The sequence below is a fragment of the Lysinibacillus sp. NPDC093216 genome (assembly GCF_050280325.1).
Classification (GTDB): domain Bacteria; phylum Bacillota; class Bacilli; order Bacillales_A; family Planococcaceae; genus Lysinibacillus.
In genome coordinates, this window is the sequence record NZ_JBNNVB010000002.1 from 18,229 (window position 1) to 75,899 (window position 57,671).

The 57,671-nt window shown below is 36.9% G+C and carries 52 protein-coding genes (1 of these 52 running past the window's edge); 42 read left to right on the top strand and 10 right to left on the bottom strand.

Features of this window, described 5'->3' with window-relative positions:
* The first annotated feature begins 840 nt into the window (after window positions 1-840).
* The 19 genes from ACQKOG_RS02510 (at window position 841) to ACQKOG_RS02600 (ending at window position 18,108) form a co-directional block, all read left to right on the top strand.
* Window positions 841-1,581 (top strand): tetratricopeptide repeat protein, encoded by a 741-nt coding sequence (locus tag ACQKOG_RS02510; RefSeq protein WP_427444854.1) that lies wholly within the window; start codon window positions 841-843, stop codon window positions 1,579-1,581.
* A 485-nt stretch (window positions 1,582-2,066) separates the two neighbouring features.
* On the top strand, window positions 2,067-2,537 hold the full coding sequence (locus ACQKOG_RS02515; RefSeq protein WP_415731481.1) for a flavin reductase family protein: 471 nt from the start codon (window positions 2,067-2,069) through the stop codon (window positions 2,535-2,537).
* A gap of 27 nt (window positions 2,538-2,564) precedes the next feature.
* Window positions 2,565-4,043 (top strand): 4-hydroxyphenylacetate 3-hydroxylase family protein, encoded by a 1,479-nt coding sequence (locus ACQKOG_RS02520; protein WP_370081680.1) that lies wholly within the window; start codon window positions 2,565-2,567, stop codon window positions 4,041-4,043.
* Between the two features lie 22 nt (window positions 4,044-4,065).
* Complete coding sequence (locus ACQKOG_RS02525; RefSeq protein WP_370081682.1) at window positions 4,066-4,821, top strand: IclR family transcriptional regulator; 756 nt, start codon at window positions 4,066-4,068, stop codon at window positions 4,819-4,821.
* A gap of 26 nt (window positions 4,822-4,847) precedes the next feature.
* The gene (locus tag ACQKOG_RS02530; protein WP_370081684.1) at window positions 4,848-5,408 is read left to right on the top strand and encodes a 3-hydroxyanthranilate 3,4-dioxygenase; all 561 of its coding nucleotides are present in this window, start codon (window positions 4,848-4,850) and stop codon (window positions 5,406-5,408) included.
* Entirely contained in the window at window positions 5,393-6,424 is a 1,032-nt protein-coding gene (locus tag ACQKOG_RS02535) for an amidohydrolase family protein (protein ID WP_370081686.1), read from the top strand. The genes ACQKOG_RS02530 and ACQKOG_RS02535 overlap by 16 nt, the downstream gene beginning before the upstream one ends.
* Complete coding sequence (locus ACQKOG_RS02540) at window positions 6,399-6,860, top strand: RidA family protein (RefSeq protein ID WP_370081688.1); 462 nt, start codon at window positions 6,399-6,401, stop codon at window positions 6,858-6,860. Before ACQKOG_RS02535 ends, ACQKOG_RS02540 begins: the two co-directional genes overlap by 26 nt.
* An 80-nt stretch (window positions 6,861-6,940) precedes the next feature.
* Window positions 6,941-8,407, top strand: a complete 1,467-nt coding sequence (locus tag ACQKOG_RS02545; protein ID WP_370081750.1) for an aldehyde dehydrogenase — start codon at window positions 6,941-6,943, stop codon at window positions 8,405-8,407.
* Between the two features lie 14 nt (window positions 8,408-8,421).
* Window positions 8,422-9,201, top strand: a complete 780-nt coding sequence (locus tag ACQKOG_RS02550; protein ID WP_370081690.1) for a 2-keto-4-pentenoate hydratase — start codon at window positions 8,422-8,424, stop codon at window positions 9,199-9,201.
* Window positions 9,202-9,218: 17 nt separating this feature from the next.
* Entirely contained in the window at window positions 9,219-10,109 is an 891-nt protein-coding gene (locus ACQKOG_RS02555; RefSeq protein WP_370081692.1) for an acetaldehyde dehydrogenase (acetylating), read from the top strand.
* Window positions 10,102-11,115, top strand: coding sequence for a 4-hydroxy-2-oxovalerate aldolase (dmpG, locus tag ACQKOG_RS02560; RefSeq protein WP_370081694.1), 1,014 nt, complete (start codon window positions 10,102-10,104; stop codon window positions 11,113-11,115). The genes ACQKOG_RS02555 and dmpG overlap by 8 nt, the downstream gene beginning before the upstream one ends.
* Complete coding sequence (locus tag ACQKOG_RS02565; protein ID WP_370081696.1) at window positions 11,115-11,885, top strand: 2-keto-4-pentenoate hydratase; 771 nt, start codon at window positions 11,115-11,117, stop codon at window positions 11,883-11,885. Before dmpG ends, ACQKOG_RS02565 begins: the two co-directional genes overlap by 1 nt.
* A 12-nt stretch (window positions 11,886-11,897) precedes the next feature.
* Window positions 11,898-12,083 carry a 2-hydroxymuconate tautomerase gene (locus ACQKOG_RS02570; RefSeq protein WP_370081698.1) on the top strand — a complete coding sequence of 62 codons (186 nt, stop codon included), beginning with the start codon at window positions 11,898-11,900 and terminating at the stop codon, window positions 12,081-12,083.
* Window positions 12,084-12,126: 43 nt separating this feature from the next.
* Window positions 12,127-13,173 carry a TRAP transporter substrate-binding protein gene (locus ACQKOG_RS02575; protein WP_427444860.1) on the top strand — a complete coding sequence of 349 codons (1,047 nt, stop codon included), beginning with the start codon at window positions 12,127-12,129 and terminating at the stop codon, window positions 13,171-13,173.
* Window positions 13,174-13,191: 18 nt separating this feature from the next.
* The gene (locus ACQKOG_RS02580; protein WP_427444862.1) at window positions 13,192-13,677 is read left to right on the top strand and encodes a TRAP transporter small permease; all 486 of its coding nucleotides are present in this window, start codon (window positions 13,192-13,194) and stop codon (window positions 13,675-13,677) included.
* Window positions 13,674-14,954, top strand: coding sequence for a TRAP transporter large permease (locus tag ACQKOG_RS02585; RefSeq protein ID WP_370081704.1), 1,281 nt, complete (start codon window positions 13,674-13,676; stop codon window positions 14,952-14,954). The genes ACQKOG_RS02580 and ACQKOG_RS02585 overlap by 4 nt, the downstream gene beginning before the upstream one ends.
* 169 nt (window positions 14,955-15,123) lie before the next feature.
* The gene (locus ACQKOG_RS02590; RefSeq protein ID WP_427444864.1) at window positions 15,124-16,320 is read left to right on the top strand and encodes an MFS transporter; all 1,197 of its coding nucleotides are present in this window, start codon (window positions 15,124-15,126) and stop codon (window positions 16,318-16,320) included.
* Between the two features lie 265 nt (window positions 16,321-16,585).
* Window positions 16,586-17,218, top strand: coding sequence for a LysE family transporter (locus tag ACQKOG_RS02595; RefSeq protein WP_370081708.1), 633 nt, complete (start codon window positions 16,586-16,588; stop codon window positions 17,216-17,218).
* 467 nt (window positions 17,219-17,685) lie between these two features.
* On the top strand, window positions 17,686-18,108 hold the full coding sequence (locus ACQKOG_RS02600; protein WP_427444867.1) for a hypothetical protein: 423 nt from the start codon (window positions 17,686-17,688) through the stop codon (window positions 18,106-18,108).
* A gap of 160 nt (window positions 18,109-18,268) precedes the next feature.
* Here ACQKOG_RS02600 and ACQKOG_RS02605 read toward each other — a convergent pair whose 3' ends face one another.
* The gene (locus ACQKOG_RS02605; RefSeq protein ID WP_402874639.1) at window positions 18,269-19,315 is read right to left on the bottom strand and encodes a Cj0069 family protein; all 1,047 of its coding nucleotides are present in this window, start codon (window positions 19,313-19,315) and stop codon (window positions 18,269-18,271) included.
* 138 nt (window positions 19,316-19,453) lie between these two features.
* Window positions 19,454-20,395 (bottom strand): EamA family transporter, encoded by a 942-nt coding sequence (locus ACQKOG_RS02610; protein ID WP_427444870.1) that lies wholly within the window; start codon window positions 20,393-20,395, stop codon window positions 19,454-19,456.
* Window positions 20,396-20,505: 110 nt separating this feature from the next.
* On the opposite strand from ACQKOG_RS02610, the gene ACQKOG_RS02615 reads away from it, so the two are divergent.
* The 3 genes from ACQKOG_RS02615 to ACQKOG_RS02625 all read left to right on the top strand — a co-directional run bounded on the left by ACQKOG_RS02615 (window position 20,506) and on the right by ACQKOG_RS02625 (window position 23,188).
* Window positions 20,506-21,393 carry an AraC family transcriptional regulator gene (locus ACQKOG_RS02615; RefSeq protein WP_427444873.1) on the top strand — a complete coding sequence of 296 codons (888 nt, stop codon included), beginning with the start codon at window positions 20,506-20,508 and terminating at the stop codon, window positions 21,391-21,393.
* 336 nt (window positions 21,394-21,729) lie between these two features.
* Window positions 21,730-22,149 (top strand): MarR family winged helix-turn-helix transcriptional regulator, encoded by a 420-nt coding sequence (locus ACQKOG_RS02620; protein ID WP_427444875.1) that lies wholly within the window; start codon window positions 21,730-21,732, stop codon window positions 22,147-22,149.
* A 1-nt stretch (window position 22,150) separates the two neighbouring features.
* Window positions 22,151-23,188, top strand: a complete 1,038-nt coding sequence (locus ACQKOG_RS02625) for a beta-carotene 15,15'-monooxygenase (RefSeq protein ID WP_427444877.1) — start codon at window positions 22,151-22,153, stop codon at window positions 23,186-23,188.
* 120 nt (window positions 23,189-23,308) lie between these two features.
* Here the strand turns inward: ACQKOG_RS02625 and ACQKOG_RS02630 are convergent, their stop codons facing one another.
* The 4 genes from ACQKOG_RS02630 to ACQKOG_RS02645 all read right to left on the bottom strand — a co-directional run bounded on the left by ACQKOG_RS02630 (window position 23,309) and on the right by ACQKOG_RS02645 (window position 26,564).
* Entirely contained in the window at window positions 23,309-24,421 is a 1,113-nt protein-coding gene (locus ACQKOG_RS02630) for an ABC transporter permease (protein WP_427444880.1), read from the bottom strand.
* Complete coding sequence (locus ACQKOG_RS02635) at window positions 24,414-25,112, bottom strand: ABC transporter ATP-binding protein (protein ID WP_370081724.1); 699 nt, start codon at window positions 25,110-25,112, stop codon at window positions 24,414-24,416. Before ACQKOG_RS02635 ends, ACQKOG_RS02630 begins: the two co-directional genes overlap by 8 nt.
* Before the next feature lie 147 nt (window positions 25,113-25,259).
* Entirely contained in the window at window positions 25,260-25,724 is a 465-nt protein-coding gene (locus ACQKOG_RS02640) for a hypothetical protein (RefSeq protein ID WP_427444883.1), read from the bottom strand.
* 219 nt (window positions 25,725-25,943) lie between these two features.
* Complete coding sequence (locus ACQKOG_RS02645; protein ID WP_427444886.1) at window positions 25,944-26,564, bottom strand: CPBP family glutamic-type intramembrane protease; 621 nt, start codon at window positions 26,562-26,564, stop codon at window positions 25,944-25,946.
* Window positions 26,565-27,102: 538 nt separating this feature from the next.
* On the opposite strand from ACQKOG_RS02645, the gene bioD reads away from it, so the two are divergent.
* From bioD to ACQKOG_RS02670, 5 genes are all read left to right on the top strand, one after another.
* A complete protein-coding gene (gene bioD / locus ACQKOG_RS02650) occupies window positions 27,103-27,807 on the top strand; it encodes a dethiobiotin synthase (protein WP_402874650.1) in 705 nt (234 codons plus the stop codon).
* Window positions 27,788-29,191 (top strand): adenosylmethionine--8-amino-7-oxononanoate transaminase, encoded by a 1,404-nt coding sequence (gene bioA, locus ACQKOG_RS02655; protein WP_402874652.1) that lies wholly within the window; start codon window positions 27,788-27,790, stop codon window positions 29,189-29,191. The genes bioD and bioA overlap by 20 nt, the downstream gene beginning before the upstream one ends.
* Window positions 29,158-29,748, top strand: a complete 591-nt coding sequence (locus ACQKOG_RS02660) for a biotin transporter BioY (RefSeq protein WP_402874655.1) — start codon at window positions 29,158-29,160, stop codon at window positions 29,746-29,748. Before bioA ends, ACQKOG_RS02660 begins: the two co-directional genes overlap by 34 nt.
* Window positions 29,749-29,882: 134 nt before the next feature.
* On the top strand, window positions 29,883-30,878 hold the full coding sequence (bioB, locus tag ACQKOG_RS02665; RefSeq protein WP_402874658.1) for a biotin synthase BioB: 996 nt from the start codon (window positions 29,883-29,885) through the stop codon (window positions 30,876-30,878).
* A gap of 701 nt (window positions 30,879-31,579) precedes the next feature.
* A complete protein-coding gene (locus tag ACQKOG_RS02670; RefSeq protein ID WP_255350007.1) occupies window positions 31,580-31,702 on the top strand; it encodes a hypothetical protein in 123 nt (40 codons plus the stop codon).
* Between the two features lie 319 nt (window positions 31,703-32,021).
* Here the strand turns inward: ACQKOG_RS02670 and ACQKOG_RS02675 are convergent, their stop codons facing one another.
* Window positions 32,022-33,185, bottom strand: coding sequence for a PLP-dependent aminotransferase family protein (locus ACQKOG_RS02675; RefSeq protein WP_370081738.1), 1,164 nt, complete (start codon window positions 33,183-33,185; stop codon window positions 32,022-32,024).
* Between the two features lie 133 nt (window positions 33,186-33,318).
* Between ACQKOG_RS02675 and ACQKOG_RS02680 the strand changes: the two genes are divergently transcribed.
* The 3 genes from ACQKOG_RS02680 (at window position 33,319) to ACQKOG_RS02690 (ending at window position 37,432) form a co-directional block, all read left to right on the top strand.
* Complete coding sequence (locus ACQKOG_RS02680) at window positions 33,319-34,716, top strand: PLP-dependent aminotransferase family protein (protein ID WP_427444891.1); 1,398 nt, start codon at window positions 33,319-33,321, stop codon at window positions 34,714-34,716.
* Window positions 34,717-35,039: 323 nt separating this feature from the next.
* On the top strand, window positions 35,040-35,852 hold the full coding sequence (locus tag ACQKOG_RS02685) for a hypothetical protein (protein ID WP_427444894.1): 813 nt from the start codon (window positions 35,040-35,042) through the stop codon (window positions 35,850-35,852).
* 344 nt (window positions 35,853-36,196) lie between these two features.
* Window positions 36,197-37,432, top strand: coding sequence for a DNA polymerase IV (locus ACQKOG_RS02690; protein WP_370081744.1), 1,236 nt, complete (start codon window positions 36,197-36,199; stop codon window positions 37,430-37,432).
* A 158-nt stretch (window positions 37,433-37,590) separates the two neighbouring features.
* Here the strand turns inward: ACQKOG_RS02690 and ACQKOG_RS02695 are convergent, their stop codons facing one another.
* Window positions 37,591-38,328: a hypothetical protein gene (locus tag ACQKOG_RS02695; RefSeq protein ID WP_370081746.1), complete on the bottom strand. Its 738-nt coding sequence runs from the start codon at window positions 38,326-38,328 to the stop codon at window positions 37,591-37,593.
* Window positions 38,329-38,672: 344 nt separating this feature from the next.
* Complete coding sequence (locus ACQKOG_RS02700) at window positions 38,673-40,772, bottom strand: hypothetical protein (RefSeq protein ID WP_427444897.1); 2,100 nt, start codon at window positions 40,770-40,772, stop codon at window positions 38,673-38,675.
* A 203-nt stretch (window positions 40,773-40,975) separates the two neighbouring features.
* On the opposite strand from ACQKOG_RS02700, the gene ACQKOG_RS02705 reads away from it, so the two are divergent.
* Complete coding sequence (locus ACQKOG_RS02705) at window positions 40,976-41,749, top strand: alpha/beta fold hydrolase (RefSeq protein ID WP_427444900.1); 774 nt, start codon at window positions 40,976-40,978, stop codon at window positions 41,747-41,749.
* Window positions 41,750-42,090: 341 nt separating this feature from the next.
* Window positions 42,091-42,243 carry a hypothetical protein gene (locus tag ACQKOG_RS02710; RefSeq protein ID WP_415731509.1) on the top strand — a complete coding sequence of 51 codons (153 nt, stop codon included), beginning with the start codon at window positions 42,091-42,093 and terminating at the stop codon, window positions 42,241-42,243.
* A gap of 288 nt (window positions 42,244-42,531) precedes the next feature.
* On the opposite strand, the gene ACQKOG_RS02715 is transcribed toward ACQKOG_RS02710, so the two are convergent.
* Window positions 42,532-43,443 (bottom strand): LysR family transcriptional regulator, encoded by a 912-nt coding sequence (locus ACQKOG_RS02715; protein ID WP_370081339.1) that lies wholly within the window; start codon window positions 43,441-43,443, stop codon window positions 42,532-42,534.
* Between the two features lie 204 nt (window positions 43,444-43,647).
* Here ACQKOG_RS02715 and ACQKOG_RS02720 point away from each other — a divergent pair, with 204 nt between their 5' ends.
* The 10 genes from ACQKOG_RS02720 to ald all read left to right on the top strand — a co-directional run.
* Entirely contained in the window at window positions 43,648-45,024 is a 1,377-nt protein-coding gene (locus ACQKOG_RS02720; protein WP_427444905.1) for an aspartate aminotransferase family protein, read from the top strand.
* A 62-nt stretch (window positions 45,025-45,086) separates the two neighbouring features.
* Window positions 45,087-46,508, top strand: a complete 1,422-nt coding sequence (locus tag ACQKOG_RS02725) for an NAD-dependent succinate-semialdehyde dehydrogenase (RefSeq protein ID WP_402873485.1) — start codon at window positions 45,087-45,089, stop codon at window positions 46,506-46,508.
* Between the two features lie 167 nt (window positions 46,509-46,675).
* Window positions 46,676-47,332 (top strand): GNAT family N-acetyltransferase, encoded by a 657-nt coding sequence (locus ACQKOG_RS02730; RefSeq protein ID WP_285395967.1) that lies wholly within the window; start codon window positions 46,676-46,678, stop codon window positions 47,330-47,332.
* Window positions 47,333-47,487: 155 nt separating this feature from the next.
* The gene (locus ACQKOG_RS02735) at window positions 47,488-49,122 is read left to right on the top strand and encodes an amidohydrolase (protein ID WP_370081335.1); all 1,635 of its coding nucleotides are present in this window, start codon (window positions 47,488-47,490) and stop codon (window positions 49,120-49,122) included.
* A 308-nt stretch (window positions 49,123-49,430) separates the two neighbouring features.
* Window positions 49,431-50,702 (top strand): APC family permease, encoded by a 1,272-nt coding sequence (locus tag ACQKOG_RS02740; protein ID WP_370081333.1) that lies wholly within the window; start codon window positions 49,431-49,433, stop codon window positions 50,700-50,702.
* 54 nt (window positions 50,703-50,756) lie between these two features.
* A complete protein-coding gene (locus ACQKOG_RS02745) occupies window positions 50,757-52,145 on the top strand; it encodes an APC family permease (RefSeq protein WP_402873494.1) in 1,389 nt (462 codons plus the stop codon).
* A 77-nt stretch (window positions 52,146-52,222) separates the two neighbouring features.
* Window positions 52,223-53,476 carry an ArgE/DapE family deacylase gene (locus ACQKOG_RS02750; RefSeq protein WP_370081329.1) on the top strand — a complete coding sequence of 418 codons (1,254 nt, stop codon included), beginning with the start codon at window positions 52,223-52,225 and terminating at the stop codon, window positions 53,474-53,476.
* A 527-nt stretch (window positions 53,477-54,003) separates the two neighbouring features.
* Entirely contained in the window at window positions 54,004-55,314 is a 1,311-nt protein-coding gene (locus tag ACQKOG_RS02755; protein WP_370081327.1) for an aspartate aminotransferase family protein, read from the top strand.
* A gap of 22 nt (window positions 55,315-55,336) precedes the next feature.
* On the top strand, window positions 55,337-56,758 hold the full coding sequence (locus ACQKOG_RS02760) for an aldehyde dehydrogenase family protein (protein ID WP_370081325.1): 1,422 nt from the start codon (window positions 55,337-55,339) through the stop codon (window positions 56,756-56,758).
* A gap of 25 nt (window positions 56,759-56,783) precedes the next feature.
* A protein-coding gene (gene ald / locus ACQKOG_RS02765) for an alanine dehydrogenase (protein ID WP_370081323.1) crosses the window boundary here: on the top strand, window positions 56,784-57,671 show its 5' portion. Its footprint extends 258 nt past the window's final position; 888 of the gene's 1,146 nt are visible here — the first part of the coding sequence; its start codon is at window positions 56,784-56,786; its stop codon lies off the right edge, out of view.

Sequence of the window (57,671 nt, forward strand, 5' to 3'; positions counted from 1 at the left end):
ACGGAGTTAGCGGCGAAAAGCCACGAGTTAGCGGCGGAAAGGCATGAGTTAGCGGCGAAAAGCCACGAGTTAGCGGCGGAAAGGCATGAGTTAGCGGCGAAAAGCCACGAGTTAGCGGCGGAAAGGCATGAGTTAGCGGCGGAAGGCACGAGTTAGCGGCGGAAAGACACGAGTTAGCGGCGGAAGGGCACATGTTAGCGGCGGAAAGGCACGAGTTAGCGGCGGAAAGACACGAGTTAGCGGCGGAAGGGCACATGTTAGCGGCGGAAAGGCATGAGTTAGCGGCGGAAGGGCACGAGTTAGCGGCGGAAAGGCACGAGTTAGCGGAGGAAGGCACGAGTTAGCGGCGGAAAGACACGAGTTAGCGGCGGAAGGGCACATGTTAGCGGCGGAAAGGCATGAGTTAGCGGCGGAAAAGCCTGAGTTAGCGGAGGAAGGCACATGTTAGCGGAGGAAAGCCATGAGTTAGCGGCGGAAAGCCCAGTTAGCTTCGAAAAGCCATGAGTTAGCGGCGGAAAAGCACGACCAAGCGGCAGAAACCTATGACCAAGCGGCGAAAAGTCTCCATCAAGCGGCAAAATGCACGATTAAGCGGCGAAACCCCGTGCCGAGCAACGCGAGTGAAGCGGCTCATCGGACGCCCTCGAGAAAACGCCCAATCGAAACGGAAATCAACACTCGCTATGTGATGAACCATATTGTTATCAGATTTTTAATGTGGTCATTCAGCTCTGAATTAAAAGAATTGTAGAAAAATTATTTCTATTTAGTTTGTTTTAGATTTAAAGATGGTAAAATACCTATAATACTTTTCTTTTGGTGAAGGTGAGGATTTTAATAGTGATTAAACAGTTTGATGAGCAAGTACAACAGATAAATGAATTATTTTTAAATGGTCATGTGAAAGAAAGCTATCAATTAGCCAAAGCACTGTTAGCTAATAGTGCGTTTACAGAACATGAATCTTTTCCAACAATTCAACAACACGTCGCATTGTTGGAAGCGAACGGTTATGCAAATATGCCTATTCCTTCTGCTGAAAAAGGGAAGCAAAGTGTTGAACGAACAGATGGCTCCTATCCAGAGCGTGATGTACTCGCTGCATATCTAGGAAGTGAGGATGATCAGCAATTCGGTAAAGTAGTAGATGAATTATTAGCTGGATCGGTCGAGGCGCAAGCGAATGCTTACTATACTATGGCTGAATATTTTGCTCTTGCTAAGGAGCATGACAAAGCACTTGTGCAATATGCGGAAGCGATAAAACTACAGCCAAATAAAGCTCTTTACTGGGGAGCATTCGCACAGTTTTTGAGTCGAAATGAAGGCAGTCCGTATTTGGCATTACGTCTTATTGAAGAGGCTATTCAGTTAGATGGCATGAACCCTCGTTGGTATTACATTCAAGGAAATATTTTTTTACAACTTGTCGCAGCTACAAAAAATTTAAGCTATTTACCTGCTCTAGAAGAAGCGTGGGAGAAGGCTAAAAAGCGTTGCTCTGCCAAGCAAGTAGCATTAAAAGTGGACATTGCGAAATCCAATGACGTGCTAGCGCAATGGAAAAAGCAAATGCTCTAAAAGAAAACATACTAACATTAGTAGTACAAACTAAGACAATGGTTTGTGCTACTTTTTTTATTGTAGAAAGTGAAGAAAGGTCGATCAGTTTTTGGGGACAAGTATGAGTCCATATTAAAAACCGACCAACTTCGCACCCTTATTTTAAATAATAAAAACTAAATGGATGAAGCCATCTCTATAGGAGTTCTTCCCTTTTTGCTCATAAACGCAGAAATAAATAGACTGAATTTTCGTGAAAATAAAAATGATAATAAAGTTTCAGATAAATAGATTTAAAGCAGAAAAATATCATATAAATCAGCGGGTTATCAAATCGTAGATGGTCATTACTTTATCTGAATAGAAAAATACTGATTTTTGCAGAAAAAATAAGTTTAAAGCAGAAGATAATTTTGTTCGATTTCACTATTTGAAATATAATGCATTTCAAAGAGAAGAGAAGTTGTTATGATTCTAATAATAAATAAAAAGAGGTGCTGTAAATGGAAACAAAATTACTTAGACAAACATTTGGGAAATTTCCTACAGGTGTGACGGTGGTTACTTGGTTTGATGGCGCGGGTATTAATGGAATCACAGTGAACTCATTTACTTCCGTTTCGTTAGAGCCAGCTCTAGCACTAGTATCTATCGATAAAAAAGCAAATTCTTTATCTCAAATGAAAAACAAAGCTTTTACAATTAATATTTTAGCAGATCAACAGGAGTCCATTGCATGGCAATTTGCAGGACGGAAGCAAGAAGGACTTGAAATTACATGGATTAAAGACGGTATAGCTCCTAAAATTGAAGGTGTGTCTGCTTTTATCGAATGTAAACCATGGAAAGAAGTAGATGCAGGAGATCATGTGTTATTTATCGGAGAAATAATAAATTTTGGACGCACCGAAAGGGAAGCGCTTACATTCTTTGAAGGCAAGATGGGCTCGACAAAACAGCTAATACAACAATAAATATTTCGGAGAGGGGGATTTTCAGTTATGGGAATCAGAACAGGACAACAATATATAGATGCATTAAAGTCAAGAAAACCGGAAGTATGGCTAAATGGCAGTTTAATAGAGAGTGTTTACGATGAACCCTATTTTCATCAACCAATCCAAGAAATTGCAAAGTTATTTGATTTACAACATGATCCAAAATACCAAGAAGATTTAACGCATGTTTGTGAAGAAACAGGTGAACGTGTAGCAACTTCATTCCTATTTGCTAAATCTTATGAAGACATCATGAAACGTAGTAAAGCTTTTGAAGTTGTAGCTCGACAAACATATGGCTTGATGGGCAGAACACCAGATTTTTTAAATACAGTGGTGACTTCATTAGCACAAAATTCTTGGTTCTTAGCGAAATACAACCAAGATTGGGCTAAAAATATTGAAGCTTATTATCGCCATTTACGTGATAATGATGTGTTCTTAACTCATGCAATTGTGAACCCGCAAAATGATCGAAGTAAATCATCGCATCAGCAGTCAGATATGTTTACACATTTAGGTGCAGTAGAAGAACGTCCTGAGGGATTAGTCGTCCGCGGAGCAAAAATGCTAGCAACATTAGCAGCACTTACGGATGAAGTGATTGTCTATTCATTCCCTGGATTTGCACAAGGAGATGAGCGATATGCATTGGCTTTTGCCGTACCAATTGATGTGAAAGGATTAAAAATTATTTGTCGTGAACCAGTTCAAGATGGTACACGTTCAACATTCGATCATCCGCTGGCTTCTCGCTATGAGGAAATGGATGCTCTACTCATTTTTGAAGATGTATTAGTACCATGGGATCGTGTATTTTTATACAACAACGTTGAAGCTGCGAACTTGCTGTATCCAATGACAGGTATTGCAGAACAGCCAGCACATCAGTCAGGTGTTAGAGGATACATCAAACTTGCATTTGCTGTAGAGGTGGCTTGCAAGGTTGCTGATTCGATTGGTGTAGATCAATTTTTAAATGTGCAACGTGACCTCGGTGAATTAGTGCAATCTGTAGAAGTCATCCGTGCATTGCTTCGAACAGCAGAGCATGAATTTACAATTACAGAGCACGGTGAAGCTCGATTAAATCCAGATGCCTTAGAAACAATTCGCGGCATGATGCCTGAAATGTATCCGAGAGCAATTGAAGTAATGCAAACAATTGGTGCAGGCGGTTTACTTATGATGCCAACTGAAGCAGATTTCCTAAATCCAGAACTCCGTCCAAGCATCGATCGCCATTATGGTGGACGAGAAGGTGTAGATGCAGAACTAAGAATGAAAATCTTTAAGCTAGCTTGGGATCTATGTGGTGAAGGGTTTGGTATGAGAGCACTTCAATATGAACGCTATTATACAGGGGATCCTGTTAGGAAACGTGCTATTTACTACAATAAATTTAAGAAACAGTATTCTTTTGATTTAGTTGATTCAATTCTTGCTAAGAAAGAAGAAGTAAGAGAGAAACAAATAATTTAAATTGAACTTGGAGGTGAAGGATTTGATTTCATCAGTAAAAAAAATCACACGCATTATCGATTTATTTTCGGATGGCGAACCATCTTTGAGTAATAAAGAAATTGCAGATAAGTTAAATTTACCTCCGAGTTCAGTCCATCATTTCTTAAAAACAATGTGTAAAGAAAGTATCCTCTTGCAAGGCAGTGATAAGCGTTACCGATTGGGCTGGAAAATTCTTGAGTGGAGTAACAAAGTTATGTATTCCCAAGATATTAATTTTGAAGCAGGACCCATTATAAGTAATTTGATTGCGCGTTTTAAAGGTACTTCTCATATTGGGATGTTTGATAATGGGGAAGTTCGATTTGTCTACAAGGCCATGTCTCCACATGTGGATGTAGTACCAACGTTTGTCGGGATGACTCGTTATCCTGCTTATTCAACAAGCATCGGAAAAGTATTGTTAACGTATAATCCGGCATTTATGATACCGATGATGGAAAAAGGAATGTTTAAACAAACGACCAATACCATTACTTCTGTGGATGACTTGAAAAAGGAGCTTGAAGTGGTATATAAAAACGGCTATGCCATTAGCGATTTAGAAAATGAATCGAATACTTATGGAATTGCAGCACCTATTAAAACCTATAATGGACAGGTTGTGGCGGCTCTTAACTTAGTAGGTGAAAAAAGTTATATGAACGGTAAGGAGAAACATGCGATTGTTCGTGAAGTAATTCGTTCAGCAGAAATGATTTCGAGACAAATAGGCTATATGACAATTAATTATTAAATCTAAAAAACAGGAGGAATTCAAATATGTCAAATTCAACGCAAGTAAGCAAATTACAAGCTCGTTCTCAAAACCTTTTAAAAATCATTGAGGAGAACAAGAATTTACTAAAACCGCCAGTGAATAATAAAGTACTATGGGAAGACTCTGAGTTTTTAATTATGTTAATTGGTGGTCCAAATGCTCGTCGTGAATTCCATGTTGACCCATCAGATGAACTATTCTATCAAATTAAGGGTTCTTGTTTTGTAGAGGTTATTAATGATGAAGGTAAACGTGAAGTAATTGAAGTGAAGGAAGGCGAAATGTTCATGCTACCGGCAAACGTTCCTCATTCACCGCACCGTATAGCAGACACATATGGAATTGTCGTGGAGAGAAAGCGCAAAGAGGGCGAGTTAGAAGATTTAGTATGGCTATGCAGTGAATGTGACCATGAATTGCATCGTGTACGCATTCAAGTAACAAACATTGGTAAACAAATTGCAGAAGGTATTGATCACTTCAACTCTTCTAAAGAATTACGCCAATGTGATAATTGTGGACATGTAATGCCTGAGACGGTGAGTGAATGGCAATGCGAATAGATTTCCATACACATATTTATCCAAAAGATTTACCGAATTTTGCTATTAAGTATGAAAATGAAAAGTGGCCTGTCCTAGAGCAAAAATGTTCTTGTGGAGCGGATATTATGGTAAGTGGTAAAGTGTTTAGGGAAGTGACCGATCAAGTCTGGGATGCGAAAAAACGCATTGAGGATATGGATAATGAGGGTGTGGATATGCAGGTTATTTCACCTGTACCTGTAACATTTTCTTATTGGGCTCCTATTGAACAAGCAGTAGAGCTTGCACAATTCCAAAATGATTTTATTGCAGAGGTTGTTAAAGAACATCCAGATCGATTCATCGGCCTAGGAACTGTACCGTTGCAAGATGCAAAAGCGGCAATTGTTGAGTTAATACGGTGCAAGGAAATGGGGCTAGCTGGAATTGAGATCGGTACCAATATAAATAGAGAAAATTTAGACAGCGAGTATTTACTTCCATTTTTTGAAGCGGCAGAACAATATGAAATGCCACTATTTATTCACCCTTGGGAAACCTTAGCTCAAGATAGAACACCAAGACATAATTTTTTATATACAATCGGCATGCCAAGTGAGACAGCTTTAGCAGCAGCAAGCTTAGTGTGGAGTGGCGTAATGGAAAAGTGTCCGAATTTAAAGGTTTGTTTTGCACATGGTGGCGGATCATTCCCTTACATTCTTCCACGTCTAGATCAAGGTTGGGATGTTTGGCCAAATCTTAGACGTACAAAGTATCCTCCAAGCCACTATACGAAAAACTTTTACTTTGATTCATTAGTATATGAATCACAAAATCTACATTATTTAATTGAACGTTTTGGCCATGAGAAAATTATTATGGGATCAGACTATCCATTTTTACTGAGAGAAATTAACCCTGGGAAAATTATAGATGAGACCTTGGACTTGTCAGAAGAAGTACGTAAAGCAATTTTAGGCGAAAATGCTATGACATTTTTAAATGTAGAAAGGAGCAAGGTTTTAAATGGTAAATCAAGTGAAAACACCTGAAGAACGATTACAAGAACTTGGAATAGAGCTTGCTGAGCCTAGGGAAGCAGTTGGAAATTATGTTAGTTGCGTACGAACAGGTAATTTAATTTTTACATCGGGGCAAGGTGTCGATCAGTATCATGGCAAATTAGGTGAAGATTTAACAGTAGAGGATGGCTATGCAGCTTGTCGCCAATCAATGATTAACCTTTTATCTGTATTGAAATATGAATTAGGTGATTTATCGAAAGTGAAGCGTATTGTAAAAATTTTAGGGATGGTCAATTCTACACCTGATTTTATACAACAACCAAAAGTTATGAATGGTGCATCAGATTTACTAGTGGATGTTTTTGGAGAGCGAGGTAAGCATGCTCGTTCGGCAGTTGGAATGGCCCAACTCCCTAATAATACAGCAATTGAAATAGAAATGGTTGTTGAATTTTCAGAATAATCAAAAAAGTGACTTCAGGAAATAAGGTAAGAGACTCTTTTCCTTAAAGTCGCTTCATAATTGAGGGAGTGAGAAAAGTGATGCAACATGCAACGATTAAAACGAAAAGTATCAATTGCCGTAATTTCATAAACGGCGAATTCATTGAGACTACAGATGGGAAAGTATTTGAAAATATAAATCCTGCGACAGAAGAAGTCATTGGATGGGTAGCAGAAGCGACTAGAGAAGAGGTTGACGTAGCGGTACAGTCTGCAAAAGCTGCTTTGAAAGGAACATGGGGAAGATTCACTGTCAAAGAGCGTTCTCAACTTTTACGACGTATTGGCGACCTCATATTAGAAAATGTTGAAGAACTCGCTGCTTTAGAGGCAACCGATACAGGCAAGCCGTATCATTTAGCTTTAGAAATGGATATTAAACGTGCGGCACATAATTTCCACTTCTTTGCGGATTATGTTACTTCACTTGGGAATGAATCTTACAACCAAGACAATATGGCACTACATTATTCAGTGACACGACCAGTAGGTGTTGTGGCCATGATTAATCCTTGGAATCTACCATTACTACTTTTAACTTGGAAATTAGCCCCTTGTCTAGCGGCAGGTAGTACTGCTGTCATGAAACCGGCGGAGCTTACACCAATGACAGCTACTCGCTTGGTTGAATTGTGTCAAGAAGCGGGGGTACCAGACGGTGTTGTAAATTTAGTTCACGGTTTTGGTGGAAATTCAGCAGGTGCATTTCTATCGGAACACCCTGATGTAGATGCTATTACATTTACGGGGGAAACCAAAACAGGTACCACTATTATGAAGGCTGCCGCTCCTACATTGAAAAAAGTCTCATTTGAATTAGGCGGCAAAAATCCTAATATTATTTTTAAAGATTCGGACCTAGATGAAGTTCTTACGACAACGCTAAAATCGAGCTTTATGAACCAAGGGCAAGTGTGTCTCTGTGGTTCTCGTATATATGTAGAACGTGATATTTATGAAGAATTTGTTGAGAAATTTGTAGCGCGCACAAAAGAATTAAAGATAGGGGATCCATTTGATGCAACGACAGATATCGGCTCTGTTGTTGGGAAAGACCATTACGAAAAAGTAATGGGTTACATTCAAACTGCGAGAGAAGAAGGTGGCAATATTCTTACAGGCGGTGGTCGCCCAGCTAATATAGATAAAGGCTATTATATTGAGCCGACAATTATTACAGGATTAACGGATCAAGATCGTTGTGTACGCGAAGAAATTTTTGGCCCGGTTGTTACAGTATTGCCTTTTGATACAGAAGACGAAGTGATTGCACGTGCAAATGATACAAATTACGGCTTAGGCGCAACTATTTGGACAAATGATTTAAGACGTGCACATCGTGTTGCAGGTCAAATTGAGTCAGGAATCGTTTGGGTAAATACATGGTATTTAAGAGATCTTCGGACACCATTTGGTGGTATGAAGCACAGCGGAATCGGGCGTGAAGGTGGCGCACATAGCTTTGAATTCTACTGCGAGGTCTCAAACGTAACAATTAAATTATAACATGGGGTGATAGCATGGTAGTGAATCTAATTGAATGGTCTAACAAATTACTAGAAGCGGAAAGAACACGCATTGGAATTGCGCCAATTACTCAATCAATTAAAGATATTTCATTGAAAGATGCTTACTCCATTCAACTTGAAATCATTAATGAGAAGTTACTGAACGGCCATAAAATTACAGGTAAAAAAATTGGTTTGACATCATTAGCAATGCAACATCTATTAAACGTAGATGAACCGGATTATGGGCATCTTTTATCGAATATGGAAATTACAGAAGGAAAAACCGAACGAACTGGTTATTTAAAGCCAAAAGTGGAAGGTGAAATTGCGTTTGTATTCAAGTCTCCATTAAAAGGACCTAATGTGACTGTTGAGGAGGTACTAGAAGCAACAGATTATATTGTAGCTAGTCTTGAAATCGTGGATAGTCGCATTGCCAATTGGCAAATAAAATTGCTAGATACAATCGCAGATAATGCTTCCTCTGCAAAATATGTACTAGGTCAAGTGAAACGCGAGGTCTTCAATGTTGACTTACCAGCAATCGAAATGCAGCTTTATAAAAATGGAGAGTTTATGAATGAAGGTAAGGGAGAAGATGTTTTAGGTAATCCGGCAAGCTGTGTTGCATGGCTTGTGAACCGTCTAGCAGATTTCAACATTGGTATTGAAGCAGGAGAAGTTATATTATCCGGCGCTTTATCGGCAGCATTGGATGCTGAACAGGGTGATAAGTTTACAGCAGACTTTGGTGAACTATTAGGTACAGTCGAGCTAGAGTTTGTGTAAAGGGAGGCAAAGCTACCATGACAAAAATTAAAGTGGGCATTATTGGATCAGGAAATATTGGTACGGATTTAATGGTGAAAATTCAACGATCTCCGTACATAGAAATGTCAGTACTTATTGGTATTGATCCTGAATCAGATGGTTTAAGACTTGCACAAGAGGCGGGTTTTCAGACGATTTCCAATGGTATTGAAGGATTTCTAGAACAACCACATTTGGCTGATATTTTATTTGATGCAACATCAGCAAAAGCACATATTGCACATGTGGAAGCTTTACAAGGTTTAAACAAAAGATTAATAGATTTAACCCCAGCGGCTGTAGGTCCATTTGTTGTACCGACAGTGAATTTGACAGAGCATATTGAAAAGCCTGTTGTAAACATGATTACGTGTGGGGGTCAGGCGACGATACCAATCGTCAATGCTATTAGCCGTGTACAAAGCGTTGCTTACGCTGAAATCGTTGCAACGATTGCTTCAAAAAGTGCAGGTCCAGGAACACGAGCTAATATCGATGAATTTACAGAAACAACATCAAATGCAATCGAGCTGATTGGCGGAGCAAAAAAAGGTAAGGCAATTATTATTTTAAACCCAGCAGAGCCACCTTTACTCATGCGTGATACGGTATTATGTCTACTTGAAGATGAAGCTAATGCTGAAGAAATTATAGAATCCGTAAAAAATATGGTCGCAAATGTAAATGAATATGTACCAGGCTATCGTTTGAAGCTAGATCCAATTGTAGATGGAAAGAAAGTTACGGTATTTATTGAAGTAGAAGGATTGGGAGATTATTTACCGATCTACGCTGGAAATTTAGATATTATGACGGCTGCTGGGTTGAAAGTGGCTGAAGAAATTGCAAAAACAATGCACTTAAGGGAGGTGGAAGTGTATGAGTAAGATCTATTTAACAGAAGTTGCACTTCGTGATGGTAGTCATGTAGTTGCCCATCAATTTTCTTCTGAGCAAGTTCGTTATGTAACGAAGCAATTAAGTGATGCAGGTGTACCGTATATCGAAGTCACGCATGGAGATGGTTTAGGAGGCTCGTCACTTCAATATGGGTTTTCTAAAGAGCACGATATTCAGTTAATAAGAGCGGCAGTAGAAGTTGCTGGAGATTCTAAAATAACAGTTTTACTTATCCCTGGAATTGGCACGATACATCAATTGAAAGAGGCTTATGAAGCTGGTGCTCGAGTTGTTCGTGTCGCAACACATGTAACTGAGGCGGATGTATCAAAGCAACATATTGAAACAGCGAAAGCACTAGGTATGGAGGCATTTGGTTTTTTAATGATGTCACATTCTGCATCACCTGAAAAAGTATTAGAGCAGGCATTGTTAATGGAATCATATGGAGCTGATGCTGTGTATGTCACGGACTCAGCGGGAGCTATGCTACCTTCAGATGTACAGGATCGTATTCGTCTATTGCGTACTAATTTAAACATTGAGATTGGTTTTCATGCGCATAATAATTTGTCTCTAGCTGTTGCCAATACACTTGTAGCGATTCAAGAAGGTGCTACGCGTATCGATGGTAGTATCTGTTGTTTAGGTGCAGGTGCAGGCAATACACAAACCGAGGTATTGGTCGCTGTATTAAATCGCATGGGTATTGAAATAGGCATAGATTTATACAAAATGCTCGATTTGGCTGAATATGTTCGTGCCAATATTTTGCCACATCCTCAAGATATTACGACAGGTAGTTTAGTAATGGGCTATGCTGGCGTATATTCGAGCTTTTTACTTCACGCAAATATAGCCGCTGAAAAAGTGGGCGTCGATGCTAGAGATATTTTAGTAGAGTTAGGCAAATTAAATGTTGTAGGTGGACAAGAAGATACAATCATTGAAGTAGCACAGAAAATCGCACAACAGAAAGTGGGGAGCGTATAGTGTCTTTATTTGAATATGCAGAGCGAGTAGCGGAAGCACAAGCAACAACAGAGGCAATTGAAAAGATTACCGAATCAAAACCAAATCTTACAGTAGAAGAAGCATATGAAATTCAGAAAATTAGTATGGAAAAAACGATGACAGCTGACAATCGGTTTATCGGTTGGAAAATGGGCCTAACGAGCATTGCTAAACAGCAACAAGTGGAGGTGAATTCTCCAATTTATGGGCGTTTAACTTCAAAAATGAATCTTAGGGCAAATGAGATTACAGCTTCTGAATATATCCATCCACGTGTTGAAGCAGAGGTGGCCTTTGTTTTTAAAAAAGAGCTACAAGGTGCGGATTTAACACCTTTAGAGGTTTGGGATGCGATTGAAAATGTATTTCTAGCACTTGAAGTAATTGATAGCCGCTATAAGAACTTTTCATTTACATTACCTGATGTAATAGCTGATAATGCTTCTTCATCAAAAATATGGTTGAGTGCGCAAGCGTTTTCACCATATGCATGTGATTGGGCTTCTACAGAAGTTATTTTGAAACAAAATGGAGAAGAAAAATTACATGGTACAGGAGCAGCGGTGCTAGGTCATCCAATTTATTCAGTCATCGAATTATTAACGATGTTAGCAAAAGAAGGTAGGGGGATTTTACCTGGTCAACTAGTTTTAACAGGTGGCATAACTGATGCAATTCCAGTAAAAGCCGGTGATGAAGTAGAAGCAGACTATGGGACACTCGGCAAACTAACATTAGTTGTGAAGTAGCGAGGACTAAGTATGCCAATTGTTCAAATTCAGTTGTTAGAAGGACGGTCTGTGGAGCAAAAGAAAGAAATTATTCAGGGAGTAACAGCTGCCATTGTTCAAACGGCACAAGTTCCAAAGGATAGTGTACGCGTTATTTTAATAGAAGTATCACCCATTCATTGGGGAACAGGTGGAAAGACGAAGGCGGAGCAATAACAAATGCAACATAATAAATCAAAAATAGAGGGGATATTTTATTATGAAAAAACCGCTAAAGTTTACGCTAGTTAGTTGTTTACTAGCACTTTTATTTGTATTGGCAGCTTGTAGTAACTCGAACGCAACAAAGGAAACAGACAACAAATCAGCTGAATCAACAAATAGTTCGGGTAGAGATATTCCGGAGATGAAATTTAAGCTTGCACATATTACATCAACAGATCATATGTGGCATAAAGCAGCTGAAAAATTTAATGAAGAATTAAAGGCACGTTCAGATGGCAAGATGGAACTTGAAATTTACCCTGCGAGTCAATTAGGTACTGAAGCAGATATGGTACAACAAGTAGAAGCAGGCTCAATAGACTTTGCTTTTATTACAGCCGCGTATTTAAGTGCACGTACACCTGAGATGTCCGCGTGGTTCGCACCGTACACTTTTAAAAATTTACAAGAAGCATCTGATGCAAGTCATACGGATATTGCACGTGAAATTTTAGGGAAAATAGAAGGAACGGGCTTAAAAGGGTTAGATTACTTATTCGCTGGTCAACGTACGATGGTATTCAAATCAAAAGAAGTTAAAAAAGCTTCTGATTTAGAAGGTTTAAAAATGCGTGTAACACCAAGTCCGCCGCTTCAAATGTTCTATAAAGAAGCGGGAGCTGCGCCAGAAGGTTTACCATTACCAGAAGTATATTCAGCTTTACAAACAGGCGTTATTGACGGAATGGATATAGACTTAGATGCGACAATCACAAATAAATACTCTGAAGTAGCCAAGTATGTAGCTGTTACAAACCACATGGTATGGCCATCAATTGTCGTCACAAATGAGAGGATGCTTGATGGATTATCTGAAGAGGCTCAAAAAATTATTAACGATTCCTTACAAGCAGCAATAGCTTATGCAGTAGAAACTCGCTCTGGACAAGAAGAAGAATTCAAAAAGGAACTTGCCAGTCAAGGAATGACTGTTTATGAGTTAGGTGCAGATGTATTTAAAGAGCAAATCGAAGCTTTCGATGCCGAGTACAGTGCGAAATCAGATTTGATTAAACAGTTTATCAAAGAATTCCGTAAGTAAATTAGGGGGAATGGCTAAATGGCGAAAATTAGTCAAGGCATTACTAAAATCGAAGAATTTCTGATGACCATTTTAATGGCTGCTCTAGCTGTCTTAATGATATTTGCTGTTATTTTTCGTTATTTTTTAAAAGATCCCATCCCTTGGGCTGGTGAAGTTTCGATTTTCTTATTAATATGGACTTCGTTTATCGGAGGAAGCTGGGGCCTGAAATATGGCACCCAGGCTTCTGTTACATTTTTATACGATGCTGTATCCGAGCGTAATAAGAGAATATTGAGGATTATTCAGGGTTGCATCATGATTGCATTCTTATTTATATTAATCTATTACTCTTATAAATGGATGATGCACCCATCTATGTTGCTACAAAAATCTAGCTCATTGCAATTGCCAATGTGGATTCCATATAGTGCAGTATCTGTTGGATTAATTTTTGCAGCAATTCATCTTATTTCACATTTGATTGACACAATTATGAATAGAGAGGGAGAAAATACATGACATATATTGTACTCGTAATTTTCTTTCTATTACTTATAATTGGTATTCCAATCTCGATGGTGCTTGGTATTACGACAGTTATTTATTTCATATTAAATGGTCAGATGACATTATTAAATTCTACACCATTACGTATGTATTCAGGTCTTGAAAATTTTGGACTATTAGCGATTCCGTTATTCATGTTAATGGGGGAAATTATGAATGAGGGAGGAATTACAACGAGGCTTGTTCAATTTGCTCGTGTACTTATCGGGCATTTTAGAGGAGGATTGGCCTATGTTACAGTTGTTGCTAATATGTTCTTAGCATCGATTTTAGGATCAGCTAATGCCCAAGCTGCGATGATGAGTAAAGTAATGGTACCGCAAATGGAAAAGGAGGGTTATAAACGTGAATTCGCAGCGTCTATAACGCTAGCATCTTCTATTATCGCACCTATTATTCCACCAAGTATGATTTTCATTATTTATGGTACGTTATCAAGTACATCGGTTGGTGCTTTATTTATGGCTGGAATTGTCCCAGGGATTATTTATGGACTTGTTTTTATTTTAGTTATTTCTTATATGGGCTATAAACAAAATTTCCCGAAAAGTGAACGTGCTTCGTGGACAGTTATTAGAAGCAATACATTACAAGTAGTTCCAGCACTATTAATACCAATTACAATTGTTGTAGGTATTTTAACGGGTGTATTTACAGCAACAGAATCTGCTGCTATTGCTTGTTTACTAGCAGTAATTGTAGGTTTATTTTTCTATAGAGAGTTAGATATTAAAAAGCTCCCTAAAATGCTGATCAATACGGTGACAAATACTGCAACGGTAACGTACTTAATTATTATGGCAAATATTTTTGGATGGATGATTGCATTTGAACGGATTCCACAATTGTTAGTAGAAAGTATGTTAAGTATTACAGAAAGTCCATGGGTATTCTTATTATTAGTGAATTTAGCATTGTTAATAGTCGGCATGCTACTAGATGGAATTGCAGCATTAATAATTCTAGTACCTGTAATGATGCCACTCGTAATAGCATTTAATATTGACCCGGTGCATTTTGGAGTCATCATTTGTATTAACTTAACGTTGGGCTTATTAACACCGCCAGTAGGTACAGGACTTTTCATAGTATCATCGATGGCGGATGTGAAATTCGAAACGCTAGTAAAGAATGTTTTTCCATTTATAGTTATTTCATTTGTCGTACTATTATTCCTGACATATATTCCGGACCTTGTATTATTCGTACCAAAATGGTTGGGGGTGTAGGGAGTATTTAGTTAAAAGTATTTAGGTATATTAATTTTTACAAGGTAATGGCAAAAGTGGTGGTTAAATTTAGCTAAAAAACAAATCTGAAAAGTTCTATTACTTTATTAGGTAGAAATAAATCTTTGCGAATGTGCTCATTAAGAGTAAAAGGTGGTTTTGATAAATTATGCAACAGATGAAATTTATCGCAATGTGGATCATCATTGCTCAATTTTTAACTGCCTTTGTTGGGAGAAGCATTAGCCCTTTAATGTTCTATATTAGTGCTGACTTATCACTGAATAAAGGGCAGTTAGGATTCCTTCCAACTGCCCTTTTTATTGGTCAATTTATAGCAACGTTGATAATTGGGTATTTAGCAGATCGATTAAGTACCCGTAAAATGATGGTTTGCTTGATGACTGTTGTTGGAACAGGCTTTTTAAGTTTTGCTTGGATAGACAATTATTCGTTGGCCTTACTATTTGTTGTACTAGCAGGGATGGGTTATGGAGGAATGCATCCTGTCACAAATCGTTTTCTTGTGAATACACTTCCGGTAAATAAAGTTTCATTACTAATGGGTGTAAAACAGATGTCTATCACACTAGGGTCAGCAGGCTCGAGTGTTGTGTTGATTCCGTTGGTAGCGTACATCGGTTGGCGCTACACATTGTCGGTTGCAGCAGTATTATTATTATTGTTTAGCTTCATCATACCTTTTGTATTAAAGACAAAAGAAGATTCACAAAGTGAGATGGCTACTAAGATGCCTTTACGTCAGCAGTTACGCATTTTCTTTCACTCAAAATGGCTATTTTTTACGAATAGCTCTGCATTCATATTAATGGGTGTTCAAATTACATTTAACACGTACATTATATTATTTTTGTATGAAATAAAGGACTGGTCAATTTATAGTGCTGGAATATGCTTGGCTATCTCTGAAATAAGTGGGGCATGCGGGCGAGTGTTGTGGGGTATTATTAGTGATAAATTTTTTAATAGAAATCGATGGGGCGTATTGTTAATCATTACAATGCTGAGCACAATTGGGATAACCCTTATGTACTTTATACATTCCTCTAGTTTAATAGTTATATGTATAGCTATTGTAGGTTTTTCTCTTGCTGGCTTTAATGGTATATGGATGACGCTAGCTGTTGAAAGTGTGGAAAAATCTATGAGTGGTTTTGCAAGTGGATTTAGTATAATGGTTGCATCCATTGGTGTATTTTTAATTCCACCTATTTTCGGTTCACTTGTAGAATATTGGGGTTATTCGGGAGGTGGGATGTTTTTACTTAGTTTATTTGCTTGCTGTGCAATATTGATGGTAATTGCTCTGTTAACTGTAAAGAAAGTCAACATTCAAAACGGCTAACTGACCTGCATCGTCCTGTGACATTACCGAAATGACTGACAGCGTCCAGGGCGCAAATCAAACTCCGGATGTAATTATGCCAAAGCGAATTAAATGGCAATAAGAATAGATTTCCCAATAATATCATACAAATAGATTAACTAAGTATCAGCATATAAAAAATGAATATTTATTAGTAAAAATAACATTTTATGTATTTTTATGCTATAATACAATTATAAACGGACGTATGAAACTTATCTTATTGCATGAAAGAAGTGTTTAGTTGAGTCTATATGTAGCGTATGTATTGGTAGGACTTGCGATTGCCATGCCTGTTGGGGCTATTACAGTAGAAATGACAAAGCAAGGACTAAAAAATGGCTTTATGCATGGTTGGGCTGTCGGTCTTGGTGGTATGACAATTGATTTTGTATTAGTTTTTGCATTGTATATGGGATTAGCGTCCATTTTAGCAATGCCAATCATTCAAATTCCTATGTGGATTATAGGAGCGGGCTTTTTATTCCTTTTAGGGCTGGACTCTATAAAAAATGCTGATCATGATATTACGCTTGCAGGAGAGAAAGTGACAAAATCATTTTTTACTTCTTATCGTAATGGTTTACTAGTTGCAATCTCACCTGGAAATCTAGTATTCTGGGTAAATGTTTTCGGTGTTGTACTAGCTAAATCATATGGGCAAGGACAGTCAGCAAACTTTTTAGTGATTGCGGCAGGGGTTCTCAGTGGCATATTGCTGCATGATATTGGTTTGATGACCATTGTTTCAGTTACCCGTAAAGCGATGAGTCGTAAGTTCATTAAGTCGCTTACGATGGTTGCGGGCGTTTTATTAATAGGCTTTGCCGGATATTTTATTTATGAATTTATACAAGCCATTAAGATTTATATATAAAAAGTGCGATCCTCATATTATCTTAGGGTGACAACCTTCAAACGTATGTAAAGTAATGAGGCTAGGACAGAACTCGTTTATTTTGAAAAATAACAAAAAGAGATAATAACTTTTCTGCTTCATCAAAGTGAATTTCCATCTAAAATCAAAGAAATGTTAGACCGATTTTATCTAGGTCTAACATTTTTCTTTTTGTCTCAGCTCATTTTTTATGATTCTGTTCGTAGCGATTGTTGTTTTATCTTGGCTTACTCAACTAACGGGAGTTTAGATGAATGAGGAAAATATTTCATATATGAAATAAGGCAATACATTGTTAAGATTTGATAGGTAAAGTATTCTATTGAATGAAATTGGAATGGTGGCGTTTCTCCAACAGGTGAGGGCGTTTTTTTAGTGTACTTGAAGAAGAACTTAAACAATGAGAAGTTAAATAAAAGTCACTCTAAAACAAGGAGTATGTGAAAATGAGTATAGCAACCTATATTGGTTTAACTTTTCCAGTAAAACTTAATGAGTATTATACGGAGGATGAAGTTGAAATTGATTATGTTTTCTCGGATGAAGAAGATCGTGATGTAGTTAAACAGAAGCATTTTACTACGCCTTATATTTATGAAGTTTATGAGAAAGGTAACCCTATTTGGCAAATGAATGAATATCAAAAGATTCATTCACCACATAACTATGAAAATTCCAAAAAGACTTTTCTCTGTTTATGTCACTTACTAAAAGAGTTGCTTCCACAAGGTGATTATTGTGAAGTTTATATTTGTTGGTTGGGTGAAGAAGATGAAGAGCGTGAGGGTGAGTTGAAAATTGATTTAAATAATCCACAGATTGAAGCAATAGATATTTATGAAAAATACTTTTTCCGAATAGAAAACTAAAGGTCCAACTCAAAATAAGAATAGTATGTATATAAAAAGTGGATAACCAGCCTCTATAATAGACTAATTATCCTCTATTCCTATACCCTTATATAATCAGAAGATCGCACTTTTTTATTTATCCCGCATTAACGGGCAGTAATGAAGAAGACCGGTTTCACTATGCTGAAATCTCGGTATTTTCATGGATACAAGCTAAAATTTCTTCTGCTACTTGATGTGCTAAAGAAAGTTCAGAAGTGAAGCCTACACATGAACAATTCATTTCCCCTAAAATATAGCAATCTTCGCCAGCTTCGTTTGTATCAAGCATGAAATCGGCAGTCCATAGGAGCGGTAAATCATAATTGCCCAGTAAACTAGTTACGAGTGGTAGTTGTCTTAAAAAGTTTTGGACAAGCTCTTCCCAGTCTTCTGGTGCATCATAACGATAGTGCGCACCTGAAAATAGTGTTGCACTAAATGCGTCCTCGGAATCTGCCGGTTTTTTATGTACTACGTTAACTGGTTTATTTCGTAACATAAATAAGCGGATTTCGCCTTCAGTAATACGCGGAAGGAAGCGCATATCAACTAGCATGCCATTTGGACCAGTAATATATTGCTCACAGAACGTCATGAAATCGCTTAGTTTCCAATATTCCACATGATTATCCTTTGCTTCTGTACATTTAATCTCCGCATCAAGTGGTACTTCTGTAATTCCCTCAGCAAGGGGTTCAACCAGTTTTACTCGCCATATACCTTCTCCTGTCGATCCACGATTTTGCTTTAGGACGCGTTCAGTAATAGCAAGAGAAGTAGGGAACTGAGCTTTAAATGCTTCAATTGTATAATAAGCAAATGTATCATCAGGCACTAAATTCGTTGAGGACAGCTTTGATAATGCATCTTTAGAACCATAACCAATCATAGAATCAGGGTGTGGCATACCAATGACACCTGCATTACATAGTTCACGCAACATATCGAAGTACTCTTGTTCATGCTGTAAGTTTCCTGGATTAATACGTGATACATAGGCAATACCTTGCTCTTTGACGTAATTAAAAATTTCCTCTTTTTTTGTAACATCAAAGAAAATGACTTCTGCATCCTGTCCACGTTGTTTTAGCGCATTCACCATTGGCATTGTATCTTGTCGATAGCCGTCAGGGCCTTTATCTGTGCCACCACGAACCTCGAAAAAAATAACCTTTTTGTCCATAAAAATACCCCCTTGAATGATGATATTTTCAGTATAATAGACAGTTAAGGAAAAAAGATATGTATAATATGTAAATTTTATGTGGAAATTCATAGTTTATAAATTTTACATAGGAATTTACGACTAATACTTTCGGAATTATCCTAGATTGGTTAAGCCTTCCTGACGATTCTTTTTCTGAAAAACTGTAAGATATAATATCATGCAGAGAATTAGCATTGTCCCAATTAACTGAAAGCTCCCAAAGGCAATTTTAAGCCATAAAACACTTGTGATAACAGCTGTTAGAGGCTCTAGGCTACCAAGTAAACTAGTTTCTTTTGGCGATAAATAATGCAAACTTGCAATATAAAACCAAAATGCCAACATTGTCCCGAAAATTACGATAAACAGAAAGTAAGCGATTGTCGAAAATGCCCAGTTTGACAGATCAATTTGCCATGGCTGATGGAAAAGACTCATCACAATCCCGCCAATAAGCATTGACCAGCCTACAACTAACAATGAGTGAAACTGCTGTAAAAGTGAGAAGGCATATAGCGTATAAAAAGCAGCCGAAAGACCAGATAATATCCCCCAAAATACGGCCATCGTTGGAACAGAAAGTGTAGAAAACGAGCCATTTGTTAGTAATAAAAAAGTACCAATAAGTGTTAGCGTCACAGCTATTCCATCCTGCCTTGTCAATTGACTGTGCTTCGTGACTAAATAATAAGCCATAATAAAGAGTGGTGCTAAGTATTGCAATAATGTTGCTACAGCAGAGTTGCCTATAGAAATCGACATCATATACGTATATTGAACTGCCAGCATTCCAAGTAAACTAAATAAAATTTGTCTAAAAGCATTGTGCTTTGTTCGCCACATCACAAAAATAGACTCTTTACGATGTGTAATTTTATAAGCTGTGATGAGTAATACGCCAGATAAAAGAAGACGACTGGAAACAAGCCAGCCAACTTCTATATTTTCCTGCTGAAATAGCTTTTGTGCGACGGTTCCACCAATACCCCAAAAACTTGCCCCTAGAATGACAAGAATAAAACCAAGCGTACGATTTTTCTGTGCAGATTGATTCATCTTAAAACATCTCCTAAACTATCAATATAAAGCAATTATAATGAATAGTAATCTAAAGAAATATCGATTTAATGGATTAAAAATATCAATATATTGAGGTGAACGAAGTAGTGACGTTAAAACATATTAAAATTGCGAAGGATTTACAAGAGCTAACGTTACATGGGACGAAGGAATTTCCAGTTGCCTTATATGAGACGGTTTTGCGATTAGATAATCTAGATTTTTTACCGTTACATTGGCATAAGGAAATTCAATTTGTTTATGTAAAAAGCGGTCTTGTGGAATACCGAGTAGGAGCAGATGTCTTTGTACTTGAGGAGGGGGAGGGACTATTTGTCAATGCATCAGGTTTACATGAAGCAAAGCCGTTTCAAGTAGAGATGGCTACAATTTTCTGTATTAACGTGGATCCATTGCTATTAGGTGGACACAAGAACAGTATATTTGCTACTAAATATGTACTGCCGTATATAACGAGCAATAGACTGCCCTATGTAAAGCTATCAGGCAAATTGGCGCAAAAAGTAGAAATTGTGGCGAAATTACTGCAAGAGCAAGCCGTATTTTATGAGCTAAAGGTATGGAGAGAGTTATTAGCCATTTGGGAAACTATTTTGTCACAATCAATGCTAACAGAAGAAATACTTGATCCAGCAATTATTGTCCAGCATGAACGAGCAAAGGAGATGCTTGATTATATACATGCTCATTATCAGGAGAAAATTTCTTTAGAAAATTTAGCTACACATGTTTTTTTAAGCCGTGCAGAATGTAGCCGTTTTTTCAAAAAAATGGTCGGCATGACACCATTCACATATTTACTACACTATCGTCTTCGCAAAAGTATGGAGCTATTACGTGATAGTGAGCAATCGATCACCACAATTGCTACAACAACAGGCTTTAGTACAGTAAGTTACTATATTGATAAATTTAAGAAATATACAGGATACTCCCCACATGTTTATCGTAAACAATTTTTTGATAAAGGTTAGCAGAATATAATCGCGCGAACAGGGAGATATCCGTGAAAGAGAAGTAAATACCCGCACTTGCAATGAATCGCTTAATCTTAATCATTAAATATGAAAAATTCCTGAAAGTTATTGGAGTAGACCACACCACACTGTTTATTTTTGAATCATCAGCACACGTTGTGGTAATGATCTTTATTATTGCTTATTTGACAATAATAACCACATACAATAAAGTAAGGTTAATAATAAAGATACCTTTACTATTAACTTTACTTAAAGGATGGATTTAGTGATGACAAAGGATGAAGAACTTATATATAAGCTTGTGGAGAAATAAATGAAGCTATTTATTCGATGGATAGCCATTTCATAAAATTACATCATAATTTAATTAGTGATGAGTTATCCCCTAAGCAAATAATTCTTTTAGATTTTATTAAAAAAAATAGTCAAGTGACGATTGGACAGATTGCAAGTTATATGAATATAACGTCTAGTGCTGTCGGACAGCTAGTTAGTAAATTTGAAGAGCAGCAATACGTAACTCGGAGCATTAACCCAGAAAACCGACGTAAAATATTTGTAAATCTTGATACTTCAGGCATTACATATTTTGAAAGAGAAGAAGAAATAAAACGATTTATTATTTCGAGATATTATTCGAAGCTTGAGTTAAGTGAGGTCGTGCAATTAAAAGAGATTGTGCAAAAGCTCAATCAAATTGTATTAAAGGAAGGAATTATACATGAAATAAATGACAAGGGAGAGATTTAACATGGTTGCATTAAAGAAAAAGCAAAATATATGGCTAGCTTTTTTGTTACTCGTACTTGCTAGCAACTACACGCTTTATAACACTGGTTTTGGTATATCGATTTTACCAATTGAAACAAATGGAGTTGTTATTGGCTCATTAATTGATTTTGTTCTTGTAATGCCTGTTTTATTTCTATTGTATAAAGGAAAGTTTTCTATAAAACAAGCGGTTATTTTAGCAGCAGCAGGTTGTATTGCAGCTCGTTTTATTATTCCAGTAGAACATTTGAAGCCGTTTGTTGCAGTGACTTGGGCTGGTTTTGCGATTGAAGGTACGCTAATCTTATTCGAAATTTTACTAGTTGCAACGCTTGTTCGTTACATGCCGAGAATTCTAGCGGATGTACGATCAACTACTTTGCCAGATTTGTTCTCATTTCCAAAAGCAGTTGAAAAACATGCATCAAAGCATCCTATTATCCAAATGTTTTGCGCAGATTTTTTAGTATTTTACTATGCTTTTGCAAGCTGGAAGAGAAAAGAACGTTCTGGTTTAACTTTGCATAAAAACTCGAGCTATATTGCATTTATCATTATGCTAATCCATGGGATAGCCATTGAAACAATAGGGATTCATTGGTGGCTCCATGAAAAATCAATAGTTCTTTCGATTTTATTACTTATTTTAAATGTATACACTGTTCTATTTTTTATAGCGAATATGCAGGCCATTCGTTTAAACCCTGTCCATGTAACATCTGATAAATTGTATTTGTCTTTAGGATTGATGAAACGAGCAGAAGTTCGCTTTGAGCAGATTGAAGAACTTATTGAGGATAAGGAACAATTGGAAAGAAAATTATCCAAGGATACAATTGATTTTATAGCACGTGATTTTGAAGCGGCATATCCACAGTTTATTTTAAAAATGAAGGAGCCTGTGGAAGTGACTTTCATGTTTGGGCTGAAAAAACGTTATAACAATGTAGCCATTAAAGCCGACCAAGCTCAGGAATTTAGAAAAATGCTTATTCAAGGAATGGAAGATAATAAATAATAAACAACAGGTGCTAGCAAACAAAGCTGGCACCTGTTTAAATAGGGGATGATATTTGTTTAAACACATACCATTTATATAAAAGTCGGACGGAAATCAATCTCATGTTATGGGCCTTATTTACAGGACTAAAATAATAATTAAAATAATAAGGACACACAATAGTGGGAGATCTACAAATCCCTTTAGCAATCGATTGCTGGCTGCCTGAATTTGTTCATTGGTTACTTGAAAGATTGACCAAATTTTATGCTCAAAAGTTTGCTGGATCACGGATTGCATCATTGAACGTAAAGTAAAATAAAGAATTCCAAGTACGATAATTTTCGCCCACGACGGAACAATAATAGTTAGACCGATACCCATTGATAAAAAACGCAGATAGCCGAAGAGATACTGTTTTTGGCGTAGCATCGTTTTACATACTAATTCCTCTATAAAATAATCAGAACGTCGAAACATACGCTTTGAATTTTTCCATAATAGGCGAGGCTTTTTTAATTTCGGTACTAACTGACTTCGAAGTTCAGGAGCAATCTGGAATAAAAGACTTTGCCATTTATAAAAAGCTGCTTGATCGAACTCCACTTGCTGATCAAAATGTTTAGTGCTATAAACAAAATGTCTATTATAATAGCTTGTGCAACAAACAAGAAGAATTACATAAATAAGTGCAGACAAAAGAGCTGGGACATATAAAAAGAAAACTGTACCGAGAATGCACATGAAAATTTTACTTACTAGCTGCTGCCATTTACGAAGCTTTAATTGTAAAAGTATGTTTGTAAAATTAGTTGTAAAAAGTAGTAGAAGTAAAATAAGTAATTCTAATATCGTTACATGATGAACGATTATAAAAATGGGCGCTAATAGAGCAAGGGCAGATCCAAGTAAAATTAGGTGCTTACTTAACGACCAATAAAGACCAGCTTGTTTTAACCGTACCATTTGTTTTCGGTTTTGGATTAAAAAAAGACGATCGGCTCGTTGTAAATAAGTACGAATCGTTTCAATTCGTGTAATAAGAAATAACAGTACAATTAAGAACACTAGCGGAATATGTATGACCCATGATGTACTTATATTTAAGATAAAGTCTTTATAAAGGAAAAAGCCTATGACTAGGGCTGGCACAACAACATATAAGGCGACTGTCCAATCAATGATGCTTGCCAGTAGTTTATAATTGTTGGAGCGCTCTAATTTTCTTCGTTGCTGCAATAAACTAGTCATGGTGATTTTCCTCAAGCAAGGTGTCGAAAATATCAAGAAGAGATGCTTTGTCATGGTTCACCGCTAAGCGTAACGATTCGAGTGTACCTTGCTGTAAAATTCGGCCATCATCAATCAAGATGAAACGATCACATATTTTTTCTGCTGTATCAAGTGCATGTGTACTCATTAAAATGGCGGCACCTTGCGCTTTTAATTCTTCTAATATCGTTAAGAGCTTACGCATTGCCTGTGGATCTAGCCCCATAAATGGTTCGTCTAAAATATAAGTAGAATGCTTGTCGAGAAATGCTAAAATAAGCATCACTTTTTGCTGCATACCTTTGGAAAATGTAGTTGGATAATCGTGTAGCTTATGGTCCAAATGAAAAATTTTCAGTAATTCATTCGCACGATTTGTTAAAGAATTTTCTTTACCAGCTACACGCATGTAAAAATCGATATGCTCCCACAATGTGAAATACTCATACAAAATTGGTCTTTCGGGTACATAGCCATAAGTTCCTATTGTCACTTGACCATCGACTATTGGTAATACACCCATCATTGCTTGTAAAGTTGTACTTTTGCCTGCCCCATTAGAACCGATTAATCCAACGAGCTCACCACTATTTACTTGAAATTGAATGTTTGAAATAATAGCTTCATTTTCTATATAGCCACCTTTATGTATGTTAATATCTATTGTCATTCACTTCCTCTCTTTATTAATTTACGAATTAAAGTGGGAAATGTTTCAAGTTTTGAGGTTTTTATCGTTTGGAAGATGAGTTTACTGAAAGAGGAATGAGGGAATTTAATAATGTTCAAAGGATCGTCTTTGCAATAGCCCACCTACTTAATCTAGGTGAGCAATTGCATTTAAAATATCTTCACTCACCGCATACCAAAATTGTTGCTGTACAGCATCACAATACACATATAGCTCTTTATTTTGGACATGCTCATATAGCTCAGAAATCACTTCTTTCTGAAAATGGAGTCGATGATTTAATGCTTCACGTTCTTCCTCAATACAAAACGATTTATAAATATCTGCGAGACGTTCAAGTTTTGCTAATTTTTGTTTCGTTTCCTCGTATTGTGTTTGGTGAAATCGTCCTACTGCGGTAGTCATAGAGATCTTTGCCCGATGCTCGGTATTTAACGTTCGCAATTCTTCCTGACGAATAGCCACACGATACCAAAATTCATATCGAATAGGTAAGTCTTTTAGCTCGTAGGTGAGCAAGGATTTTAAAATAAAACTAACATGCTCATAAGAATCTGTAGTCTTTTCTGATTCTTTAAAAATACCAAACATACAGCCACCCCCGTTAAGTTTAATACTACGAATGAAGAGTAAAACCCTTTAATTTACCTAAATATTCAGAGAAGTAATGAAACAATAAAATTCTCTGGATATTAATAGAAATCTAGCTGAAATACAAGTTTAAAAGGATTAGTGAGTTTATAAAAAAATCTTGTTACATTTACTTATGTAACAAGACTTTAAAAGTTGCATTATAAAATTAAATTGAGTTTATGTTTTGAGGTTTAGTTTTTTTATTATTCCTATTAATAACAAAATCCATAGTAAACTATTTCCAACAGAATGGGTTACAAAAGAGGCCCATGTTGAATTAGTAAACTGGGCGATCCACGGAGCAATAAGCATACTAGGAAGCATATTGATAAAATGCCACTTCAAACAAGCATGAATAACCCATGCCCAAAGTAATCCATTTACTACCCAAGCCCAATTCCCGAAAATCTCTTGCTGAATAGGAAGGAAAAAACCTCTCCACATTAGTTCCTCACATAGCATAGCAAAAAGGTGTAATGGAATAAATATGGTTATTATTTTCCAATTCCCATAAAGCGTAACACCAAAAAATTCTGATGGAGGTAATTCCATTTTTTTTAACGGATTAAATGGGGCAGGAAGATAACTTGGTGGGGCAAATATTGGAAATCTCGCAAAAAACTTTCCTAAAGGTTCGAGAAGTTGGTCAAAGACTATTGTAAAAATAATTGCTCCCACAACCCAGTACCAATCGTTTTCTGTTAAAGGATTGAAACGAAACCTTTCCAAAATATTTTGCCATGTCCATGTATTTCCCTCTAAATGATAAAGTAGTAGCGATACTGGAAATAAACTCATTACAGGAAACCAAAGGAAGAACCAAAAAGCATAAATTAATGGTACACCCTTTTTAACTAAAAGAGGTGTCCCATAGTAAACACCATAGTATACTAACGAACCTGTTATGCCGAAAATGAGTAACTGCAGCAGATAGGACATTAGAAGACCCCTTCCGCATAATGGATATATTTACAAATAATTATAAACATAAATTATTATATTTTTCTATATATTTTTTGTCATAGTTACATCTAGTCTGCACTAAAGTTTCATAGGGCTCTACGTTAGAATAGCCTTCTAATTAATAAAAATGGACAAAGATGATTATTAACATACCTATGAAAATATACATTAACCAGCACTAGATTTTGCCACATGGTAAGAATCTAGTGTTTTTATTGATGAAAAAAACGTATAAGTTATCACAAAATTCTCTATCTTTTGCAAAGATAAGGGCCGTTTTTGAAGAAATATGGAAATAGCATTTACAAAATAAAATTAAATGTGTTAACTTAAAAACTGTGATAAGTTAACTTAAAAGAGGGGGAGGTTAACGATGCAACATTTTTGGGTTGTTGGGACGGATACAGATGTCGGTAAAACGGTTATCACTACATTACTGATGCGTCAATTACAAAAGCATGATTTACAAGTCACGCCTTATAAGCCCGTGCAAACTGGCGAAATTAATGACAATGGGCATTGCTATTACTACGATACAGCAATGTATGAAAAGTATTCATTACAAAGTCTAAAGCAAGAAAATTTAAATGGCTATTCGTTTAAGGAAGCCGCATCACCACATTTTGCTGCACAACTGGAGGGTCAGCAAATAAATGTGGAGTATTTATTACGGCAAATGCAGTTGTTACAGCAAACATACGATGTCGTGATTTGTGAAGGAGCAGGAGGGCTGTTTGTCCCGTTAGATACAAATGGAGAAAATACGCTTCTTGATGTCATCGTTCAAAGTAAGCTTCCAGTTGTTCTTGTCACACGAACAACACTAGGAACGATTAACCATACATTGCTTACACTTGAGGCATTACATGCTCGTAATGTTGAGGTTCTTGGCATTGTATTTAATGGAGACACAGGTAGTCAGATGGAACAAGATAATGTGAATACGATTCTACAACATCATGATTTGCCATATGCGACGATCCCAAAGCTTGGGGATATTTCACAGATTGTTGACTACTCCATTTCACAAACTTCTTTGTTTGAAAGGTTGATCAATTATGAAACAAGCATTAACTGAATTGCAGACGAGAGATTTACAGCATGTTTGGCATCCATGCTCACAAATGAAGGACTATGAGCAATTTCCGCCAATTGTTATTAAAAAAGGACAAGGGGTATGGCTTTACGATGAAAATAATAATCGCTATTTAGACGCCGTATCTTCCTGGTGGGTTAATTTATTTGGACATGCGAATCCGCGTATAAGTCAAGCATTAAGCGATCAAGCGTTTACATTAGAGCATACAATCTTTGCGAATTTTTCACATGAACCTGCCATTAAGGTGGCAGAAAAATTAGTTGCCTTAACGCCAGATGGTTTAAACAAAGTATTTTTTGCAGATAACGGTTCTTCAGCAATAGAAGTCGCATTAAAAATGAGTTTTCAATATCATATGCAGACGGGAAAAACGACGAAAAAGCGATTTTTAGCTTTAACGGATGCTTATCACGGTGAAACACTTGGTGCCTTATCTGTTGGCGGAGTAGGGCTGTATAACGAAGTGTATCAGCCACTTTTATTGGATACAGTTCGTGCACAAGGACCGGATTGCTTCAGATGTCCTTTCCAAGAGAATCCTGGAAGCTGTCAAGCCCAATGTATACAGTTTGTTGAAGAGGAGCTTAGTCAGCACCATGAAGAAATTACAGCTATTATTATTGAGCCACTCATTCAAGCAGCTGCAGGCATGAAAATGTATCCTCCACTATATTTGAAGCGATTACGAGAGCTTTGTACAAAATACGATGTTCATTTTATTGCAGATGAAATTGCAGTTGGGTTTGGACGAACAGGTACATTATTTGCCTGCGAGCAAGCGGGTATTGCTCCAGATTTTATGTGCTTATCAAAAGGTTTAACGGGTGGTTACTTGCCACTATCCGCAGTTTTAACGACTGATGATGTATACAACGCTTTTTATGATGATTACGGTACAATGAAAGCGTTTTTACACTCCCATAGCTATTCCGGTAATACACTTGCTTGTCGCGTAGCCCTAGAAGTTTTAACAATATTTGAAGAGGACCGTGTGATCGATATGATACAAAACAAGGGTGAACGTATGCGAAAACTAGCTATGAATGCATTTGGAGAGTTGCCGTTTGTTGGTGAATATCGACAAGTAGGACTAGTCGGTGCAATAGAATTAGTCGCCAATCCTGAAACAAAGGAGCCGCTACCGAATGAGGAACGAATCGGATATCAAATCTATAAACGTGCCTTAGCAAAGGGCTTACTGATTCGTCCTCTTGGCAATATATTATATTTCATGCCTCCATACATCATATCTGATGATGAAATGAGTTTTATGATTGATACAACGAAAGAGACGGTCATGCAATTTTTTGAGGAGCGGGAGGGAGTAAGTTGTTCAAACGACAATCAACACTGTCACTTGTGATGATTGCGATGTTTGCCGCTTTAACCGCAATCGGTGCATTTATTAAAATACCGCTACCAGTAGTGCCTTTTACATTACAAATAGTTTTTGTATTTTTAGCAGGCAGTTTGCTTGGCAGTCGCAATGGATTGCAAAGCCAGCTCGTCTACATAGGGGTTGGTTTAGTTGGTTTGCCAGTATTTACGCAAGGTGGAGGCATCACCTATGTATTGCAACCAACATTTGGCTTCCTAATCGGTTTTGCACTGGCCGCCTTGGTAATTGGTTTCATGATTGAAAGAGTGGATATGCCAACGAAAAAACATTTTATCGGTGCAAATATTGTCGGGCTTTTTATTATTTATGCAGTGGCAGTCCCATATTTATATGTGTCTTTGAATTTTTGGTTACATATGAAAACGAGCTGGTCACATATTTTCGTAGTTGGTTTTTTAAACAGTATTGTTGCAGATTTTTGCTTAGCGATCGCTTCTGCATTTTTGGCCGAGCGACTTTACAAAGTATTTAATTCAGCAAGGACAATAACTTCTTTCAGCGGCAATCTCCCACCTCTATAGATGTGAGAGGAATGCAGATTTAAGTTATTTTCAGCAGATATCAAACATCAGCTGATATAGCCTAAGGAAGATTTTACGCAATTATGCCGAGGCATAATTGATAAATTATACAAGTAGAGAGGGAGAATGTGTAAATGAATTGGTTACAGTTAGCAGATGAAGTTATTGCAGGGAAAATCATTAGCAATGAGGAGGCTCTTGCCATTTTAAATAGTGATGATGATGAGCTTTTAAAGGTAATGGACGGTGCCTTTGTTATTCGTAAGCATTACTATGGGAAAAAAGTAAAATTAAATATGATTATGAATGCTAAAAGCGGTTATTGTCCAGAGGATTGTGGCTATTGTTCACAGTCATCTAAATCAACAGCACCGATTGAAAAATATCCATTCATTACGAAAGAGGAAATTTTAGCAGGGGCAAAACGAGCATTTGACAATAAAATTGGCACTTATTGCATCGTGGCAAGTGGTCGTGGGCCAACTCGAAAGGATGTCAATGTTGTAAGTGAAGCTGTTACAGAAATTAAAGAGAAGTATGGCTTAAAAGTATGTGCCTGTCTTGGCTTATTAAAAGAAGAACAGGCACAGCAATTAAAAGAGGCAGGGGTGGATCGTTACAATCATAACTTAAATACATCTGAACGACATCACTCCTATATTACTACGTCCCATACGTATGAAGATCGTGTTAATACGGTTGAAATTGCGAAAAAGCATGGAATATCACCTTGCTCGGGTGCCATTATTGGTATGAAAGAAACAAAAGAGGATGTCGTGAATATTGCGCGTGCACTTCATCAATTAGACGCGGATTCCATTCCGGTAAACTTCTTAAATGCGATTGATGGTACGAAACTAGAAGGGACGAAGGAATTAAATCCACGCTATTGTTTAAAGGTTTTAGCGTTGTTCCGTTATATTAATCCAACAAAGGAAATTCGTATTTCTGGTGGCCGTGAAGTCAATCTTGGGTCACTTCAACCACTAGGTTTATATGCAGCAAATAGTATCTTTGTAGGGGATTACTTAACAACTGAAGGACAAGAAGCAAACAATGATTATCGTATGCTTGAGGATTTAGGCTTTGACATTGAATTATCGGAAAAGCAAGAAGCCGCATTCTGCTAAATAAAAACTTATCCCGCATTAACGGGCAGTAATGAACTGCCCGTAAATGCCCGATTGGTGAAGACTAATAATCAGTGCGGGATAAGAAACCCCACTGATTAAAGTTTCACTTTATGAAATAAAATCTACTACTACTACTTAATTATCATCGAATTTGAAAGTCGTATGTGCGCCGTGGAAAAGGCGTACATACGGCTTTTTCTGTCGGACGGATAAAATCGTAGAAACGCTCAGGTAGGGTAAAGTGCTCGGGTTCAACGGGAAAACGCTCAGGTAGGCAAGAAAAGTGCTCAGGTTCGACGGTGAAACGCTCAGGTAGGCAAGAAAAGTGCTCGGGTTCAATGGGGAAATGCTCAGGTAGGAAGGTAAAGTGCTCGGGTTACCAAGAAAACTGCTCGCATGACCAACTGCTCAGGTCCGTCGAAAAACCCGCGATTCGCATATTAGAGATAAAAAGTGACGGATGCTAAAACGAAAAGAACTGTTTTTATGCCTTAAAAAATCCGGTTTTCACAAATTGTTCAATGAAAGCGTTTTGAAATTGAACAGTTTGTGAAGGGCTTCACATAATGCTTTATTTTTTTAAAAAATGGCGTAAAATAAGAATCAAGTAAGGAATTGTTATAAAACAGTTTGAAAAAAGTATCACGGTTTTAAGTGGTTGTTATATTACAAATACAAATTGGAAGGGAGAGTTTTATATGTGGGTTATTACAGTATTTGATAAAAAGGACGTTCGAATTTTTGAGTATACAAACAAAGATGAGGCGACACAGGCTTTAGCAAAATTTAAGAAAAATGCAGTTTTAACGTATACAAAATAATTTCATATTTGAGCGAAATAACCCTTTTCGACGCTATAGCGCACGAAAAGGGTTATTTTTTACGTAGTATATCCTATTAATGAACGAGAATCGAAATAGCACTATACACTAATTAACACGATTAAGTATGACTACCTATTATCCAAACTAATTTGTAACGGAAAAACCGTATGAACGGGGTGAAAATGATCTGCTCAAACGGTTTTCTGTTTGCTTTATCCGCAGTAGATAAGGAGATGAACTGCCCGTAAAAGCCCGTTTGGTGAAAACTAATAATCAGTGGGGGATGAAATAAGCCCCCACTGATTAAAGTTTCACCTTATAAAATACTGCCTAAGCGTTTAATTCCTTCGCGGATGACTTCAGGTGTTGCATTTGTATAATTTAGGCGCATTGTATTAACATCAGTTTTTGATGTATAGAATGGATCGCCAGGTACGAAGGCTACTTTTTGGTCCATCGCTTTTTCGAAGACATCTACTGCCGAAGCACCGTTGTTCATTGTAGCCCAAATGAACATTCCGCCTTCAGGTCGTGTGTAATCCACATGTGCTGGGAAAAACTCCTCCATTGCATTAAGCATGGCATCTGCTTGATTTTTATATAACGCTATAATTTTCTGAACGTGCTCCATATAGTCATTGTTTGCTAGATAATCATAAATAACATATTGAGAGAAAATATTTGTGTGTAAGTCAGTTGCTTGTTTCGCTGTTTCGATATGCTGCAATAATTCTTTATTCTTTGTAATGATAAAGCCAAGACGCATACCTGGTGTAACGGTTTTAGAGAAAGAACCTAGCAAAATACTATTTTCTAATTTACCAGCACCAATGTATGGTAGTGGCTCACCTTGGAAGCGTAATTCTCCATATGGATCATCCTCGATTAACGCTACATCATATTTTGCCATGATTTCGCAAATTTGTTGACGTTTTTCTTTAGAATACGTAAGACCTGTTGGGTTTTGGAAATTCGGAACTGTATATACGAATTTTACATTTGGTTGTTGTAGCGCATTCTCTAACTCTTCTAAGTTTAATCCATCATTTTCAAGTGTTACACCATAGAAAGTTGGCTCACTTAATGTGAAGGCTTGAATGGCACCTAAGTAACCAGGCTCCTCGATGACGATACCATCACCTTTGTTAATCAATACTTTCCCAATTAATTCAAGAGCCTGCTGTGATCCTGTTGTAATAAATACATCATCAGCATGGATATCTAGTCCATGTACACGTTGGTATTTTGCGGCAATGTACTCACGTAAAGGCGCATACCCTTGTGTAGAAGAGTATTGGAATAGTCGACTACCATTTTCCGTAATGGCATGGTTCGCAGATGCCTTTAACGCTTCGATTGGGAAAGAGATTGGGTTTGGAAGTCCCCCTGCAAAAGAAATGACATCCTCAGATTCAGTTACTCTCAAAATATTTCGGATGAATGAGGACGGGGTATTTAAAATCTTTTCTGAAAATTGCATAATTTTTCATTCCTTTTTTCTGATTTTTTAAAAATTATATCATTGCCATCATATGCATACAATATTATCATTGTATGCAAGACAATTAAATATTGTATGCAAAAAAATAGAGAGAAGGAGCTTAGCTTAGAATATGCCAGTTAATTCGTTTGAAGAATATCCAATGAGTTGGAAACCGGACATTAGTAAAAGTCCGACTCCATTATATATAGCAATAGCTGAACAGCTGGAACAAGATATCAAGGATGGAAAATTATCGCCAGGCACCAAGCTACCTCCTCAGCGTGAGTTAGCTGATTTTTTAGATGTTAATTTAAGCACGATTACGAGGGCTTTTAAACTTTGTGGCCAGAAGGGGCTTATTTATGCTTCTATCGGAAATGGTACATTCGTTTCATCTGATGCAGCGACAAATAAAATGTTATTACCAACAAATAAATCTTCTCAGATGATCGAAATGGGTCCTGTACTGCCAGAAAATCATGCTAATGAGGATATTACACGTTATATGAAAAAGATGATGAACGATCCTAATTTTAGTAAATTATTTCAGTACGGACGACCTGAAGGAAATGCGTGGCAAACAGAGGCAGCGATGAAGCTTTTGGAAAAGGTCAACTTTCAAACGGATCAACCTGTATTGCTTGGGGCGGGGGGACAAAATGCCATTGTTGGAACGTTAGCTGCGTTGTTTCAACCAGGAGATCGAATCGGTACAGATCCCATTACGTATGCAGGTATAAAAACAGCTGCTAATATGCTTGGTATCCAACTAGTGGCAATCCAACAAAGTAACGGTGAAATGACAAGAGAGGGGTTATTATATGCTTGTAAGAATGAGCATATAAAAGGTCTTTATGTTATTCCTGATTTTCATAATCCTACTACCCACACAATGTCGATGGAAACAAGAAAAATGATTGCGGAAGTTGCGAGGCGGAATGGCTTAATCGTCATTGAGGATGCGATTTATAGCTTTCTTAAGGAGAAGCCGCTTGCACCAATAGCGGCCTATGCTCCTGAACAGGTAATTTATATTGCTAGTGTATCAAAAACCATCTCACCTGGCTTACGACTATCCTATATCGTTACACCGCCAGCGTTACGAAAAAAAATAATGGAAACACTGTATAATATCAATATTTCAGTATCTCTCATGATGGTGGAGCTTACAGCAAGGATGATTCACGATGGCGTTGCACAAACAATTTTAGAGAAGCACCGGTTGTATGCAAAGCAACAAAATGCCCTTGTCGATCAATATTTAGGGGAATATAACATTTTAGGAGAAGAAGAATGCATTTTCAGATGGCTAATACTCCCCGAAAAATTCACCAGCGTTCAGTTTGAATTGCTAGCAGCAAAAGCTGGTGTGCAAGTGTATGCAGCTGAACGTTTTGCCGTAGGAAATGCGAAGCTGGTAAATGCAGTTCGTTTAGCAATCACTGCACCTGAAAATCAGCTTGAACAAGCGCTAATCATTTTGAAGGATTTACTTGAAAGTGATGGTGACTATACATTTGTTGATTAAAGTAAAGATACACCTTCAAAGGGAGGTGTATTTTTTTGTACTTTGGAACTGGGTAGTGATAGAAATCTCCAAAGTTAAAAAATGAGAAATTACTCATAAATCTTTAATCAACTTCTTATATAAGATTCGTTAACTTCTCATTACGACCTGTTAAAGTGGAGGCTGTAAATAAGTTCCTAAAGATACTACATGATTCATTGGCCAAATGATTCGATTATTCAGTGGTATTTGTTAATGGTTCATGTAGTTTTAGTTTGCATGTAACAGTCATCATGGAAGTGTATGTATGACTAGTTGATATGAATAATAAGGAGATGGATTAAATGATTAAAAATTCGTTTTTATCTGAAAAATCAGTGGTCCCTTCATTACAACAAATATTGAGCAAGGTTCCAGAAGTCACAATCTTCTTCTGGATCATCAAGATAATGGCTACTACGGTAGGTGAGACGGCTGCAGATTTCCTGAATTTTAACTTACACTGGGGTTTGTCCAATACGACCTTTCTAATGAGTGGACTGTTGATTATTTCTTTGTTCATCCAGTTCAAATCGAAAAAATACGTGCCGTGGATCTATTGGCTTGTGGTTGTACTAATTAGCATTGTCGGAACTTTAATCACAGACAACCTCGTAGACAATTTCGGGGTCGCTCTAGAGACGACTACTATTTTCTTTTCTATTGCGTTATTCGTGACATTTGTAGTTTGGTATATGAGTGAAAAAACATTGTCTATTCATTCCATCTATACAAGCAAGCGTGAAGCTTTCTACTGGTTAACCATCCTCTTTACCTTTGCTTTAGGTACGGCAGCTGGTGATCTTATCTCAGAGGGTATGGACTTAGGGTACTGGAAGTCTGGTCTCATATTCGCTGGCTTGATTGTTGCAGTTATGATTGCTCATTACGGTTTCAAATTGAATGCCGTATTGGCTTTCTGGGTTGCTTATATCCTAACGCGTCCACTTGGAGCATCTTTCGGTGACTACTTGTCACAGTCTCGTGCAGATGGTGGTCTAGGTCTAGGTACTATCGGAACGAGCGCAATCTTTCTAATTATAATTTTTAGTTTGATCATTTATCTGACTAAAACAAATAGAGATAAAATCTTGTTATCAAACATAAAGGAGAAGTAAAAAAGAACATCGAATGATTAATAAACTAGAATAATATAACCAAAGAGCTGAGAGTTTTCATTAAATTGAATACTCTCAGTTTTTTAATTTTTATTGACTAAAAATATAGTAAGTCAAAAATAAAATTTGATAGTTTTAGGATTTGATCATTTCCGACAGAAGACGCTCGATTCACAGCTAATAGTAATGGGAGGTGAATGTCATGTCGGTTGGCGATAGCCAAAAACGATGACATTGTGATAAGATAGAAACAAATGTTCTTGTATTGAGGTGGAGTCCATGTTAGTCAAAGGACTGCTAAGAATTCTAAAGAAACTTTGGTTAGTAAAATGAGGTGATAAAATATGAATAAAGGAAGAATCATTTTACATATCGACCTTAATTGCTTTTATGCCTCTGTTGAACAAATTTATGATCCCTCATTAAAAGGGAAACCCGTAGCCATCGCAGGTAATCCTAAAGAGCGTAGAGGAATCATTATTACGTGTAGCTACGAAGCAAGAGCAAGTGGTGTATATACAACTATGAATGTCGGAGAGGCGCGGCGAAAGTGCCAAGAGCTAATTGTACTACCTCCTAATTTTGAACGGTATAGAGCTGCGTCCAAGTCATTTTTTAATTTGTTAAAAGAGTATAGTGAAATTCTCCAACCAGTTTCAATTGATGAAGGATATTTGCAACTTCCTATAGTGGAAGGCCAAAATGTCTTGCAACACGTACAAAATATGCAAGATAGAATCTGGAACGAACTTCAACTCCCTTGTTCAATCGGTATTGCACCGAATAAATTTTTGGCGAAAATGGCAAGTGATATGAAAAAGCCAATGGGAATTACCGTACTCCGAAAGCGTGATGTTTCCGCCATATTGTGGCCGTTGAATGTCATTGAGATGCATGGGGTTGGCAAAAGTACAGCGGAGAAATTGGGGAATTTAGGTATCCGAACAATTGGAGAACTAGCTGTAGCTGATGAATATGTATTAAAGCAAAACTTTGGCATTAATGGTCTAAGGATGAAACAAAAAGCAAATGGTGAAGATGATAGACCTGTTGACCCAGACGCAATATACGATACGAAAAGTGTAGGGAATTCTACAACACTTTCTCATGATACGACAGATAGAGATGAATTATATAAAGTAATAGCAACACTTTCTGAAAAGGTAGCGGAAAGATTAAAGGCCAAGAAACTAGCTGGCGTTACTGTAAGTATCATGATCCGTTCAGCTGATTGGGAAACATGTACACGAAGTAAGTCCATCAATAACGCGATTCATTCAAAAGAGGATATTGTTGAGCATGCCTGGTATCTATTTAATAAGCATTGGGACGAAGAACCGGTTCGATTACTAGGTGTTACCGTATCGAATGTTAGTGATATTAAAGAAACGACACAACAGCTAACGTTATTTAACTTTGAAGAGCATGTAAAAGATGAACCAATCATTAAACTTGTTGATCAAATCGAGCAAAAGTTTGGAAAAGGAACAATTTTGCGGGGGTCAGATATTGCCAAACCAGTAGGGAAATATCAAGCGAATACGAGTTTTAGCAAGGACTTTTGGGACGAACATAAGTAAAAAGGAACAAATGGAGAGTTAGTTTCTTAGGGATATTATTAACAATACAATATCAAAGCCATAAATTCATTGGTGGCTTTGATATTTGGCGCTTCTGAATTGAAAATTTCTTTTCATTAATATATCTTCAGCTATTCTAGTTTAACTTTTAACTAACTTCATATTTTTAAATTATTTTTAGCACTGTCTACAAATGCCCAATAGAGCTGATAAAACTCTTTTGATTTCAGTTCTTCTGCTGGAGTCGTTCCGTAATGCCATTGACCATTTGTGCTTCCTAATACCGTAATCCCCCCAACTACAACATCGTAGTCAAAACCACCTAAAGAATTGATGCTAGGACGCACCATGCCATCACCTGCTGCAAGACTTTTATTTGTTTCCGTTTGTATATTGTCGTGTTTAATCAAATAATCCACAAGCGTCATTTCACGGATCTGTGTTGTTTCCTCTGATTCAAATTTTTTTATTGCTTGCATCGCTTGCTTGTGAAGCGTTTTTCGGTCAGGGGATACAGAAGAAATATATTGTGCGTGTAATTTACTTTTCTCGTAATGAAAGCCTTCTATGGCGTCTCGATTTGTATTCCGCACTGATTTTTCAACTAATGCTTTAAGTTGGCTGATTAATACATCCTGCGGAGGAACTTTCATGCCTTTTGTTGGGATGATGTCCCAATTGGGTGTATTTAATGAACGACTTGCAATCAGATTGACATTCGCCTTCATTGCTACTTCATTTGGCGTATAGTTGTATAGTAGTTCGGAAGTCTGAACACTTTCCTTAGAATATTCATACGCTTTTGTTAAATGAGATTGATCACTTTTTATAGGATTATTTTTATTCGTTGAATATAAAGGATTAGATTGTATTTGCGATAAATTAGTGACTTTCATAACTTTATTACATCCCTTTCAAATTATAAGCATTTGAAGTGTTCTATAGTTTTTTCAGTTTTTGGCACTATGAATAATTGTTAAGCAATAATTTACATTTAATGTGTATTTATACAATAAATAAAACAAATGTAAAACCACTTACTAGTATTTATCGGCGAGCCTTTATTTCTTTTGAATTATTTTAAAGTAGATTTATAAAAAAGTTTATATTAAATGGCCTTTAGTTAAAAAGAACAGAACAAACTTTAAATCAAACAGAAAACCGTTATTTCGATCAATCTTTTTTCGAAATGACGGTTTTCTATTTGTATTTAGATGAGATGTTTATTCAGGTATAGATTTTATATATTTGTAAAGTGTTCATTTTCCTTTTGTTCATAGTTTTCACGGCGATTTTTGATGTTTTGTAATACACTGTCAAGAACATTCCGTTCAGACAGCGTTTGATAAAGGACATTTTGTACCTCTGCGGCTTCCTTGTTTTCTTCTTGGTTACTTAGAAATTCACTGTATGTTTCCATATATTCGTGATAATCAATATTAGAAAGTGTCTTAGCAGCAATTTGGTTGTGCTTAGTTAAAGCAGAAGTAAACTGTTTACGTGCCTCATCTGGTTGGGCAGGTATTATTTTGATTTTACCTCTTGTATCTGAGTCTCCTGTGAAATCAAGGAATTGATAATCAAACGCCAATGGTTTAGCAAGAGCGATATGAGCGTGGAGAGCAACAGCATGGTCACTAAGTTTTTCAGTTACCTCACGAAGGATATCGTTCCCTTTTTCAAGATAACGACTGCCATCGAGTGCGAGAACACGGCCGACTTCTTCAGAGAAAAAGTCTTGAGCAAGGAATTCCTGATCGTATCCGGTAGGCGGTAAAACTCGAAGTCTTAAGTTATTTGATACGATGTTATGACCGTTTATTTGCATAGCCACTTGAATGTTATAAAATCCTGGGTCATCAATTAACCAGCCATTTTTCCCTACGGAAACGAAAATGGTTTCGTACAGTGATTCACTAGGCATCATTACTTTGTTCTCTATGTTCCATAAATACTGAACATGAGGTAGTAACCGACGTCCTTGTTTTCCATCTTTTTTAACCATTACAGACATTCCGTATAAATCGGACAATAAATGTTTATTGATTGACTGAGGTTGATTCGAAGTATTCGTTAGTTTGATTTCAATAACTGTAGGTTCTAACCATTGGAATATAGGTGATTTACGGTTAACCCTCAATTCAAGATTAAAAGAAGGGTGAATAGAAATGATTGGTTGCTCAAAACCATGATCTACAGCCCAGTCGGCATTACCCATTTGTACGAAACGCTCAGGTGCGTGTCGCATAAACAACAGTTCTTGATCACTAAAACGATACTCAAAGTTTTTAAAGAACTCCTTGCCATTAGTTTTACTATCAAAATTGTAAGGATAATTCATAAAGCTTAGAGCCTTTGGTTCTGGGATAAGAGGACGCTCCAAAGGTTCCCAAGGATGACCTAGGTGTTTTTGCCAAGAATGCAGAAGATTAAAGGCATGTCCCATTTCATGGCAAGCACACCAAAAACGATAGCGCTGTACCCAAGCTGCTGGGGAGGGATCACCTTTAGGTGGATCTGAAATAAATGAATTATTAAAAATTGCCGTCCCTCGACGCTGATTTGGACCTACGCTATCAAACATAATACCGCCCAGACCATGGCCTTCTTCAGCTTCCGAATTTGCAAAGAATGTCCACATGGACCATTGGGGCTTATTATCAAAGTGTGACCAATATACTTGCATGGCATCATGCATCTCTTGAGTGTTCCACTTTTTATCAGTCCCTGTATAGTCTTTAGAAACAGTATTATTACCTTCCGATATTTTTACATCAAACCCAGTGCGTTTAAAAACCTCTGCGATTGATAGAGTTTCATCCGGCAAAGATGTTGGCATGTCTGGATGGGCGTGCGTTTGATAAGTTGTAACTGGCGTAGTACCTTCTTCAGCATCAAATTCAAATTCCACAGGATGGAAGTAAGGAGATTGATACTGGAACGTGTTAGTTCTGTCTGTCTCCCCTCCAATCAGAAATGCGACTTCTGCAGTATGCTGTTCAGGCAATGAACCGCGTGTTACTTGTATTTTTACATTTGTATAAGGAAATGATTGTATTTCGTCTAGGAATTTATTTCGAATATTGCCTGTCCAAGTATTTGGACCATTAGCTGTTAACTTAGCAATCCAATGAATAGTAGAAGACTGGTTTGAAATAATAGTTCCACTTGCTACCATTTGTGAGTAATATCCGTCTACGTCGAGGCGAAGTTCCTCACGAATTTGCTGTTCACTCCATGCATATAAGCCACTAATTGGTGCGAGGGGAAATTCTCCTAAACTGGAAGGGGTAATGGCTTTTACTAATTTCTTTGGTTCGTTAGTCTTATTTTGATCCATCTGTATTACCTCCATGTTTATTATTTTTTTGTCTTTCTTCCTCAATCCCAAGAGCCACAATGCTTCATAAAATGTTTTTCAAGTATTATATATGCAGCAGTAACTATAAATATGACACAATAAATAGTAAAATAAATACAGTGTATAAAATATAAGAATAATCTAATTATTTCCCGAGAAATACAAGAACGAAGAAAGAAGGTGTGGTAATGCATTATAAGGAGTACGGTGATCTACATAAGCCACTTATATTGTTGATTCATGGGGGTGGTGTTGGAGGTTGGATGTGGGATAAACAAGTCCAATACTTTTCCGATTATCATTGCGTTGTACCAGAATTAATAGATAACGAGGCTAATAATACCTCTGATTTTTCAATTGAGGATTGTGCAAAAAAGCTTCTATCTTTAATAGAAGAAAAAGCAAAAAATAAACGTGTCATAGTAGTCGGATTTTCATTAGGAGCACAAATTGCTATTCAAATGGTTAATTTAAAGCCGCAATTAATAGATTCGGCCATCATCAACAGTGCTTTAGTGACACCTTCCCCAGTTGCAAAAAAATGGATTCGACCATTGATAAAATTAACTTTTCCCTTAATAAAAAATAAATCATTCGCCAAGCTTCAAGCTAAAACGTTATATGTAGATCAAGACTATTTTGAGCAATATTATGAAGATAGTTCAAAGATAAAATTAGATACCCTTATTAAAATATTGCAAGAGAATATGTCGTTTGCCATCCCACATGATTTTTCGAAAGCCCAATGTAACATTTTAGTAACGGTCGGTGAAAAAGAGAAGGGCAACATGAAAAAATCTGCGCTCCATCTTGTGAATAGCAATCCTAAATGTCAAGGTGTTGTGTTATCGAACATTGGCCACGGTGTCTCATTAGCGAACCCTGAGTTTTTTAACCGTTTTGTTGAAGAGTGGATTAAGGATGGGAAGTTACCAGAAGGGGAGGTTATCAATTAGTCAATAGTGCAAAAAGGAATCTATTTTTACTTTTTGCCTATTCTAAATAATAGGTAGGGACGATATTTGTAAAACGTATGCCATATTTATAAGTTGATTTATAGGATGAATAGGCAAGATACACTCGTAGAAGCTGAAGTATTGGCGTTTCTAGACTCGTGTTCGACACCTGTCGTCTCCATACATAAAGTGGCTACAAACGTAGTCATATCAACGATTTAACAGACTAGGGATATTGAAAGGGAGTTGATCTCTTGTTGAATATCCCTTTTCTTATCCCTACATATTTTAACTATTCGTAGACCTTCAAATTCAGTAATGAGAGTGGAGGTTTTTTTGTTTTGTCTAAAAGTAGAAAGCATGGTGTATTTGCAGTAAGTGGTGATGTGGTTGTACTGCCCACAAAACAGTATGAGGACGTTCGCGATGCTATTACAGTAGCTGCAGCATTGGAAACGGTATTTAAACAAATATTTTTTATTACGTTCAGTTAGGAATAATAAAACCATTTGATATGGTTCTTTACGTGAAGTATTTAGAGTTATTTAACAAAGATTGTGGCTATGCATTTCCAACAATTTATCAGCTTGAGGATTATTTGAATTGCAGCCGCCAAAGTATTGTTTCGGCTAATAACCGATTAGTAGCCGTAGGATTGCTAATTCCTGATGTTAAAGTGAGAATGCTTATTTTGACTTAATATGCATTATCTACCGAATATTTTGACTTAATATGCATTATCTACCGAATATTTTAACTTGAACGCCATTACTTAAATCATATTAATCATTGAAAATGCTTGTCATTTTCTCTGCAACCTCTTCGGTAATCGCAAGAAATCGTTTGGAAATTGATGTCATGTAACGATCCTTAAGTGTAATTATATTAAGTTTTGTTTGTAACACTGGATTTGCTAGTGGTCTAAGTACCGGTAAATCAGGAGAATTAAGTAGCTTGAAACAGCTAGGTACAAAACAAATTCCTGCGCCTTTCATTACCATCATAAGTGTTGGTAATGTTTCTGTCCCCCAGTAAACGACATTAGGCGTAAATCCACTTTTTTGGCATGCCTCGATCACATCATCAGCAACACCTGATCCATAAGATGTTGTATTTAAAAGAAATCGTTCGTTTTTCAAGTCTGCAATATCAATAGAATCTTTTTCACATAGATGATGGTTGGGTGGAAGAGCTAAAAGTAAAGGTTCTGTTAGTAGTGTTGAAGTATGGATGTCCTCCGCTCTCACTGAAGTTCGGACAATTCCAATATCTATTTTATGACTTCTTAGTTCTTCTAAAATATATGATGTATTACCCTCGCGAACATGTGTAACTATGTTAGGAGTTTCCTTTTGAATTTTTTTAAAGACATTTGGCAAAATAAATAGATTTGCTGAAGTAGTACAACCCAATTTCACAGTACCTCTAATTCCTTCATGAAACTCGACTAATTTCTTCTCCGTATTCTCAGATATATCAAGTAATTCTTTTCCTTTTTCATATAAAAATACTCCACTTGGTGTTAATTCAAGAGATCTACCTAAACGATTAAACAAAGTGACATTTAATTCTTGTTCAAATTTTCTAATTAAAATACTTAAGGGGGGTTGAGTCATTTGCAGTGCAGTAGCAGCTTTTGTGATGCTACCTTCCTCAACTACTGTAATAAAACAATGTAAACGATGAAGGTTCATTTTGATAACTCCTCCTTTTAGTATTCATAAAATATATGGAAGTCATATAAATATTATAATTTACATTATAAAAATGTAAAGATATACTATTTTCATAATTAAGAATAGTTCAAAAATTGGATCTAAACTGTATTTCAGTTTAGTTGATACCAGAGTGTGTCCATCCAATCGCAAATTATTAATTTATAAATGGAGGTTTTATCAATGACAACTAAAATTACTCAACAATCAAAAACTGTAGAGTTAGCTAAACTGGACAAAAAGCACTTGCTACATCCAGCTACAAATCCGAAGGCTTTAATTGACAATGGACCGCCTATTATCTTTGTTAAAGGTAAAGGAGTTACGGTTACAAGTACGGATGATGTGGAATACATCGACGGGATGTCAATGCTTTGGAACGTGAACTTAGGACATGGGAATCAAGAACTTGCAGATGCTGGTAATAGTCAATTATCTACCCTCGCGTATGCATCATCATTTAAAGGATTCTCAAATGAACCATCCATTCTACTTGCTGAAAAATTAGCTGAGTTAGCACCAGGAGATTTAAATAGTGTATTCTACACTTCTGGTGGGTCAGAATCAAATGATACAGCAATTAAATTAGCTCGTTTCTACTGGGAGCTTAAAGGGAAATCAGAAAAAAGAAAGATTATTGCGCTAACGAATGCTTATCACGGTGTAACAATAGGAGCGCAAACAGCTACTGGTCTTGCAGCATACCACAAGTTCGCATCATCAAATATAGACGGAGTTGTTCGTGCAACAGCCCACCTATTAAACAGCGAGTTAGGTGATAAAAGTGACCCGAACTATGCAGATTCTATCCGTGGAACAATTGAAAGAGAAGGTGCGGAGACGATTGCCGGAATTATTATTGAACCTGTGCAAGGTGCGGGCGGAGTTAATATTCCACCAGAAGGTTACTTAGAAGCAGTTCGTAAAATCTGTGACGAGCACAATATCCTTTTCATGGCAGATGAAGTTATTTGTGGATTTGGTCGTACGGGGAAAATGTTTGGTGTAAACAACTGGAATGTTGTCCCTGATATGATGTCAATTGCAAAAGGAATTACGAGTGGTTATTCGCAACTTGGCGGGGTCATGATGAATGATGAAATTAGAGAAACAATTGCTAACTTCGATGCTGTTATCCCACATGGTTTCACATATAGTGGCCATCCGACTGCTTGTGCGATTGGACTGAAAAACATTGAAATACTAGAGCGTGATAATATTATTGACCACGTAAACGAAATGGAGAAAGAACTTAAGAAAGGTTTAGATTACTTAGCTGAAAAACATAGTATTGTAACAAATTGCAGAGTAATTGGTCTGTTGGCTGCATTTGAACTTTATGAAGATCCAACAAGTGGAAAATTGTTTGATCCAACTGTTTTTCCAGCAAATGCGGTAGTTGACGCATGTTTCAATCGCCAATTAATATTAAGAGCGCTTGGGGCATATAACCAAATTGTGGCAATTGCGCCGCCGCTTATTATTAACAAAGAAGAAATTGAAAAAATGATTCAAATTATAGACGATTCGATTACTGCTTTTAAAAAAACACGCAACTAAACTATTCCTATAAAGTAAGTTGAGTAGTGGTGGTTTATTGTTAAAAAAGGGGAGGTTCTCTAGTGCTTTATATAAATGGTGAATGGCGAGATACAGGAAATAAATTAGATGTAACAAATCCTGCGACAGGAGAAATAATTAGAACTGTTGCTACAGGTGGTAAAACTGAAACTAAAGAAGCAATCGAAAGTGCGAAGAGAGCATTTGAATTCTGGGGTAAGACAACTGGAAATGAGCGCAGCAACTACCTGTTTCAAGTGGTCCAATTGATGAAAGAAAAAACAAAAGAATTAGCTGAAACAATTACACTTGAAAATGGTAAGCCTTTACCAGATGCTACTCGTGAAGTAGCAGGTGCGATCAGCTATCTAGAATGGTATGCAGAGGAAGCTAAGAGAATTTATGGGGAAACAATTCCTGCATCTGCAGCTGATAAACACTTAATGGTAATTCGCGAACCTGTTGGGGTATGTGCAGCTATTACACCATGGAATTTCCCGTTATCGATGATTACAAGAAAAATTGCACCTGCACTTGCTGCAGGTTGTACGATTGTTTTAAAACCGGCTGACTTAACTCCTCTTTCGGCGATAAAAGTATTCGAATGCTTTCATGAAGTTGGACTACCTGCTGGAGTTGCAAACCTGGTAATTGGCCCAGCTGAAGAAATTGGGAAAGAGATGACGAGTAACCCAGACGTTCGTAAAATCACATTTACTGGCTCGACGCGTGTGGGGAAAAAACTTATCCGTGATTCGTCTGATACAGTGAAGAAAATATCAATGGAGCTTGGTGGACACGCACCGTATATTGTGTTTGAGGATGCTGATATTGACGCAGCAGTTAATGGTATATTAGTGTCTAAGTTTATTAACTCAGGTCAAACTTGCATCAGCACCAACCGGATTTACGTAGCAGAAACTGTAGCTGATGAATTCTCAGGAAAGTTAGCTGAAAAGGTATCTAAATTAGTTGTAGGAAATGGATTAGAAGATGGCGTAAATGTCGGTCCAGTAATTAATAAAGTAGCTCTTGAAAAAGTGAAAAGTCAAGTAGAAGACGCTGTGAAACATGATGGTAAAGTAATTGCGGGTGGTAATGTATTTACATTAAATAATGGAAGCGGTTACTTCTTTGAGCCCACAGTTATTCAATATGCAAGCGATAATATGAAGATTACAACAGAAGAAACATTTGGACCAGTTGCACCAATTTATACATTTAAGACGGAAGAAGAGGTAGTTGAAAGAGCAAACCATCCTGAATATGGTCTTGCAGCTTATTGTTATACGCGAGACATTGGTCGAGGCTTACGAATGATGCGTGCTTTAGAGTTTGGAATTGTTGGTATTAATGATCCAGCTCCAGTGGTTGTACAAGCTCCGTTTGGTGGTATGAAGGAAAGTGGAATGGGGAAAGAAGGCGGTTGGTACGGACTTGAGGAGTACTTGGAGAAGAAGTTTGTATCGATTTATTTAAAATAATAAAAAATGTTACTAATCTAGGTAACTAAATATATTGTAGTAGACTTATCTACATTCTCCATGTCTCTCATACATAGTTTCTAAAGAATGTATGGGAGACAGTCTACACAATTAATAAAGTAATAAACTTTAATTTAATTCCAATAAAATAAGAGGGTGAATTTATTATGTCTCAAGTAAATTTAAAAAATAATGGACAAGAAATAGTTGTCCGCAATATTTTAAAAGAGGATCTTGCTGAAGTTGCTGCACTTTCTATGAAGTGTTTTGGACCTGATATGGCATTAAAATATGAGCATTTTGAAAGTCAGATTGAGTTGTTCCCAGAAGGTCAAATTTGTCTAGAATATAACGGTAAAATTGTAGGAACCGCTTTAAGTCTAATTGTAAATTTTGAAGATTACGGAGATAGTCACTCATATTTTCAAATCTGTGATTTAGGATTTATTCGAAATCATAACCCTAATGGTAGAAACCTATATGGTATTGAAATTGGAGTACACGAAGATTTTAGAGGGTTACAATTGGGACGTCATTTGTATGATGGCCGAAAAAGAATATGTGAGAAACTTAACTTAGAAAGTATCTTAGTAGGTGGTCGTATACCTTTTTACTATAAATATGCTGAGCAGATGAGTGCAGATGAATATGCACTAGAGGTAATGAAAGGGAAAATATATGATCCTGTATTAACATTCCAAATGAAAAACGGATACGTATTAAATAAAGTAATGCCAGGTTATTTACCTGGGGATGTTGAGTCATTAGAATATGCAACACTTTTGGAATGGAAAAATCCAGTTTACAAGCTTAAATTAGTATGAGTCTTTTGTCCGTTATGTTCGCCTATTTTAATAGGCGAACAGTGGATGCCCATTGTTTATTGCGATTATGTAACTTCTTTAGTTATGTAAGCGCTTTCAATATATTGTTATGAGTTCCATTAGAAGTAAATCTTAGGTAAAGAGAGGAGTTATAAATGGTTATAGCTGATAAAGTTATTTCGAGTGAAGCAGTATTTACAGGTTTAGAAAATGAAGCAAAGCCAGCTGCTATTGCGATTAAAGGTAACAAAATCATTGCAGTAGGTTCGATGGAGGAAATAAAACCATTTATAGGTTTAGACACGAAGGAATATCATTATGGCAACCAACTCATTATGCCAGGATTTCATGATGCGCACCTTCATCTCATGTTTGGTAGTCTTTTCTCGCATGCAAGTATCAATTTATCGGATGCTCATTCGGAAGAAGAAGTTGCTAGTTTAGTAAAGCAATTTTCGGAAAACGTGCATGCTGATGAGTGGATTATAGGCTATGGATGGGATCATACAAATTGGGCAGAGAAATGCTTGCCGACACGTTTTTCTTTAGACAAAGTAGTTCCTAATCGCCCGATTATTCTTTTCCACGCAGAAGGTCATTATTCGTGGGTTAATAGTTTAGCACTTGAAAATGCTAGGGTTACAAATGAAACTGAAGACCCTCCTAATGGTACGATTCAAAAAGATGAAAATAATGAAATCACAGGAATTCTTCTTGAAACAGCAATGAATTTAGTTGTGGATATTGCTCTCGCATTTCCGGATAAACGGAAAGAAGAATTGTTTGAAGAGTTCTTAAAAAAATCAGCTCAATTAGGCATTACATCAGTAAATGATTTGTTTGCAAGTAGTTTTGATAAGTTAAATAGTTTCGATATGTATAAGGCATATGATGAAGCCGGAAAACTTACGACTCGAATTCATCTTTACCCTGAGTTAAATGATGATATAGATAGAGCAATAAGCTTGCGTGAAAAGTACAATTCCGAAAAATTACAGCTTGCAGGACTTAAGCAGTTTATTGATGGCGTTGTAACTGGACATACCGCATACATGTTAGATCCTTACTTAGACAAACCTATAACACGAGGGAGTACTGCTTTTCCTGTAGAAACGATCAAAAACTGGGTGACAAAAGCGGACAAAGAAGGATTTCAAATTCGCTTTCATACAATTGGTGATGGCGCAGTTAGGCTTGCTCTAGATATATTTGAAGCAGCAAGGATGGATAATGGTGTGAGAGATTCACGACATGCGCTAGAGCATATTGAAGTGATTCATCCGACAGATATTAAGAGATTTAAAGAATTGGGGGTTGTTCCATCTGTACAGCCTTCTCATCTAGCATTGATGCCAAAAGAAAGTCATACTTTGCGTGTCGGTAAAGAGAAAGACCCTTATACGTATTTATGTAAAACGTTATACGACGCAGTTGAGTATATTGCTCTTGGTACAGACTATCCAATAGCAACATTAGATCCTTTTAAAGAAATTTTTCATGCGATTACGAGACTAGACTTTACTGGTGATTATGAGTGGAATAGTCAAGAGCAGATAACACTCGCAGAAGCGTTGAAAGCGTATACAAAAGGTTCAGCATACAGCACATTCAGAGAAAAAGATTTGGGTACATTAGAAGTTGGAAAATTAGCAGATATTATTGTACTAGATAAAAACCTCTTTGAAGTAGAAAATAAAGAAATTCTTCAAACGAAAGTTTTGTTAACAATTATGGATGGTGAAGTTGTTTATCTTTATTCAGCAGAAGACTCCCACCTCTATAGGTGCTGAGATGAATGCGATTTTGGTACCTTTTCAGTGGGTGTCCAAACACCTACTGAATAAAGATAAAAGCCTCCGGCGGATGTCACGGATTTTCAAAGGAATGAATTGTGCGGGCACAATTCAAAATCCGGACGCAATTACGCCAAGGCGTAATTGATAGTGAATCAGTCTACTATCCTACTATTTTAGTTAATTGATCATTTTACCGGGAAGATTTTTTTATTACTATTCGAGGAGTGAGAAAAATAAAACATCCAGTTAATTTGTCTAGATCGCTTTCTTTAACGTCTGTTGTTGTTACTGGGACGGCCTTTATGGCTTTAACTACAGTGTTTAGCACATACGGCATAGCCTCTAAAATATCTCATGGTATGGTCGCTGGATCGTATGTACTTGCATTAATTGTGATGATGTTTACGGCTCATAGTTATGGTCAAATGGCAAAAGCGTACCCCATTGCGGGATCTGCCTATACCTATGCGCAAAAAGCTATTAATTCTCATGTTGGTTTCTTAGTGGGATGGGCAATTTTAATGGATTATCTCTTGATCCCAATGGTTAACTTTTTACTATTTGGTATTTTCTTCTCAGCTGCTATACCTGAAGTTCCACAGTATGTTTGGATATTTACATTAGTCGTTCTTGTGACGTTTGTAAATGTTAGAGGTGTAAAGTTAAGCGCAAATATCAACATGATTGTAACAGGCTTATCGGTATTATTTATAGTTGTCTTTTGCATCTTATCAGTTAAATCAATAGTAACTGGAACCGGGACTGGTATTTTATTTAACCTTGATCCCTTTATTAATACCGAGGAGTCATTTAAGTATATAGTTGCTGGTGCTGCACTATTATGTTTCTCTTTCCTCGGTTTTGATGCAGTTTCTACTTTTTCAGAAGAAGTAAAAAATCCGGAGAAAAACATACCGCGTGCAATATCTTTAGTAACAATAATTGGTGGATTATGTTTTGTAGTCGTATCTTATTTGGCACATAATGTTTGGCCAGATTATACGAGTTTTAAAGATGCTGATTCTGCTTCCTATGAAATTATTTTCCTAGTAGGCGGGAATGCCTTACAAGCAGCATTCCTAGCAAAAACTGCAGTGGTTGTATTTGGTTCCGCGTCCGCATCTCAAGCAAGTGCTGCACGTGTATTATACGCAATGGGAAGAGATGGACAATTACCTAAAAATTTTTTTGGAAAACTAAATAAAAGAACGAGAACCCCGGTTAACAACATTTTATTAATTGGTCTTTTATCATTATCTGCATTATTTTTAAGTCTAAACTTTGTCGCGTCTTTCATTAACTTTGGCGCCCTACTTGCATTTACTGCTGTGAATCTATCCGTTGTTTTTTTATATTACGGTAAGCGAAAAGAACGCTCCTTAAAGGGGATTATCTTCTATTTGATTTTTCCATTAATCGGAGCAGTACTTACAACTTGTTTGCTTTTCAACCTAGATGTTTATTCGATTGCTCTTGGTAGTGTTTGGTTAGGAATTGGTGTTATTTATTTATTATTTATGACAAAAGGTCTTAAGCATAAACCACCAGTGCTCAATACAGATCAGATTGATTAGTCGCAGTTTAAAACATTAATGAAGCAGCTAAAAATATGTAAAGGGGATGGATGAATGACAGATAAAACTACGCTCAAAAGGTCATTAGGTGTTTGGTCAATTGTTGCACTGGGATTAGGATATATGACGCCTACAGTGGTCTTTGATACGTTTGGAATTGTATCAAAATTAACAAATGGTGTAGTACCAATGGCGTATTTTGTCGCCTTGTTAGTAATGGTATTGACAGCGATTAGTTATGGAAAGATGGTACAGGTATTCCCGGCTGCTGGTTCAGCATATACATACACCCGGGAAACAATGGGGTCTCACCTAGGATTCCTCGTAGGGTGGGCATCGTTATTAGATTATTTATTATTACCTTTAGTTAATGCATTAATTATTCGAATATATATGGAATCTCTGTTTCCGAATGTACCTGTTTGGATTTGGGTTTTTGCTTATGTCATTGTAGTTACTGCAATTAATGCTTATAGTATGGAATCAACATCCAGCTTAAACTTTATACTCGTTGTTTTCACGATTTGTTTAATAGGTATCTTCATAATACTTGCTTCTGTACAACTTTATCACGGTATGGGAAATGGTACTTTATTCACGATTCATCCACTATCACATGAAAATGTGAAATTAATAGCCGTTTTAACTGGGGCAACAGTAGTAGCTTTCTCGTTTATCGGTTTCGACGCAATAACAATGTATACGGAAGAAGCAAAGGATACATCAACAGTTCCTAGAGCAATCCTTCTAACTGTTTTAATCGGTGGGGGTATTTTCTTTATTGCTTCTTATTTTACACAAGCATTATTCCCGGATGTTTCTGTGTTCGAAAATGTAGATGATACATTGCCGGAAATAGGTTTATATGTAGGAGGGAAGTTATTCCAGCTGATTTTCATTGCAGGAGCTTTCGCTGCTACTGTAGCTTCAGGACTTGCATCTCATGCAAGTGCATCTCGTTTGCTGTTTGTTATGGGCAGAAATGGTGTACTTCCTAAAAAAACTTTCGGATACTTACACCCTAAATTTAGAACGCCTGTTTTTACGATTGTTTTGACGGGAATCGTATCATTATTTGCAATAGGACCAAATTTAGAATTAATTGCTTCAGTCATTAACTTTGGGGCATTAATTGCATTCACATTCGTTAACCTATCTGTTATTGTTCATTTCTATATACGTCAGAAAAGGAGATCAGGCAGTGAAACCTTTAAGTACTTAATTATGCCTTCTTTCGGAGCATTAGCTACTGGAGTTCTTTGGTATCATTTACACGCTGATGCATTTATAGGTGGAATCGTTTGGCTTATAATCGGAATCATTTACATGCTGTTTATAACAAGATTCTTTAAAAAAGAACTTGGAAGCATGGACTCTATTGATGACTTGGAGTCATTAGATAAAGAGATTTTTGATGAAGAAAAGATTAAAGTCTTGAATTAACTATTTAGAGGATGAGAATCTCTTAGATAATCTTCCTCTTTTTAATGACACAAGAAGTAAATAAAGGAGTGATTGCTTTGAAAGAAAAAATTCGACTGTATATAGAAGAAAATAAAGAAGAATTATTTAAAACAATTCAAGATGTCGTACGTATAAAAAGCGTTGTTGGTAATGAACAAGAAATGCAATTATACATGAAAAAAAAATATGAAGAACTTAACTTGATTTTGCATGAGATTGAACCAAAATATGAGAAGGTTTCAGCTCATGAAGCGTTTATTGATTCAGGTATTCCGTTTGAAGACCGAAAAAATATTATCGGAATACATAAAGGAGTCTCCGATGGTAAGTCATTAACGATTCATGGACATGTAGATGTTGTTTCTCCAGAACCATTTTCAAACTGGACGATGGACCCATGGAGTGGAGATATTATTGGAAACAAGTTATACGGTCGAGGCTCTGCCGATATGAAAGCAGGACTTATTTCAAATTGGTTCGCATTGAAAACATTAATTGATTTAGGTTATCCAATTGCTGGAGATGTTCAGCTACATTCAGTAATAGAAGAAGAAGCTGGTGGTGGAGGCGGAGCTTTAGCATGTTTGGAGGAAGGCTTCGTAACAGATGGGTACATTTCGACAGAGCCACATAATTTGAATATGACAATAAGTCATGGGGGGATTATGTATTTCCGAGTGTACGTAAAGGGAAGAACAGCGCATGCTGGTTTAGCGCATGAAGGCATAAATGCTATTTCAAAAATGATGAAAATCCTAAGTGCGCTGGATGAATTAAGTGAATGGCGTGCTAAAAATGTTAAGTTTGATTTATTTGAAAAGGGGTCTGGACAGTCCGTTCACTTAAACTTAGGTGTACTAAAAGCTGGGGACTGGGTATCGACAGTTCCAGGGGAAGCGATCCTCGAAGGAAGAATTGGTTTTATCCCAGGGGAAACTCGCGAAGAAATTAAGCAACTAGTACAAGACACGATTATGAAATCTGTCTTAGGCGATGAGTGGATGGATAAAAATCCACCTGTTATAGAGTGGTTTGGATGGTCAACGGAGCCATGGTACCAAGATCCTGAGAACCCTTTTGTAAAATTATTCATCGAAAATGCAGAAGGTGTTATGGGACATAAAGTAGTAATGGTTGGAAGAGCTGGAGGAAATGATGCACGATTTACTCAGTATTACGGAAAACAAGGATTGTGCTTTGGGCCAATTGGAGAAAATATGCATGGACCAGATGAATGTGTTCATTTAGATAGCGTAGTAGAAGTAACTAATGTTTTGGCAAATTATATTATTAAGTGGAGCGAGAGTTAATCATCGTTAACTTTTGGGAATATCCATTTCAAACTAATATAGTGTCTCTCATAATGCTGCTAGCTTGGGTAGCTGAATGATTAGGAATGTTATGGAAAAAGGGGGTAGGCTTAATACAATTGGTATTAGATTTAAAACAAAATCTAGCATTAAAAATGACACAAGAAATGCAACAATCTTTGCAACTTCTATAAATGTCGTCTTTTGAATCGCATGACTATTTATCGGACAAGGCGATCAAAAACCATTTAATAACTAATGAGAAGATGGCACTTAATAAGTGAGGATTATTTGTACACTAAAAAAACTTTTAATCGGGAAATTATTAGTGTGGAAAATTATTTGATAAAACAAATCTCTCTTAACAATTTAATCGACGAAACAATTCCTGTATTCAAAATTAACGGAAAATTAAATTAATTTATTTCCGAAATGTAAGTAAATCACATTTTAGTAGTTGGCAAGCTTATTGTTTATTAATTGTGAGTGTATTGTTTAAAAACATTTAATAGAGAGGATGTATTTTTATGAAAAGAAATTATTCTGTTGAAGAACTTAAAGTGTTAGACCAAAAGCATTTTCTACACCCTACTTCGCCAGTAAAGACGGAAAATGGACCGGCATTTATTTTTACAGAAGGAAAAGGTGTTTATCTGTATGATATTACAGGTAAAAAAGTTATTGATGGTATGTCTTCACTTTGGAATGTGAATATCGGACATGGTAGAACAGAACTTGGTGAAGTAGCGAAGGAACAAATGGATAAATTAGCCTTCAGTTCTTGTTTTGCAACGTTTAGTAATGAGCCTGCTATTCTATTAGCAAAAAAGTTAGCAGAATTAGCACCTGGTGATTTAAATACTACATTTTTTACGTCCGGTGGTTCCGAATCCAATGATAGCGCCTATAAATTGGCTCGTCATTATTGGATATTAAAAGGGGAAACTTCTCGAAAAAAAATTATCTCAAGATCGAGATCTTATCACGGGGTGGCAATCGGTGCTACAAGTGCGACGGGTTTAAAAGGATTTCGTGATTTTACAAATTCTAATGCACCGGATTTTCTATTCGTAGATCATTTCTCCATACAGGCTTTACGTGATTTGATTGAAACTGAAGGTCCAGAAACAATAGCTGCTTTCATCACCGAGCCAGTACAAGGTGCAGGAGGGGTGCATGTTGCACCGGATAATTATTTCAAAGAAATTCGTGAAATTTGCAATGAGTACGGTATTTTGATGATAACTGATGAAGTTATCACAGGATTTGGTAGGACGGGTAAGTTCTTTGCGATGGAACATTTTAATGTGGTACCGGATATGATGTGCTTTGCAAAAGGGGTTACTAGTGGATATGCACAATTAGGTGGTGTAATGATCTCAGAGAAAATACACCAAGAATTTTCTGAGTTATCAGAAGGAACTATATTGCATGGATACACTTATAGTGGTCATCCAATGGCCTGTGCAGTTGGGTTGAAAAACATTGAAATTATAGAGAAAGATAATTTAGTAGCAAATGCAGAAATTCGTGGTCAAGAGCTATTAGCAGGGTTAAAAGTATTACAAGCGAAGTATCCATTTATTGTAGATGCAAGAGGTTTAGGTTTAATGGCAGGCATAGAAATCTCTTATGAAGGAAGACTCCTCGCTCCGCAAATAGTGACAGAGGCAGCAAAGTTGGGATTAATATGTCGCTCTGTTGTACTAGATGCTCAAGATATTGTTGTATTTTCACCACCATTATCAATAAGCCAAAAGGAGTTAAGAGATTTATTAGATATTCTAGAAAAAGCGATTCAAGAAGTAGAGAATCAGGTATTGGTAAATAAGTTGTAATACGAAAGGTGAGGTAATTATAATGAGGAAAAATTTATTTATCAATGGGGATTGGGTGGAAGCAGCAGAGTATACAGAATTATGCTCTCCATATAGTAGCGAGGTCATTGCAGAAATACCGAAGGCAAATGTCGAGGAAGTAGAAGCAGCTTTAGTAGCTGCCGATGCTGCACGTAAAACGATGGCGAATATGCCTTTGTATAAGCGTGCGATTATTCTTGAAAAATTAGCTTCTTTATTAGAAGCACGTGCTGAAGAAGCAGCAGAGCTAATAGCACTAGAAGCAGCCAAGCCTATTTCAACCGCCAAAGCGGAAGTTCAGCGTACAATTCAAACGTATAAATTTGCTGCTGAAGAAGCAAAGCGAATACACGGAGAAACAATTCCTGTGGATGCTGCCCCTGGTGGAGACGGGCGCATTGCCTATACGGTTCGTGAACCATTAGGTATCGTGGCAGCTATTACACCTTTTAATTTCCCAATGAATCTAGTTGCTCATAAAGTAGGGCCAGCAATAGCATCAGGTAACACGGTTGTATTAAAACCTGCAAGTCAAACACCATTAACTTCCTATTTTATTGGTGAATTATTAGTAGAGGCAGGATTACCGAAGGGTGCGTTAAATATCGTTACTGGTGCAGGTTCTTTAATTGGTAACAAATTAGTCACGGATAATCGCGTGAAAAAGATTTCTTTTACAGGTAGCCCCGCTGTAGGTATTGGCATACGCAATCAAGCAGGTCTTAAGAAAGTAACGCTTGAATTGGGTTCTAATGCGGCTGTTATTATCGATGAAAATGTTAATATTGATAAATTAATTCCACGTGTCGTTTCCGGTGCATTTGCATTCCAAGGGCAGGTATGTATTTCAGTTCAACGAATCTATGTTCACGATAAAATGTATGATTTGTTTGTAGATAAATTTGTAGCAGCTACAAAAGAGTTGAAACTTGGTGATCCCCTAGATCCTACAACGGATGTTTCAGCCTTAATTAGTCCACAAGATGTAAAACGAACATTAAGTTGGATTGAAGAAGCAAAGGAGCAAGGGGCAATTATTGCAACTGGTGGAGAATCTGAAGGGAATATCTTACAACCTACCGTACTATTAAATGTAAAACCGGAGCAGAAGGTTTCCTGTCAGGAGGTATTCGCACCAATCGTATCTATTATGAAGTTTACATCTATTCAAGAGGCATTTGATCAAGTAAATGACTCCAAATATGGTTTGCAAGCTGGTATTTATACAGATAATATCCATGTTGCTTTACAGGCAACGCAAAAACTCCATGTAGGTGGTGTCATTATAAATGATATTCCTACATTCCGTTTAGATCATCTACCATATGGTGGCGTAAAGGAAAGTGGTATGGGAAGAGAAGGGCTGAAGTATGCAATTGAGGAAATGACAGAAATGAAACTTGTAGTTATAAACCAAAACTAATAAAAAATGGGTAGGAGGAAATATAATGATAATTGGTGTACCTAAAGAAATAAAAAATAATGAAAATCGAGTAGGAATTACTCCAGCAGGTGTTGTGGCTTACAAAAAAGGTGGTCATGAAGTAATAATTGAATCGAGTGCAGGGCTAGGTAGTGGATTTACAGACCAAGATTATTTAGATGTAGGCGCTCAAATTACTAAATCGACTAAGGAAGCTTGGGATGTTGATATGGTGATTAAAGTGAAGGAGCCGATTCAGGAGGAGTACAAATATTTTAAAGAGAATTTAATTCTCTACACATACCTACATTTAGCTCCAGAGCCAGAATTAACGAAAGCTTTGCTTGAAAGTAAAGTTACTGGAATTGCTTATGAAACAATTCAATTAGATTCAGGTGCATTACCGTTGTTAACGCCAATGAGTGAAGTTGCAGGCCGAATGTCTGTACAAATTGGTGCACAGTTTTTAGAAAATTCCAAAGGAGGAAAAGGAGTTCTCTTAGGTGGTATTCCTGGTGTTGCACCTGGAAATGTAGTGATTGTAGGTGCTGGAGTTGTCGGGACGAATGCTGCGAAAATGGCAGTAGGATTAGGTGCAAACGTAACAATTTTAGACGTTAATATTACACGCTTAAGTCAAATAGATGATATGTTCCAAGGACGTGTTCGTACACTTGCATCAAATACCTACAATATCGCTGAAGCAGTGAAAACAGCAGATTTGTTAATTGGTGCTGTGCTAATTCCAGGTTCACGTGCACCACAATTAGTTTCAAAAGAAATGATTCAAACGATGCAAAAGGGGTCTGTTGTAGTGGATGTAGCGGTAGATCAAGGGGGTTCTATTGAAACAATTGATCGAATTACTACTCATAGTAATCCTACTTATGAAGTATACGGAGTTGTGCATTAC

Excerpts from the sequence above, each read along its gene's own strand:
- ACQKOG_RS02530 (WP_370081684.1), top strand. The coding sequence starts at position 4,848 with ATGTCAAATTCAACGCAAGTAAGCAAATTACAAGCTCGTTCTCAAAAC.
- bioA (WP_402874652.1), top strand. The coding sequence starts at position 27,788 with ATGAAACAAGCATTAACTGAATTGCAGACGAGAGATTTACAGCATGTT.
- ACQKOG_RS02645 (WP_427444886.1), bottom strand. The coding sequence starts at position 26,564 with ATGAGTTTATTTCCAGTATCGCTACTACTTTATCATTTAGAGGGAAAT.
- ACQKOG_RS02730 (WP_285395967.1), top strand. The coding sequence starts at position 46,676 with ATGTCTCAAGTAAATTTAAAAAATAATGGACAAGAAATAGTTGTCCGC.
- ACQKOG_RS02600 (WP_427444867.1), top strand. The coding sequence starts at position 17,686 with ATGAGTATAGCAACCTATATTGGTTTAACTTTTCCAGTAAAACTTAAT.
- bioD (WP_402874650.1), top strand. The coding sequence starts at position 27,103 with ATGCAACATTTTTGGGTTGTTGGGACGGATACAGATGTCGGTAAAACG.
- ACQKOG_RS02745 (WP_402873494.1), top strand. The coding sequence starts at position 50,757 with ATGACAGATAAAACTACGCTCAAAAGGTCATTAGGTGTTTGGTCAATT.
- ACQKOG_RS02675 (WP_370081738.1), bottom strand. The coding sequence starts at position 33,185 with ATGCAATTTTCAGAAAAGATTTTAAATACCCCGTCCTCATTCATCCGA.
- ACQKOG_RS02535 (WP_370081686.1), top strand. The coding sequence starts at position 5,393 with ATGGCAATGCGAATAGATTTCCATACACATATTTATCCAAAAGATTTA.
- ACQKOG_RS02670 (WP_255350007.1), top strand. The coding sequence starts at position 31,580 with ATGTGGGTTATTACAGTATTTGATAAAAAGGACGTTCGAATTTTTGAG.
- ACQKOG_RS02680 (WP_427444891.1), top strand. The coding sequence starts at position 33,319 with ATGCCAGTTAATTCGTTTGAAGAATATCCAATGAGTTGGAAACCGGAC.
- ACQKOG_RS02605 (WP_402874639.1), bottom strand. The coding sequence starts at position 19,315 with ATGGACAAAAAGGTTATTTTTTTCGAGGTTCGTGGTGGCACAGATAAA.
- ACQKOG_RS02545 (WP_370081750.1), top strand. The coding sequence starts at position 6,941 with ATGCAACATGCAACGATTAAAACGAAAAGTATCAATTGCCGTAATTTC.
- ACQKOG_RS02740 (WP_370081333.1), top strand. The coding sequence starts at position 49,431 with ATGGCTTTAACTACAGTGTTTAGCACATACGGCATAGCCTCTAAAATA.
- ACQKOG_RS02760 (WP_370081325.1), top strand. The coding sequence starts at position 55,337 with ATGAGGAAAAATTTATTTATCAATGGGGATTGGGTGGAAGCAGCAGAG.
- bioB (WP_402874658.1), top strand. The coding sequence starts at position 29,883 with ATGAATTGGTTACAGTTAGCAGATGAAGTTATTGCAGGGAAAATCATT.
- ACQKOG_RS02580 (WP_427444862.1), top strand. The coding sequence starts at position 13,192 with ATGGCGAAAATTAGTCAAGGCATTACTAAAATCGAAGAATTTCTGATG.
- ACQKOG_RS02635 (WP_370081724.1), bottom strand. The coding sequence starts at position 25,112 with ATGACAATAGATATTAACATACATAAAGGTGGCTATATAGAAAATGAA.
- ACQKOG_RS02715 (WP_370081339.1), bottom strand. The coding sequence starts at position 43,443 with ATGAACCTTCATCGTTTACATTGTTTTATTACAGTAGTTGAGGAAGGT.
- ACQKOG_RS02690 (WP_370081744.1), top strand. The coding sequence starts at position 36,197 with ATGAATAAAGGAAGAATCATTTTACATATCGACCTTAATTGCTTTTAT.
- ACQKOG_RS02515 (WP_415731481.1), top strand. The coding sequence starts at position 2,067 with ATGGAAACAAAATTACTTAGACAAACATTTGGGAAATTTCCTACAGGT.
- ACQKOG_RS02555 (WP_370081692.1), top strand. The coding sequence starts at position 9,219 with ATGACAAAAATTAAAGTGGGCATTATTGGATCAGGAAATATTGGTACG.
- ACQKOG_RS02755 (WP_370081327.1), top strand. The coding sequence starts at position 54,004 with ATGAAAAGAAATTATTCTGTTGAAGAACTTAAAGTGTTAGACCAAAAG.
- dmpG (WP_370081694.1), top strand. The coding sequence starts at position 10,102 with ATGAGTAAGATCTATTTAACAGAAGTTGCACTTCGTGATGGTAGTCAT.
- ACQKOG_RS02695 (WP_370081746.1), bottom strand. The coding sequence starts at position 38,328 with ATGAAAGTCACTAATTTATCGCAAATACAATCTAATCCTTTATATTCA.
- ACQKOG_RS02575 (WP_427444860.1), top strand. The coding sequence starts at position 12,127 with ATGAAAAAACCGCTAAAGTTTACGCTAGTTAGTTGTTTACTAGCACTT.
- ACQKOG_RS02585 (WP_370081704.1), top strand. The coding sequence starts at position 13,674 with ATGACATATATTGTACTCGTAATTTTCTTTCTATTACTTATAATTGGT.
- ACQKOG_RS02700 (WP_427444897.1), bottom strand. The coding sequence starts at position 40,772 with ATGGATCAAAATAAGACTAACGAACCAAAGAAATTAGTAAAAGCCATT.
- ACQKOG_RS02620 (WP_427444875.1), top strand. The coding sequence starts at position 21,730 with ATGGATAGCCATTTCATAAAATTACATCATAATTTAATTAGTGATGAG.
- ACQKOG_RS02630 (WP_427444880.1), bottom strand. The coding sequence starts at position 24,421 with ATGACTAGTTTATTGCAGCAACGAAGAAAATTAGAGCGCTCCAACAAT.
- ACQKOG_RS02520 (WP_370081680.1), top strand. The coding sequence starts at position 2,565 with ATGGGAATCAGAACAGGACAACAATATATAGATGCATTAAAGTCAAGA.
- ACQKOG_RS02625 (WP_427444877.1), top strand. The coding sequence starts at position 22,151 with ATGGTTGCATTAAAGAAAAAGCAAAATATATGGCTAGCTTTTTTGTTA.
- ACQKOG_RS02735 (WP_370081335.1), top strand. The coding sequence starts at position 47,488 with ATGGTTATAGCTGATAAAGTTATTTCGAGTGAAGCAGTATTTACAGGT.
- ACQKOG_RS02685 (WP_427444894.1), top strand. The coding sequence starts at position 35,040 with ATGATTAAAAATTCGTTTTTATCTGAAAAATCAGTGGTCCCTTCATTA.
- ACQKOG_RS02640 (WP_427444883.1), bottom strand. The coding sequence starts at position 25,724 with ATGTTTGGTATTTTTAAAGAATCAGAAAAGACTACAGATTCTTATGAG.
- ACQKOG_RS02610 (WP_427444870.1), bottom strand. The coding sequence starts at position 20,395 with ATGAATCAATCTGCACAGAAAAATCGTACGCTTGGTTTTATTCTTGTC.
- ACQKOG_RS02570 (WP_370081698.1), top strand. The coding sequence starts at position 11,898 with ATGCCAATTGTTCAAATTCAGTTGTTAGAAGGACGGTCTGTGGAGCAA.
- ACQKOG_RS02720 (WP_427444905.1), top strand. The coding sequence starts at position 43,648 with ATGACAACTAAAATTACTCAACAATCAAAAACTGTAGAGTTAGCTAAA.
- ACQKOG_RS02590 (WP_427444864.1), top strand. The coding sequence starts at position 15,124 with ATGCAACAGATGAAATTTATCGCAATGTGGATCATCATTGCTCAATTT.
- ACQKOG_RS02540 (WP_370081688.1), top strand. The coding sequence starts at position 6,399 with ATGGTAAATCAAGTGAAAACACCTGAAGAACGATTACAAGAACTTGGA.
- ACQKOG_RS02550 (WP_370081690.1), top strand. The coding sequence starts at position 8,422 with ATGGTAGTGAATCTAATTGAATGGTCTAACAAATTACTAGAAGCGGAA.